General features: G+C 33.5%; 42 protein-coding genes and 1 other RNA gene (1 of these 43 running past the window's edge). 13 read left to right on the forward strand and 30 right to left on the reverse strand.

Annotated elements, in window-relative coordinates; genetic code table 11:
* Positions 1-173: 173 nt before the first annotated feature.
* From FLAPXU55_RS14570 to FLAPXU55_RS14610, 9 genes are all read right to left on the reverse strand, one after another.
* Positions 174-947, reverse strand: a complete 774-nt coding sequence (locus tag FLAPXU55_RS14570) for a TlpA family protein disulfide reductase (protein ID WP_180858612.1) — start codon at positions 945-947, stop codon at positions 174-176.
* A 504-nt stretch (positions 948-1,451) separates the two neighbouring features.
* Positions 1,452-6,185: a T9SS-translocated chitinase ChiA gene (chiA, locus tag FLAPXU55_RS14575; protein ID WP_180858614.1), complete on the reverse strand. Its 4,734-nt coding sequence runs from the start codon at positions 6,183-6,185 to the stop codon at positions 1,452-1,454.
* A 474-nt stretch (positions 6,186-6,659) separates the two neighbouring features.
* A complete protein-coding gene (locus FLAPXU55_RS14580; protein WP_180858616.1) occupies positions 6,660-8,726 on the reverse strand; it encodes a beta-N-acetylhexosaminidase in 2,067 nt (688 codons plus the stop codon).
* Between the two features lie 158 nt (positions 8,727-8,884).
* A complete protein-coding gene (nagB, locus tag FLAPXU55_RS14585) occupies positions 8,885-10,825 on the reverse strand; it encodes a glucosamine-6-phosphate deaminase (RefSeq protein ID WP_053470296.1) in 1,941 nt (646 codons plus the stop codon).
* Between the two features lie 109 nt (positions 10,826-10,934).
* Entirely contained in the window at positions 10,935-12,515 is a 1,581-nt protein-coding gene (locus tag FLAPXU55_RS14590; RefSeq protein WP_053470158.1) for a RagB/SusD family nutrient uptake outer membrane protein, read from the reverse strand.
* A 10-nt stretch (positions 12,516-12,525) separates the two neighbouring features.
* On the reverse strand, positions 12,526-15,558 hold the full coding sequence (locus tag FLAPXU55_RS14595) for a SusC/RagA family TonB-linked outer membrane protein (RefSeq protein WP_053470159.1): 3,033 nt from the start codon (positions 15,556-15,558) through the stop codon (positions 12,526-12,528).
* 329 nt (positions 15,559-15,887) lie between these two features.
* Positions 15,888-16,913, reverse strand: a complete 1,026-nt coding sequence (locus tag FLAPXU55_RS14600) for a glycosyl hydrolase family 18 protein (protein ID WP_180858618.1) — start codon at positions 16,911-16,913, stop codon at positions 15,888-15,890.
* Positions 16,914-16,984: 71 nt separating this feature from the next.
* Positions 16,985-18,508, reverse strand: coding sequence for a SusD/RagB family nutrient-binding outer membrane lipoprotein (locus FLAPXU55_RS14605; protein WP_180858620.1), 1,524 nt, complete (start codon positions 18,506-18,508; stop codon positions 16,985-16,987).
* 11 nt (positions 18,509-18,519) lie between these two features.
* Positions 18,520-21,717, reverse strand: coding sequence for a SusC/RagA family TonB-linked outer membrane protein (locus FLAPXU55_RS14610; RefSeq protein ID WP_180858630.1), 3,198 nt, complete (start codon positions 21,715-21,717; stop codon positions 18,520-18,522).
* 270 nt (positions 21,718-21,987) lie between these two features.
* Here FLAPXU55_RS14610 and FLAPXU55_RS14615 point away from each other — a divergent pair, with 270 nt between their 5' ends.
* From FLAPXU55_RS14615 to FLAPXU55_RS14625, 3 genes are all read left to right on the forward strand, one after another.
* Complete coding sequence (locus FLAPXU55_RS14615; RefSeq protein ID WP_180858637.1) at positions 21,988-23,040, forward strand: sensor histidine kinase; 1,053 nt, start codon at positions 21,988-21,990, stop codon at positions 23,038-23,040.
* A complete protein-coding gene (locus FLAPXU55_RS14620) occupies positions 23,030-23,731 on the forward strand; it encodes a LytR/AlgR family response regulator transcription factor (RefSeq protein ID WP_053470164.1) in 702 nt (233 codons plus the stop codon). Before FLAPXU55_RS14615 ends, FLAPXU55_RS14620 begins: the two co-directional genes overlap by 11 nt.
* 169 nt (positions 23,732-23,900) lie before the next feature.
* Entirely contained in the window at positions 23,901-25,337 is a 1,437-nt protein-coding gene (locus FLAPXU55_RS14625) for an MFS transporter (protein WP_180858639.1), read from the forward strand.
* Positions 25,338-25,439: 102 nt separating this feature from the next.
* Here the strand turns inward: FLAPXU55_RS14625 and FLAPXU55_RS14630 are convergent, their stop codons facing one another.
* From FLAPXU55_RS14630 to ffs, 5 genes are all read right to left on the reverse strand, one after another.
* The gene (locus tag FLAPXU55_RS14630; protein ID WP_180858641.1) at positions 25,440-25,934 is read right to left on the reverse strand and encodes a hypothetical protein; all 495 of its coding nucleotides are present in this window, start codon (positions 25,932-25,934) and stop codon (positions 25,440-25,442) included.
* Between the two features lie 90 nt (positions 25,935-26,024).
* Positions 26,025-26,681, reverse strand: coding sequence for a fructose-6-phosphate aldolase (gene fsa / locus FLAPXU55_RS14635; protein WP_180858643.1), 657 nt, complete (start codon positions 26,679-26,681; stop codon positions 26,025-26,027).
* Positions 26,682-26,860: 179 nt separating this feature from the next.
* Complete coding sequence (locus FLAPXU55_RS14640) at positions 26,861-27,946, reverse strand: hypothetical protein (RefSeq protein ID WP_180858645.1); 1,086 nt, start codon at positions 27,944-27,946, stop codon at positions 26,861-26,863.
* Between the two features lie 17 nt (positions 27,947-27,963).
* Entirely contained in the window at positions 27,964-28,767 is an 804-nt protein-coding gene (locus tag FLAPXU55_RS14645) for an SDR family oxidoreductase (protein ID WP_180858647.1), read from the reverse strand.
* Between the two features lie 151 nt (positions 28,768-28,918).
* An RNA gene (gene ffs / locus FLAPXU55_RS14650) (signal recognition particle sRNA small type) lies at positions 28,919-29,016 on the reverse strand.
* Between the two features lie 88 nt (positions 29,017-29,104).
* Between ffs and FLAPXU55_RS14655 the strand changes: the two genes are divergently transcribed.
* The gene (locus tag FLAPXU55_RS14655; RefSeq protein ID WP_180858649.1) at positions 29,105-30,154 is read left to right on the forward strand and encodes a glutaminyl-peptide cyclotransferase; all 1,050 of its coding nucleotides are present in this window, start codon (positions 29,105-29,107) and stop codon (positions 30,152-30,154) included.
* Between the two features lie 120 nt (positions 30,155-30,274).
* On the forward strand, positions 30,275-31,510 hold the full coding sequence (hutI, locus tag FLAPXU55_RS14660) for an imidazolonepropionase (protein ID WP_180858651.1): 1,236 nt from the start codon (positions 30,275-30,277) through the stop codon (positions 31,508-31,510).
* A gap of 165 nt (positions 31,511-31,675) precedes the next feature.
* Here the strand turns inward: hutI and FLAPXU55_RS14665 are convergent, their stop codons facing one another.
* Positions 31,676-32,557, reverse strand: a complete 882-nt coding sequence (locus FLAPXU55_RS14665; protein WP_053470170.1) for a hypothetical protein — start codon at positions 32,555-32,557, stop codon at positions 31,676-31,678.
* Between the two features lie 97 nt (positions 32,558-32,654).
* Here FLAPXU55_RS14665 and FLAPXU55_RS14670 point away from each other — a divergent pair, with 97 nt between their 5' ends.
* Both FLAPXU55_RS14670 and FLAPXU55_RS14675 read left to right on the forward strand, forming a co-directional pair.
* Positions 32,655-33,701, forward strand: coding sequence for a formimidoylglutamase (locus FLAPXU55_RS14670; RefSeq protein WP_180858653.1), 1,047 nt, complete (start codon positions 32,655-32,657; stop codon positions 33,699-33,701).
* A gap of 124 nt (positions 33,702-33,825) precedes the next feature.
* The gene (locus FLAPXU55_RS14675) at positions 33,826-35,073 is read left to right on the forward strand and encodes a DEAD/DEAH box helicase (protein WP_180858655.1); all 1,248 of its coding nucleotides are present in this window, start codon (positions 33,826-33,828) and stop codon (positions 35,071-35,073) included.
* Here FLAPXU55_RS14675 and FLAPXU55_RS14680 read toward each other — a convergent pair.
* Complete coding sequence (locus FLAPXU55_RS14680) at positions 35,070-37,256, reverse strand: response regulator (RefSeq protein ID WP_180858657.1); 2,187 nt, start codon at positions 37,254-37,256, stop codon at positions 35,070-35,072. The two genes, FLAPXU55_RS14675 and FLAPXU55_RS14680, sit on opposite strands and share 4 nt — an antisense overlap.
* 362 nt (positions 37,257-37,618) lie before the next feature.
* On the opposite strand from FLAPXU55_RS14680, the gene FLAPXU55_RS24190 reads away from it, so the two are divergent.
* Positions 37,619-37,750: a hypothetical protein gene (locus tag FLAPXU55_RS24190; protein WP_262890997.1), complete on the forward strand. Its 132-nt coding sequence runs from the start codon at positions 37,619-37,621 to the stop codon at positions 37,748-37,750.
* A gap of 88 nt (positions 37,751-37,838) precedes the next feature.
* On the forward strand, positions 37,839-37,964 hold the full coding sequence (locus FLAPXU55_RS24195; protein ID WP_262890998.1) for a hypothetical protein: 126 nt from the start codon (positions 37,839-37,841) through the stop codon (positions 37,962-37,964).
* A gap of 104 nt (positions 37,965-38,068) precedes the next feature.
* Here the strand turns inward: FLAPXU55_RS24195 and FLAPXU55_RS14685 are convergent, their stop codons facing one another.
* Together FLAPXU55_RS14685 and aroC are read right to left on the reverse strand one after the other, a co-directional pair.
* On the reverse strand, positions 38,069-39,355 hold the full coding sequence (locus tag FLAPXU55_RS14685) for a dicarboxylate/amino acid:cation symporter (protein ID WP_180858659.1): 1,287 nt from the start codon (positions 39,353-39,355) through the stop codon (positions 38,069-38,071).
* 52 nt (positions 39,356-39,407) lie between these two features.
* Entirely contained in the window at positions 39,408-40,466 is a 1,059-nt protein-coding gene (aroC, locus tag FLAPXU55_RS14690) for a chorismate synthase (protein ID WP_180858668.1), read from the reverse strand.
* 188 nt (positions 40,467-40,654) lie between these two features.
* Between aroC and FLAPXU55_RS14695 the strand changes: the two genes are divergently transcribed.
* Together FLAPXU55_RS14695 and FLAPXU55_RS14700 are read left to right on the forward strand one after the other, a co-directional pair.
* Positions 40,655-41,479 (forward strand): UDP-2,3-diacylglucosamine diphosphatase, encoded by an 825-nt coding sequence (locus tag FLAPXU55_RS14695; protein WP_180858670.1) that lies wholly within the window; start codon positions 40,655-40,657, stop codon positions 41,477-41,479.
* Between the two features lie 156 nt (positions 41,480-41,635).
* On the forward strand, positions 41,636-42,133 hold the full coding sequence (locus FLAPXU55_RS14700; RefSeq protein ID WP_053470177.1) for a hypothetical protein: 498 nt from the start codon (positions 41,636-41,638) through the stop codon (positions 42,131-42,133).
* Between the two features lie 181 nt (positions 42,134-42,314).
* Here FLAPXU55_RS14700 and FLAPXU55_RS14705 read toward each other — a convergent pair whose 3' ends face one another.
* From FLAPXU55_RS14705 to FLAPXU55_RS14735, 7 genes are all read right to left on the reverse strand, one after another.
* The gene (locus tag FLAPXU55_RS14705) at positions 42,315-42,737 is read right to left on the reverse strand and encodes a protease complex subunit PrcB family protein (RefSeq protein ID WP_180858672.1); all 423 of its coding nucleotides are present in this window, start codon (positions 42,735-42,737) and stop codon (positions 42,315-42,317) included.
* A 28-nt stretch (positions 42,738-42,765) separates the two neighbouring features.
* Positions 42,766-43,902 (reverse strand): N-acetyl-alpha-D-glucosaminyl L-malate synthase BshA, encoded by a 1,137-nt coding sequence (gene bshA, locus FLAPXU55_RS14710; RefSeq protein ID WP_053470179.1) that lies wholly within the window; start codon positions 43,900-43,902, stop codon positions 42,766-42,768.
* 674 nt (positions 43,903-44,576) lie between these two features.
* Positions 44,577-45,059: a hypothetical protein gene (locus FLAPXU55_RS14715; RefSeq protein WP_035646965.1), complete on the reverse strand. Its 483-nt coding sequence runs from the start codon at positions 45,057-45,059 to the stop codon at positions 44,577-44,579.
* 117 nt (positions 45,060-45,176) lie between these two features.
* Positions 45,177-45,968, reverse strand: coding sequence for a (Fe-S)-binding protein (locus FLAPXU55_RS14720; protein WP_053470181.1), 792 nt, complete (start codon positions 45,966-45,968; stop codon positions 45,177-45,179).
* A gap of 123 nt (positions 45,969-46,091) precedes the next feature.
* Positions 46,092-47,423 carry a (Fe-S)-binding protein gene (locus tag FLAPXU55_RS14725; RefSeq protein WP_180858674.1) on the reverse strand — a complete coding sequence of 444 codons (1,332 nt, stop codon included), beginning with the start codon at positions 47,421-47,423 and terminating at the stop codon, positions 46,092-46,094.
* 5 nt (positions 47,424-47,428) lie between these two features.
* The gene (locus tag FLAPXU55_RS14730) at positions 47,429-48,391 is read right to left on the reverse strand and encodes an MlaD family protein (protein WP_053470183.1); all 963 of its coding nucleotides are present in this window, start codon (positions 48,389-48,391) and stop codon (positions 47,429-47,431) included.
* Between the two features lie 52 nt (positions 48,392-48,443).
* The gene (locus FLAPXU55_RS14735; protein ID WP_053470298.1) at positions 48,444-49,559 is read right to left on the reverse strand and encodes an N-acetylmuramoyl-L-alanine amidase family protein; all 1,116 of its coding nucleotides are present in this window, start codon (positions 49,557-49,559) and stop codon (positions 48,444-48,446) included.
* Positions 49,560-49,641: 82 nt separating this feature from the next.
* Here FLAPXU55_RS14735 and FLAPXU55_RS14740 point away from each other — a divergent pair, with 82 nt between their 5' ends.
* Complete coding sequence (locus tag FLAPXU55_RS14740) at positions 49,642-52,344, forward strand: putative LPS assembly protein LptD (protein WP_053470299.1); 2,703 nt, start codon at positions 49,642-49,644, stop codon at positions 52,342-52,344.
* Positions 52,345-52,369: 25 nt separating this feature from the next.
* Positions 52,370-52,750 (forward strand): RidA family protein, encoded by a 381-nt coding sequence (locus tag FLAPXU55_RS14745; RefSeq protein WP_056202992.1) that lies wholly within the window; start codon positions 52,370-52,372, stop codon positions 52,748-52,750.
* Here FLAPXU55_RS14745 and FLAPXU55_RS14750 read toward each other — a convergent pair.
* The 5 genes from FLAPXU55_RS14750 to FLAPXU55_RS14770 all read right to left on the reverse strand — a co-directional run.
* A complete protein-coding gene (locus FLAPXU55_RS14750) occupies positions 52,731-53,105 on the reverse strand; it encodes a methylglyoxal synthase (RefSeq protein ID WP_053470300.1) in 375 nt (124 codons plus the stop codon). The two genes, FLAPXU55_RS14745 and FLAPXU55_RS14750, sit on opposite strands and share 20 nt — an antisense overlap.
* 10 nt (positions 53,106-53,115) lie before the next feature.
* A complete protein-coding gene (locus FLAPXU55_RS14755) occupies positions 53,116-53,967 on the reverse strand; it encodes an N-acetylglucosamine kinase (protein WP_053470185.1) in 852 nt (283 codons plus the stop codon).
* Between the two features lie 123 nt (positions 53,968-54,090).
* On the reverse strand, positions 54,091-55,095 hold the full coding sequence (gene gap, locus FLAPXU55_RS14760) for a type I glyceraldehyde-3-phosphate dehydrogenase (protein WP_053470186.1): 1,005 nt from the start codon (positions 55,093-55,095) through the stop codon (positions 54,091-54,093).
* A 94-nt stretch (positions 55,096-55,189) separates the two neighbouring features.
* Positions 55,190-56,176: a 6-phosphofructokinase gene (gene pfkA, locus FLAPXU55_RS14765; RefSeq protein WP_053470187.1), complete on the reverse strand. Its 987-nt coding sequence runs from the start codon at positions 56,174-56,176 to the stop codon at positions 55,190-55,192.
* Between the two features lie 311 nt (positions 56,177-56,487).
* A protein-coding gene (locus FLAPXU55_RS14770) for a translocation/assembly module TamB domain-containing protein (protein WP_180858676.1) crosses the window boundary here: on the reverse strand, positions 56,488-57,671 show its 3' portion. The gene runs 3,307 nt beyond the window's last position; the window shows 1,184 of its 4,491 coding nt (coding positions 3,308-4,491); the start codon falls outside the window, past its right edge — the gene reads right to left on this strand; it ends in the stop codon at positions 56,488-56,490.

The raw sequence follows: 57,671 nt of genomic DNA on the forward strand, positions 1-57,671 counted from the left end.
TGTTTTAAATGCTGTGAGAAACAAAATAATCCATCGAGTTTTTGCAGTAATAAAAAACCAAACCTTTTATGAAAAAGATTTGGTTTTATCATAGAAATCGAAATGACAAACAGTATCTTGACTTATTGGATAAAAAAACTTTGCGACTTCGCGACTTTGCGAGATTAATTCAATTATAGCTTACTTTCTTTCGCTAATGCTACTTCTAAGCTTTCGAAATTTGGCAGGACTTTAGAAATCAATCCTTCTTTGTTTAGAATAAAATGTGTTGGGAATGAATTTAGCTGTAAAGATTCATTCATATACTCTTTCATGTCTGGAATTACAGTATACGAAAGTGGTTTTCTGGCTAAGAATGTTTTTAATTGTTCCGGCGAATCTTCGGCTAAACTTATAAATAGAATATCTTTTCGGTCTTTATATTCTTCTGTTAGTTTATTTACCTGCGGAAATTCTCTTATACATGGTGTACAGTGAATATACCAGCATTTTATAACGATTATTTTTCCTTTCATTGTTTCGTTTGAAACTTCATTTCCATTTAAATCTTTAAATGAAAATGGTGGAAAAGCGGTTCCTTCCATTTTATAGTTTTTAAGGGCGTCAAAACCAATTTGGTTGATGGTGGCTTTTATACTGGTATCTGTTTTTGGCTGAATTTTGAATAGCTTATAATAATAAACCGAATCTTCTGATTTTAATCTAACTGGAATGAAATTTCCATTTGCTAACTGATCTAAAAAAGCTTCTTTTGAAATTTCTTTTGTAGAAGAATCAAGCGCAATAAAATCTCTGGAAAGCATTATGTTTTTACTTTGATAGGCAGACCAATCTCCAAAAGTTTTTTGAATTTGAATGGGATTTACTTCCGGATTTCCAAATTTATTTTGAGCGAAAGAAAAAGTGAAAAATAAAAATGCGATTATAATGGTGATGAAGTTTTTCATAAAGATTTTATGCAATAATTCTGGAGTCAAAAGTACTTAAAATAGTTTGCAATTTGGGTTTTAATCGTGAAGAAATGGCACGCGGATGATATGGATTCGCTATCGCGAAAACGCGGATTTATGCGGATTATATTCCCTTTTTATAATGCACCATAATCTTGTCATCCGGAGGAACAAAATGTTTAATGAAACTGAATGTCCTAGCCCTGATAGTAGTGGAAATCCTTTTGTGTCTCGTTTCTTTAACGAGACACAAAAGATTGGAGCGGATAGCAGGAAATAGCTCCTAAAAAATCATCATCACTTTATTTCATTATAAACCATAAAAAAACCTGGCAATATAATTGCCAGGTTCATAATGCGCTCCTCAAGGAGAAAACCAAATAACAAATCTCCTTAATTCACTGCATTTATTCGAAATAAAAATTAGATTAAAAAATAAATAACCAAACTCAATTTTAACCGTCCCAATACTTTTATTTCTAAATTTTCAATCATTTCATTCTAGTTTAAAAAGTTCATTACTTTAAATGATTTCTTGTTTCCAGATTTGTCTGTTACTACAACTAAAAACAATTGTTTAGTTGAGAAACTATGACTTTGAAGCAATACTTCTTTATTGTTTTGAACGTTTCTGTGACTTACTAAATTTTGTCCAACTATGTTGAATACATCAACTTGCGCGATATCTTCGTTTTCATTTGAAACTGATAATGCATTGTTTTTAAAATATGCTATCGTTGTATTATTTTTTGAAGAAATATCATCAAGAGCTAATGTTTTTGCTGCACCTTGTGATGCGAAATAAGCTGCATACGCTTTAGACAATTCTGATGAATTACCACAAGAAGAGGCATCCCAGTTTACAGACCAAGTCATTAAACCTCTTAAAGAAGGATAAGGTCCGCCTGGCTGCATAGTATATGTTCTTCCTGTAAAAGTAGTTCCGGTTCTTAAATAATGCATAGCATTTATTCCTTCTTGCGGTGTTAAATAACCGCTGCCTGCTGCACTCGGACAAGCCGGTAATGCAATAAGAACTTTTGAAGCTGGTAAACCATCAAAACGCATTCCTGTTGAAGCAATGTTATATCCTTTTATAACCATATCAGTCAATGCTGTAACCATATTTGATTTCTTAGCTGAACCGTAATATTGACCATCTAATCCGTTTTCTCCTCCTGTATTATACAATTGTACTGCTAACAAATCTAATTCATTACGTAAATTTTGTATGATTGGAAGGAACGAACCAAAAGTATCTGTATAGGTAGAATATCCGCCTTGTACATATTGTGTTTCCGGAGCTGCAGTTAATAAGAATCCTGGGCCATAGTAAGCTTTTAATTCTTTGAAAGCATCTACTACGTTTTTCAATCTTGGATAAGCAGAAATTCCCGCATAAGAAATATCTCTTAGATTTCCTGCACTAAAATTCATCGATCCACCTTCAAAATCAATATCAACTCCATCAAATTGATACTCGTCGATAATTGCTTTTAGACCATTAACAAAAATATTTTTTTGAGTAACATTCTCTAAAACAACATGACCATTTTGACCTCCAATAGAAACAATAACAGGAACGCCGCTATCTCTTAATGATTTTATATCATTTTTCAACAATTGCTTATTGAAAACACCATTGGTCAAATATCTATTGTCATTTGTAGTTAATACTGGTGTATAACCATCACGATTAACTGTTTCTACGAAAGAATAATCAACTACGTTAAATTTACTTCCAACCATTTGAGAGAAATATAAAAATGGAGCACCAGCATTTTCCCAAGAATGTGCATATCCTAAAATAATTTTAGATGGAAGCGGAATGAATCTATTTGTACCTACTTGAGCAATTTTAATGGTATTGTTTAAGGTAGTTAAACCAGATTGATTATCTGTTGCTTTGATTACAACTGGATAATCCTGATAAGCAGATGGTGTAAAATTATACGTATAGGTATTATTTGTACCTGCTGTCATGTTAAATGTACCTCCATTTATGGTAATTGTAACACCTGAAACCGATCCGTTACTATCAACAGCTGTAACTGAAATTGGCACAGCCTGGAAAGAATTTTGGTATACAGTAGCAGATGGTGAATTCCAAGTAATTACAGGTAATGAATTAGGACAGTTTGAACCTGAACAAGTTAATGTAAAACTATATGTTTTTGCCTCTGTTGTTCCGTTTGATGCAGTAGCCGTAACAGTTAACGTATGAGAAGCCGAAAACTGATTTGCTGCTGGTGTCCAACTCGCTGTATAAGTTCCTGAAGAATTTGAAGCACTTATAGTTTGTCCGTCTAAACTAAATACAACAGATGAGATTGTAGTAGCATCTGCGGCACTTAATCCAACAGTTGCCACAAAATTAATTGATGATCCTAAATTTATAGCAATCGCCGAAGCTGTTGGCGCTGTAATAGTAACTACTGGCTTAGTCGCAACTACCGCTTGTCTATTAAAATTATAAACTGTTGGAGTTGTTGGAACTGCAAAATTGGCTAAGTTATTTGGGTAATAAGTTTGTTCCCCATTTTCCCATGTATTTAATTTCAAACTTAAAATTTGTGAATAACCCGCTACAACTGAATTATCGAAAGTATAATTTCCTGATGCATCTGTTGTTGCTAAAACACTTTTCCAGTTATGTGTATTATCTGTCCAAGGTAAAACAATTTCTACTTTTGCACCAGCAACCGGAGTTGTTCCGTTTTTAACTGTTCCGCTAATTAAGTTTGCCTGAACTTGTGCTGCTTTTGCTGTAGAACTTGTATTAAAGTTATAAACTGTTGGGTTTGCAGGAACTGGGAAGTTTGCCAGATTATTTGGAAAATAAGCTGTTTCTCCGTTTTCCCAAGAGTTTAATTTCAAACTTGTAATGGTTGTATAACCTGCTACAACTGAATTATCAAAACTGTATTTTCCTTGTGAATCTGTTGTTGCTAAAACGCTTTTCCAGTTGTGAGTGCTGTCTGTCCAAGGTAAAACTATTTCAACTTTTGCGCCAGCAACCGGAGTTGTTCCGTTTTTAACTGTTCCGCTGATTTTGCTTGAAGGAACTACAATAACATCTTGTGAGAAGTTTAATGTTTTATTGGCATTTAAGTTAGAGTAAACTGTTGAAGCAGGAGTAAAAGTTTGTCCTGTCAAAGCAGCTGTTACTGTATAATTTCCGCCAGAAGCCAATGTAAGTGAATAAGCTCCGCTTGAATTAGTTGTTGCAGTAACATTTCCTGCTGTAGAAGATGCTGTAACTGTCACACCAGAAACTGCAGTTGATCCGTTTAGAACTGTTCCGCTAACTGTGTAAGTTACAACTGCTGCTCCCTGGGTAAAATTCAACGTTTTGTTTGAATCAATTGCGTTGTAAACTGTAGAAGCTGGCGTGTATGAAAATCCAGTTTTTGCAGCAGTAACTGTATAATTTAATCCAGCTGTTAAACCTGCAACGCTGTAAACTCCGCTTGCGTTTGAAACTGCTGTTAATGTTGAACTTCCTGAAACTGCAGAAACTGTTACGCCAGAAACTGGAGTCGATCCGTTAAGAACTGTTCCGCTTACTGTATATGTTGGCTGTGTTCCGTTGATGATAACTCCTGTTTGATTCACAACAACATTTGTTAAAGTTACCGGAGTAAAAGTATAAGTCGCTTTTAATGCCGTAACGGTATAATTTTGTCCAGAAGTTAGGCTGTTGAATGTAAAATTCCCTGTAGCCGAAACTATTGTCTGAATTACTGCATTGCTTGCATTACGCAATTCAACTGTAACATCTGTAACTAAAGCTGATCCATTTTTTGCAGAACCAGAAATACTTACTGTTCCCGGAACAATGCTTCCAAAAGAAGTATCAACCTGAGTTAATAATGAATTTGGAATTGAGCCTCTTGTATCCTGAGATAATTCCCAAATCATACCTCCAGCTAAGTTTCTTGATTTAATATACTGCACTTTTAAATCCATTGATTGTTTATCTTCATAAGAAATAAACTGTTTTAAAGTAGCATTATATAAATAAGGAACTTTTGTAGTATTATCAAAATATCTTACCCATCCTGCTGAAGCTGCACTTGGTGTAACCTGCATTGTATTTGGATCTAAATAAGCATGTGAGTTTGTAACCGGATTTCCGACTAAATCACAAATTTCGATACTTCCTGATTTTTCACAAGCTCCAGAGCCATCCCATGTTCCTGTTGGGTTTTGTGGATTTGTACATCCAGGAACTACATATCTTGGCGCTGCAACAAACAATCCATTTGTTGAATTTGTGGCGACATTATCGAATTTTTTTCCATAAAAAGGTAATCCCATGATTAATTTATTGGCTGGGAAACCAATTACGTTTAGGTATTGATTAGTCAATTCATCCAATGATTCAGATTGTGTTGCACCATACAACGGATCGTTAGGATTTCCACTTGCGTATAAAGGGGCATTGTAGCATGTTTTATCATACCAGTTTCCTCCAAAATCATATCCAAAATAAGTGATATAATCGCAATAAGTAGAAATGTCTTCTGTCATTCCATATTGTGCCCTGTTATTTGGTCCTAAATATTGTTTAGAAACATTTCTAACATTGTTTCCTGCCGCAATTGTAACCAGTTTATTTGGCATTGCCTGACGCATTGCTTTCAATAATAAAACTAAATTTTTGTTGTCATCCGGACTGTATTTTTGCGGAGGAACAGGCGAACCATTTACAATTTCTGTACCGTCAGTTCCACCCGAAAGAGGATATTCCCAATCGATATCAAAACCATCAATAAACGGATAAGTAACAATGAAGTTTGCCATATCTGCAGCCAATGCGGCTCTTGCCACAGGACTTGCAGCAATTGGAGAAAGATCCTGGCCTTTTGTCCAGCCTCCAACAGAAATTAAGACTTTTAAATGAGGATACTTTTCTTTTAACTTTTTCAAGTCATAAAAGTTTCCTTTTACCGGAGCATCCCACGGGATTCCACCTTCCATATGCTCAAAATCAGCATAGGTATCCAAACATTTTAATTTTGTATTCTCCGGATGTGCCGGATCATACGTTGTGCCATAAAAAGAATAATTTAAATGCGTAATTTTACTTCCATCAATTTTCGGAACGTTGAAATCCCGGGCATAAATAGACCATTGCGCATAATACCCCACTACTTTCTTTCCGTGGGCGGGTTGGGCCAACGCAAGTAGGGGAAACAATAACAAAAAGAGCAATCTGTAATAATGTTTCATAATTAATAAATATTGGTTAATAGAAAATAAATAATTGGGCCGAAGCAGTTTTTACTGCCAGGTTTCTCTCAACACAGGTTGGAAGGCTGCGTCGATTGGAAATAAACTCAAATTAAATTCTATAGATAAATATTACTATTACTGATTTTTCATAATCATTAGCCAATAGTAGTGATTGATATTTATTTATAATTTTTAAAAAAATTAATATTAAATACAAATGATAAATTTGGGACTACTCATCAATCTATACTCTTTTGTTGTCATGTTTGGGTATTCTTTCTATTTGGTTTTTTAAAATGTTAATACTCCGTTAGTGGTTATTTTTTTATGCTTTATATTATTCGAAGACTAAAATGAGATTTGCGAAGTTTAACATAATTACCTCTACCAGAGGTTACTTCTGGCAGAGATAACTAACACTCAAAACATTAGTGGTAACTTAAACTTACTAAATACTAATTCAAACCAACCTTAAATTAATTTCTTTAAACTCTCATAAACTGACAACTCGACGTCAGCATGATCTTTTGTATTGCATTGCTCTATTAAGCTTTTTAAATCTGCAGCTTTAAGAGTAGATTTATTATCTAAAACAAGCAGTAATTCCTGCGATGCATCACTTAATTTTTTTGATAAAGGAAGTATTGGCTGTACTAAAGGTGCATTTGCACTCAACTCAATTAATCCTTTATTTAGGGTAATCCATTTATTGAAAAATGATGCAACTTTTGCTTTATTCTCTTCTGATTTATTTGCTAAATATTGTGTTACTGCATCATTAAAAGCTAAAGATTCTTTAGCATCAGGAGTACACGCATCAGCAAAAAGTGTCAGCGGAGAATACATTTGATATTCTGTTCCGCCTTTGTTTCTTGTATATCCTTTTAATGGTTCACAAACATTAGAAAACTCATTAATCGATTCCAGGTTTTGATTATTCGTGATATTTCTTAGAATAACATCTTTGTTTTTAATATGTGTTAAGCCTAATTCTTCTAATCTAAAAGAAACATTATCAAGGCGTTTACGCATACTGGCAAGATCAGTAACAGTTTCAGCAGACCAAAGTCTTTCTGCAATTGCAGCAGTTCTTGGCCAAACTCTTGAATCTATTGTTTCTGGCGTTGTAAGTTCTGTCCACATGGTAGCTTCACCACCTAAAATTCTTGCTTTTTCTTCTGCAGATAAATCAGCTCCTTTTGGCATTGGGTCATTTAAATAATGACTTGCAACCGGATACATTAAGTCAATATAATACCCATTTGATAAAACTGTTTTATAGCCTTTTTTTACTGCATCCACTAATGACTGCCCTGGTGCAACTCCTTCATTTGGACCTCTCCATGAATGTACAATTGCTTCTTTTGAAAGATCTTTAGTTAAAATTTCTTCCCAGCCCATTAATTGTTTTCCGTGCTTTTTAAGCATCGGAGCTAACTGCATGGTGAAATACGTTTGTAATTCGTGATTTGTTTTTAAATTATGTTTCTTTTTAAATTCCTGAATTTTCGGATTGGCATCCCAATCTTTCCCTTCGTTCTCATCTCCCCCAATATGAAAATAAGCTCCGGGAAATAATGGGCATACCTCATCAAAAAGTTCACTTAAGATTTTATACGTTTTAGGATTTGAAGGATCTAATGTTGGAGTAAAAATTCCCGCATTTCTTTCAATTCCATAGGTACTAATTGCTGTACCTTGAATATTTTTTTCAGAAGTTCCTCCTGTCAATGTGATCACTTTGCTCCCTATTTCCGGGTAAGCCGTAAGTATTGCAGATCCGTGACCCGGAACATCTATTTCCGGAACTATTAAAATACCGCGCTCATCAGCATATTTTACGATATTTCTAATTTCCTCTTGTGTGTAATACAATCCATCCGAAGCTAATTCGATTAGTTTTGGATGTTTTTTAGTTTCGATTCTCCAGCCTTGATCATCAACCAAATGCCAGTGAAAAACATTCATTTTCATTGCTGCCAATGCATCAATATTTCTTTTGATTACATCTACAGGCTGAAAATGTCTTGCTGCATCAATCATTAAACCTCTCCAGGTAAATCTTGGAAAATCTGAGATTTGAGATACCGGAAAATAAAATGATTTACTGTCATTTTTCAGCAATTGCAATAACGTTTCTAATCCGTGCAAAGCACCTAAATCGCTTGTTGCATTGATCGTTATTTTGTTTGATTTTATATCTAAGCTGTAACTTTCGTCTTCGTATAAACCAATTTTTCCGTTTTTATCACAGTTAATCTGTAATTCAGCGTTTGGAAATTCGTTTAGTTTAGAAATAAAACCTTGTTCGAAAAATATACCTGTTCTACCATCTAATCGGCGCAAAAAACGAGTTACTCCACCAAAAATTCTTGGATTTGGATTTCCGGAAATATTAACTTTAAAATTTTTGCTTAAAGTAAAATTTCCATCATTTACAACAACATTCTGAGGCCAGGGCATAAGGTTCAACTGCTCTTTTTTAACCTGAGCACCTGCTGTTACACCCGCTAATAGTAGTACAAATAAATATTTCATTTTTATTTTTTTTGGTCAGATGCTTTTCTGAAACATCCATTTAAATTATAAAAAAAACAAAACTCAGAAAGACTTCTGCTTACCTCACTTATCGCTTTGAGGTCTATCTGAATTTTGAAATTTTGATTCGCTCTCACCCGAATCTAAAAAAAACAACTTTAATAATCAAAACGCTTAAAAGCTTCAATAGCTTCGTATTCTGCCAGTCCCAATTCATCATACAGTACAGCTGTATTTTTATTTCGATCTTCCGCTCTTACCCAGAATTCTCGAGAATCGTTTCCTTGAAACATTACCCTGTCTTTTTGAGACTGATGGTATAAAATGGCATGACGCTTTAATAAAACTTCTGACGGAGAAAGTGGTACCGCCATATCTATTTCATGAATATCCCACTCGTGCCAGGCTCCTCTGTAAAGCCATAGCCAGCAGTCGTCCATGTATTTTTCTGGTTTTAATTGTTTCATTGCTGCAAAAATAGCATTCAGACAAACTTCGTGCGTTCCGTGCGGATCGGCAAGATCTCCTGCTGCAAATACCTGATGTGGCTTTATTTTTGCAATAATATCTTTTACAATAGCAATATCTTCTGGCCCTAACGGATTCTTTTTAACTTGTCCTGTTTCATAAAAAGGAAGGTCTAAAAAGTGTGTATTTTCATCTTTTAAGCCAATGTATCTTGTTGCTGCATAAGATTCTCTTCTTCTAATTAATCCTTTTAGTTTTCTAACTTCCAGAGAATCGATTTGATTTTCTGATTTGTTATTTAAAAATTCAATTACAGATTTGAAGTTGATGTCATTTGGAAGATTTCCACCAGTGAAATCATTACAAACCTCAGCAAATTTTAATGCCTCATCATCTGTAACTGCAATATTTCCAGAGGTTTGATATACTACGTGTACATCATGACCTTGTTTAATCAATTTTGAAAATGTTCCCCCCATCGAAATCACGTCATCATCTGGATGCGGACTGAAAAGGATAACTCTTTTTTTAGCTGGATTAGCTCTCTCCGGACGATGAGAATCGTCTGTATTTGGTTTTCCACCCGGCCATCCAGTAATGGTGTGCTGCAATACGTTAAACATATTGATGTTCAAATCGTAAGCAGAACCTTCTTGTGCTAATAAATCAGACATACCGTTGTTGTTGTAATCACGGTCTGTTAATTTTAAAATAGATTGGTTTGTTTTTTGGCAAAGCCAAACAATCGCTTTACTTTTTAATTCTTGTGTCCAAATACATTCTCCAACAAGCCAAGGCGTTTTAAAACGTGTTAACTCTGATGCTGCAGACTGATCTAATACAAAAGTTGCATTTGGATGATTTTGTAAAAATGTCGCAGGAACTTCAGAACTAATATCACCCTGAACAGTTCTCTTGATGATATCGGCTTTGTTTTGTCCCCAAGCCATTAATACGATTCTTTTAGATCTCATAATGGTAGAAACTCCCATTGTGATGGCTCTTTTTGGAACGTTGTCGATTCCGTTAAAGTCAGATGAAGCATCTACTCTTGTAATGTGATCCAGTGTAATAATTCTTGTTCCGGAATTGATGTGTGAACCTGGCTCGTTGAAACCAACGTGACCTGTACGTCCAATTCCTAATAACTGAAAGTCTAAACCTCCAGCTTGTTTAATATTCATTTCATAGTCGATACAATATTGATTTAATTCATCAATAGAAACTGTACCATCAGGAATATTAACATTTTCAGGTTTAATATCAATATGATTAAAAAGATGCTGGTGCATGAAATAATGATAGCTCTGATTGTTTTCTCTATTCATTGGATAATATTCATCCAGGTTAAAAGTGATTACATTGCTAAAGCTTAGTCCTTCTTCTCTGTGCATTCTAACTAATTCCTCATATACTTTTATAGGAGAAGATCCTGTTGCCAAACCAAGCACGCAAGATTTATTTTTTTCCTGCTTAGATCTAATTAACTGAGCGATTTCCTGCGCTACAATTACCGATGCTTCAGCAGAACTTTTGAAGATTTCGTTGTGAATTTTTTCAAATCGTGTTTCTTCAAATTTTCCGGCGCTTTTATAGCTGATATCAGGTTTTGTTTCTAAAGCACTTTTCATTTTTTTTCTTTTTTTGGTATGTACAATTTTGGTTTTTGAAACGGTATAAGCAATTTGCATTTCTTATACCGTTTACTAACCAAACTTAAAATCTTAAATCTCTATTTTTTTAGAAGTTTGCTCCGGTAGTATCCCACCAAAGTCTTGTTCCACCATTATCAGGACCTCCAAGTTTAGCAACTCCTGTCGCAACACCACCAGCATTTCCAGCTTTTTCTGATTGTACAAAGTTTATTCTTCGTACACCAAATTCAGTAGTGATTGTTGTTCCACTATAATTTTTAAGAACCGGGAATAATTTTGGATAACCTGTTCTTCTGTAATCAGACCAAGCTTCTTGTCCTTCAGGGAAACCAGCAATCCATTTTTGAGTGATGATTTTTTGTAATTTCACTTCGTTAGTTGCAGCTGCATCCCACGCGATAGTCACATTATTTAAAGCTGGAGAATTATTTACAGGGAAGTTAGGATCAACATAAGCTTTTGCTGTTTTAACATTATCAGCAATATAAGCTGCCGCTCCTGAAGCTCCTCTTTGTTCAAATGAAGCTGCAATACCTGCTTCATATAAAGATTTAGCGTCTCCACCCATATTCCATCCTCTTAATGCACCTTCTGCTCTTAAGAAATAAGCTTCTGCAGTCGTGAATAAAACAATTTCTTTTGATCTTACAACAGCTCCAATTCCTGAGAAATCCTGGTGATCTGATTTTGCAGCAATATCAATACCTGTACGAACTCCTTTATATTGTCCTGGGAATTGAGTAGATGTATCAAAATAAGTAGCTAATCTTGGATCATTATATCCACCCATGATTGATTCCATATCTGCAGACATACGAATGTCTAACCAAGCTCCACTAATTGTAGCAATTGGGTTTGTGTAAACCGGTGATACAACTTTGAATAAATCAGCATTTGTTGTGAATACACCATATTTATGGGCAATTGCTTTTTCTGCTTGTGTTTTTGCTAATGCTGGGTTTACCTTAACAATACGCATTGCTAATCTTAAACGCAGTGTGTTTGCAAATTTTGCCCAGGCCTTATAACTTCCGCCATAACCAGACATATCTGTTGTTGCGAATGTCGAAGCTTCTCCAGCATCTTCTCTTTTAGTTAATTCTGCTACTGCAAAATCTAATTCACTAAACATTTGGTTGTAAACTTCTTGTTGAGAATCATATTCAATAGTCGAATCTGTAGTTCCAAATTTAGAATAAATGATAGGTCCAAAAGTATCTGTAAGTCTGTGCATACCTTCTACTTTCAAGATTAATGACAATGCATAAAACTGATCGTATTTACCTTTAGATTTTTGAGCAATATCGTATGCATTAAACATTACGTTACTATATGCGTAATCCCAAATAAATCCGTTCCAACCATCAACTAATGAATAAGTTGTATTGTTTATTCCTCCTGCAAAACCTGTTGGGGTAGCCATGTACCCAGACCAGATATCACAGTTTAATCCTTGTTGTAATTGATAAACCCATTCTGGGGTTAATACCTGAATATTGTTAAACATTGGAGCAAATCCTCCTTTAATATGGTTAAAATCTTGTTCAAACAATTCAGGGGTAATACCGTTAGGATTGGTATTAATATCTTCAAAATCACCTGTACAACCCATTGCTGCAAGCAATGACATACATAGAGCCGCTTTTGTTATTTTATTTAGTTTCATGTTTTTAGTATTAGAAAGTTACATTTAAATTAAGACCGATACTTCTTGTAGATGGTTGTCCGTAAATATCAACACCTTGTAAACCTTCGCCTGTACTTAATGCAATATTTGGATCAAACGGTGCATCTTTGTAGATAAAGAATAAGTTTCTTGCTATTAATGAAACACTTGCAGTCTGAATAAATGGTAATCTTTTTGCGTTAAAATTATATCCTATAGAAATCTCTCTTACGCTTACGTTTGTTGCATCATATACATACTCTCCTGTAATACCTGCTCTACCACCAACTTGAGTGTAGTAAAGTTGAGCATCCATTGAAGTAACCGGAGTTCCGTCGCTTGCTCTTACTGCATTTATAGCTACACCACCAGCGTTTCTCGCGTCACCTGTTGCTCTAGATACACCAAAAGAATCATTTTGAGCTTGAGTCAAACTCATTACATTACCGCCAAAACGACCATCAATTAACACATTTGCAAAGAATGAACCAATTTTAAATGAGTTAGAGAAACCGATCATATAGTCAGGATTAGAATTACCTACTTCTTCAAAACCAGTTTTTTGGATTGTTCCGTCATCATTTAATAAAATTCTTCCCTGAGCATCTTTTTTAAAGTTAATACCTTCGATAACTCCAAATGGTCTTCCTTCGATTAAAGCATATCTGTAGCTGTTTACTCCAGCTTCAGTTAAGTTAACTCTACCTCCTAATTCAGTAGGGATTTCTTTTACTTTATTTTTATTTTGTGAAAAGTTCACGCTTGAATCCCATGAGAATTTATCTCCTCTGAAAATTCCAGCAGTAACTACTGCTTCAAAACCTTTGTTTTCGATACTACCTGCATTGATTCCGTAAAAATCAACTCCTTGAGAATTTCCTTTTGGAGCTACAACTTGTAAATATTGATTTTTAGTTTCTGAGTTATAGTATGATAATTCAAATGCAAATCTGTTGTTAAACATTCTCCATTCTGTACCAAGTTCGTACTCTGATTTTAATTCAGGTTTCAATGAAGTACCTTCTTTTGGAGCAACTTTTGGTTTTGGATCTGTAACTCCAGGAGTGTAATAGTAAGTTGGAACTGTTACGAAAGGATAAACATCATTACCAACCTCTGCGTAAGTTGCACGTACTTTACCAAAGTTGATAAACTCAGGAAGTGTAACCATTTCACTCAGAAGAGCTGTTAAACCTACAGATGGATAGAAATATCCTGCACTGTCTGTATTAGCTAAAGTTGATGACCAGTCATTTCTGGCAGCAACATCTAAGAATAACATATCTTTATATCCAAAAGTAGTAGCTGCAAATACAGACTGAACTTCTTTTCTTGTATCGATAGTTTGGTAATTTCCTGAATTGTTATTGAAGTTTTGTAATGTAAACCAGTTAGCATATTTTAATCCTCCGCCAATTCCAGAATCAAGAATTGTTTTTTGATTTCCTAAAGTATTAGTAACACTTGTACCAATGTTTGCATTAAAGCTAAAATCATCACTGAATTTTGTATTGATTGTAGCAATTAAATCAGCATAACGTTGTGTGCTTAAAGCATTTTCTACATAATATCTACCATTTATGTGAGAAATTGTTCCTTGTGTAGTAGCGTAGATTTTTTTATCAAAATCACTTTCTACTCTGTTATAACTGTATCTACCAGCAATACTTAACCAGTTATTAGCTTTATAAGTTAAAGATAATGCTCCGTTAAAGAAGTTATTTTTGTCTTCAGATTTATTTCTGTTAATTCCCCAATATGGGTTTTGCATAATATCTCTGTTTGTCATCCAGTTTTGAGCCATTAAGTTTCTGTTTGGATCAAAAACTTCATAATTATTTTTATAGTAATCAAAGTCATTTCCTCTTGGCATAAGGTAAACTCCAGTTAATGGGTTGAAATAAAAACCATTTACCGGTTTGTTGATGATAGTTTGAGAAGTATAGTTTGCATTTGCAGCAAAAAGAAGTTTATCATCAAAGAATTTAGCTGTTTGACGAATACCAAAGTTATTTTTCTTAATACTATTACCTGGCATAATTCCTGTTCCAGATGTATTAGAGTAAGTAAATGCTGTAGAAGAATTTTCAGATGAAGTTGAATAACCTACTGAAGTAATTTGAGTATTTCCTACTTGAAAAAAGTCTTTTACGTGATCTTTTGATTTTCCTGCAGCACCCCATGATTCATCAGCCCCTGGAGCAGCAACATAATCAGATTGGAATTTAGGTAAATATGCAGCTGATTCAAAAGTAGTTACAGATGAAACAGTAAGTAATGGTTTACCAGCTTTAGCTTTTTTAGAAGATAATAAGATAACTCCATTTGCTCCCTGGCTACCGTATAATACAGATGCAGCAGCACCTTTTAATACAGTCATACCTTCGTAATCGTCTGGGTTAATAAGTGAAACAACATCACCTCCATCACGGTTTCCTGTAGATGTACTACCAAAACTATCATTTGGCTGTCCTGAAGAACCATTATATAATGGAATACCATCAATAACATATAAAGGCTGATTGTTTGAAACAGAAGAGTTACCTCTAATTACTACTTTTGTAGAACCACCTGTACCACTTGAACTTTTAGTTACGGCAACACCGGCAATTTTTCCAGCAATAGTATTAACAAGGTTGGCATCTCTTACTCTTGTTAACTCTTCTCCTTTAAGCTCCTGAGCAGCATAAGTTAAAGATTTTCTAGTTTTCTTGATACCTAATGATGTTACTACAACCTCGTTAAGTGCATTTGACGCCGCAACTTGCATTTTTACATTAATTGTAGCAGCATCGCCTACAACTATATTTTGTGTCTCTAGGCCAACATAGGTAAAAACTAATGTCTGTCCTTTTTGAACGTCAATTGAGTACAATCCGTCAAAATCGGTAGTAGCACCTTTTTGACCTCCTTGTACAGCAACAGATGCACCTGGTAACGGCATCCCATCAGAATCTGTAATCACACCTTTAACGTTTTTTACTTGTGCAAGCGAAACCTGCGCCGTAAAAACAATCATAAAGATTAAGAAAATTTTTTTCATGTTTATTTATTTTGTTAGTTATGAGGTAAAATTATTCTTAAGGGATTGTTAAAAAAAATATATTATACAAACAGCTATAATTTTTAAACGAACGACATAAAACATTCAATAATCCGCTAACCGAAAACGTATTCGGTTCTATTAAAAGCATGTTTTATCCCATTTACGACCATTTTTATTCATAAATTTTACAATTCATTAAAAAAAATTTAAAATCTGCAAATATTTTTATATCTGCCATCTATATAAAAAATTTCGCTTCTTTCTGATTTACTCAGTCAAAAAGAAGCGAAAAACTTATTAATTTTAAAAAACTGTAAGAGAGCTATTTAATTACCGCAAATTCCTGAAGTTTTAAATTTTAAAGAAGAATATTTTTTATGAATAACATCTAATAAGGAATATTCCGTAAAAGAATCCTGTGCCAATTCCCAAATCATTATTCCTCCGGTATATTCTGCGGCATATTCGACTTTTCTCGAAATTGTGGGCCTGCCGTTGTAATATAATTTCCCTATTTCATCCTGATCTGCAAGTTGAGATCCCGCCTCTACTATTTGACCAAAAGTTGAACTGGTTACTTCTGGGAAAGTAAAATTATATCCGTAAAAAGGAACTCCAAGTGTTAATTTTTCACTTGGAACATTTTGCTGTTTATGCCAGAATTCAATTCCGCTTCTTGCAAACTCATAAGAACTGTGTTGTTCTACTTTAGTAGGACTCCACGGTCCTGTACTATCGTACGCCATTATATTTATAAAATCAAAAGCGTTTAAGGCTGCCGAATTTATATTTACAAATCGCACACTATTGGGTAAAGCTGCAGTTAAAAGTTTTTTATCATCTGCTAAACTCTTTTTTAATTCAACCACAAAACCGCTGTAACCAGATGTTACTGCATCCCATTCGAGATCAACATCGACTCCATCTAAATTATGGTCTTTTACAAATTTTAGAATATTTTGAATAAATGCCGGACGGTTTTCAGATTTATCAATTAATGACGACCAGTTTTTGGCCTGTTCTTCAGAAATAACGCCGCCTGCCAATGAAATACTTACAATAATATTTGGGTTTACTGATTTTGCGTATTTAACGACTGCATCAATATCTCCTGCAAATACTATGTTTCCATCTTTATCCGGATTTGCAAATGCAATATTTAAATGCGTTAGTTTACAAAACTGAATGGAAGAAATTTTACTGAAACTGTCTGTGGATAAATATCCAACAACTCTTGCTGTTTTCGTTTTTGTTTCTTCTGTATTATGCTCTTTTTCGTTGGTACAGCTATACACTGAAAAAAGAGAACTTATATAAAAAAGGATGCCTAATAAGGCTTTATTTTTTATCATAATTTTTTTAAATTTAATTAGAATGAAAATATAACCTTATTAGGCATAACTTTATATTTTTAGGATTTTATTTAGTTGGCATCCCACCAAACTTTATTCAGCCAATCATTTGTTCCTCCCATTCTTGATAATGCTTCTTTATAATTTTTCTCATTTTTCTGCATCTCATCATTAGGATAATATAAACGTTTTGGTGTAACTCCGTTTGTTTCTGAATCAGGGTTTGTTATCGGAATCAATACCGGGAATCCTGTTCTTCTCCAGTTTGAATATGCTTCAATACTATTAAAGATATAAGTGATCCAAAGCTGCGTTGAAATTTGTTTTAACTCTTGTCCGGCAACTAATGGTTTAGCATTTAGATAGGTATCGATTGCTGCTTGCGTTGCAGGCGTTGCTCCATAAATCTCTAATTGCTTAATACCTGCTTCAACTCCTTTTTTATAATAGTCTGTTGCAGAACCTGCAACCCAGCCTCTAAATGCTGCTTCAGCAAGTAACAATTGAGATTCTGAATAACTTACATGTAAAAATGGTGTTGTTTTTTGCTTAAAGTAAGATTGAATTCCAGAAGTTGAGCTTGCTCCCATTGGAACTTCCCACTGAAACAATCCTGGTTTTACTCCTTCATAAGGTGTTTCACCTGGCTGCAATGGTGCTCCCCAAGCAAGACTGCTCGTTGTTTTAGGAGTTGCATACATTGGTAATCTTGGATCTCCGTTGTCTCTTAAAAAGTCAATTACTAAAGTACTAAAGTGATCTCCATTTTCATTACCTACAAGTGCATAAGCCAATCCATTTCCTCTAAAATCAATCGATGCAGGATCATCATTAAAAGTAGCATCTAAATGCTTCATAATACAGTTATCAGCATTGCTTGTAAAAACTCCTGCCGCTAAAGCAGCTTTTACTTGTTTTTCTGCTTCTGCCGGTTTAATTTCAGAAATTCTCATTCCTAAACGTAATCTTAGTGTATTAGCTAATTTTTTCCATTTAGTAATATCTCCGCCATAGAACAAATCACCTTTTACAGCACCACCGTTAGCATTTAATTGATTATGAGCTTCTTCTAAATCATGAAAGAATGACATATAAATTTCTTCCTGTGTATCATATCTAGGTGTTACAATTCCTTTTGAGAAACCTAAACCTGCTTCAGAATAAGGAATATCTCCATAAATATCAGTAATACGCTGTGCTACCATTACTCTCATAATTTTAGCTACAGCATTCATATTTACAGCAGATTGATCTCCACTTGTTTTTTCAAGAATATCAACAACATTTTTCAATTCGTTTTGGTAACCATTTCTCCAAAGAGCAGTTGCATAACCATCATCTTTTTTAAATTTGCTTCCAAACTCAGTTACGTTCCATGCACCCGCATAATGCTGTACAAAACCTCCTGAATAAATTAAATTGGTTCTCCATTGGTAAAATCCGTCACCCGACATACACAATTGGGTAAACGTAAGCTGCCCAGCTGGATTTGCAGACAACGCAACCGGATCTTTTTCCAGTTCGTCAAAATTTTCGGTACAGCCTACTGCAGTAAACAATGTGAGCACAGCTATAATTATTTGTTTAAATTTCATAATTTCTTTTTTTAGAATGCAACTTTAATATTAAAACCGTACGATTGTCTAAATGGTAATGAGCCATATTCAAAACCTTGTCCGTTTCCAGAAGTATACATTGATTCTGGGTCAATATTTGGAAGATCTTTATTAAAAGTCAATAAGTTTCTTGCAAATGCCGAAACATAAATTGAACTTATTTTAGCTCCGCCAAAAACACTTGATGGTATTGTATATCCTAAACTAATTTCTCTCAATTTCACGTAAGATGCATCGTAAACAAATGGCGCTGGTGTATTGTTGAAAACTGTATTCCAGTAATCCTGAGGATTAACAGGTTTTGTATTTTTAACATAAACCGGGTTAGCAGCTGTTCCTGTGTTTACAACTCCTTCTGCAACATAACCTGCTGTAGGAACCCATGTAGACTGGCTAAAGTTAGGATCATTAGCAATAGCTTCTGCTCTTGCATGGTTATACGCATCTCTTCCGTCTGTAGTTACATCCAAAAGTCCTTTTGTTGCCGCTAATGAATTTGTCATAGAGTATACATCCATACCAAATTTCATATCGATCAAGAACTGTAATGTAATACCTTTATAAGTAAATCTGTTAGTTAAACCTGCAGCCCAGTCAGGAAGTCCTTTTCCTAATGCTACTTTTTCATCTGTAAACAATGGTAAACCATTTGCAGCTACTACTTTTTCTCCATTTTCATTTCTTAAGAAATCTCTACCCATAATAGTTCCGTATTGACCGCCAACCTGAGCAACAACAGCTGCTCCAGCCCAACGAGCTTCTGAAATTGTATAAGTACTAATGTCTGGATGCAATGAAAGAATCGAGTTTTTATTTTTTGAGAAGTTCAAATCAATTCCCCATTCAAAATTGTTTGTTTTTATTGGAGTACCAGATAAAAATACCTCGATACCTTCGTTACGTAATTTTCCTGCATTTACAGAAATAAATTCATAACCAGATGTTGCAGATGAAGGTAAATCAAGTGTTTGATCTGATGTATCTTCACGATATACTGTAATATCTGCTTTTAATCTGTTTTTGAAGAAAGCAGTTTCAAGTCCAAACTCAACTCCTGTTTTTGACTGATACGTTAAATTAGGATTTGGTGCCGCAGTATTTTTGATATTTACAACACTTTGACCATCATATGAAGAAAATGTAGTATAGTTTAATGCATTTTTATAAGCTCCCGGTGAATTTGAAACCTGTGCCCATGATGCTCTAAATTTACCATACGAAAAAGTATCATTTTGAATATTAAGTGCATCTGAGAATACAAATCCTAACGAACCTGCAGGATAAAAAGCACTTTCGTCACCGCTGTAGATTACACTAAACCAGTCATTTCTTCCAGTAAACTCTGCATATAAATATCCTTTATAATCTAATTTTGCAGAACCGTAAACTGAGTTTGTTCTTGTTTTAGTTTCAACCGGAGCATTTTCAGTTTTATTAACAAAATTACTGATGTATTCTGTACCCGGTTCAATAATTTTTGTTCCAAATCTTGAGTTTTGTTCTCTTCTAAAATCTCTTCTTGCTGTACCTAAAATTCCAGAAAAAGTTAAATCTTTAGCTAATTTAATATCGCTCAAAGTCGCAATAATATCGGTATTCATTTCTGATACATTAATATCATTTAAACCTAGATATCCTTCATCTCTTCCCGGCCAAGTACTTCCTGCAGCCATAAAATCTTTTGAACTAAAGGCATAAGTATCAAGACCTGTTCTAAAAGTTAAAGCGATCCATTTTTTTAGCTGATACGTTCCTGTAACGTTTCCTATAAAACGATTTTTAACAGATGTATTATGATTTTCTTCTGTTACAAAATATGGGTTCAATAAATAAACATTGCTGTTCCATGGATAAATCTGACCTGTATCATTATTTTTATAATTTTTCAGCCAGGCCTGATCTATGTTTGGAGCCAATCCGCTTAATGAATATCCTACGTTATTAGGAGAATCTCCAAGAGCTGGTCTGTTATTAGTATTTTCTGCGATATAATTTACGTTAGCATCCAAAGTAAATTTTTCTGCTTTTAATGTTGCATTTAATGTTGCATCATTTCTTTCTAATCCTGAATTTGGAATTACGTCGCTATTTTTCAGGTTATTGAAACCAAAACGAACATATCCGCTGTCATTACCTCCAGAAATAGCAATTCCGTTTGTTGTCGTAAATCCAGTTTTAAAGAAATCCTGAATATTGTTATCAACTTTAGCATAAGGTTTCATAGAACCATCAAATATTTTTACCTGCTGCCCTACTGACTCAGAAAATTTAGGTCCCCACGCATTTGTAGTATATCCATAAATTTCAGTTGGGGCTTTTGTTGGATCTGGCAATGCACCATTTGATCCAGTTCCATATTCACTTTGATAATCTGAATATTTCGCATTTACTCGGTCAAAATTTACTCCACTAGTTAATTCTACACGAAGTTTTCCTTTACTTCCCTTTTTAGTTGTAATTAAAATTACACCATTCAAAGCTCGTGAACCATACAAAGCTGCTGCTGCTGCTCCTTTAAGTACTGTTAAACTTTCAATGTTATTTGGGTTAATACTTGAAATACCATCTCCGTTATCACGTCCGTCAAACCATTTGCTTGTTGCAGCACTATCATTATTCAAACCTGAATTGTCGATTGGAACTCCGTCTACAATATAAAGAGGCTGGTTACTTTCACCAATACTTGAGATACCTCTAATAATAACTCTCGTACTTCCTCCAACACCTGTAGCTGGTATAGAAACGTCTACACCGGCAATTCTTCCAGATAAAGCTGTAGTTACATTGGTTGTAATAGCCTTGTTTAACTGCTCTCCTTTTACATCCTGAACGGCATAACCCAATTCTTTTTTCTGTCTCTTAATCCCTAATGCTGTAACAACAACTTCATTTAAATTTTGTGCGTCTTGAGTTAGCACAACATCTACAGTTGAAGAAGACCCAACTGTTACAGTTTTAGTTTTAATACCGATATACGAAAATACCAGAACATCTCCTGCAGATGCCTGAATCGTATACACACCGTCATAATCAGTTTGACTTGCCGTTTTTGTACCTTGAATAAGAATACTTACACCCGGCAGCGGCAGACCATTTTGGTCGCTTACCAAACCTTTGACCGTTTTTACCTGCGCAACAGACAATTGCGCCGTAAAGACAATCATAAAGATTAACATAATTTGTTTCATTTTTATCATGGTTTTTGATTAGTTAAGCGATAAATTTATTGTTAAGGTACTGTTAAAAAAAATATTTTATACAAACAGTCAAATTTGTTAAACAAACGACATAAATCATTCAACATTATGCTGTACGAAAACGTTATCCTATTTAAATAAAATATTAATTGGCTTTTTTTACAAAATTTTATTCAAAAGAATTGCGATTTAGCCAGTAATTGTGTAAAGTTGCACAGTAATTACAAAGCTTTACAAATAATAACAAAACGTTAAAAAAAGTTGAACGAAATTCGAAAACTAAAATTTGACATAAAACTTCAAAATCATATCTGGTTTTGGGGTTCTTATTTCACTCTCAACTTTTTACGATGGGGCGCTTACTTTAACGACTATCCGTATTCGTTTAAATCGAACTTAATTGAGTTTTCGCTGCATATACCATTAGTATATTTCAATCTTTTTGTTTTAGTACCTAAATATGTCCTTAAACAAAAATATATAACTTATACACTAGCACTTCTTGTAAGCCTTTTTGGAATCTATTTATTAAAAACTGCGCTTACCTATTATATTATATCCGAAAATATCTGGCCGGAAGCTAACAGAGAATACCATCCTTTTGAAATCAACCATATTGTAGCTGTTTGTATTGGTGAATTGTACGTTTTAGCAATGGCATCATCAGTATATCTTACTTTAACATGGCTTCGTGAAAGAGAAAGAAACAGATCGCTGAGAGAAAATCAGTTTAAAATCAAGCTGAAATATTTAGAAAATCAAATTCAGCCACATTTCTTTTTTAATACATTAAATAATCTTTATGCCTTATCTTTAGAATCTTCAGATAAAGTTCCGGATGTCATTATTAAGCTTTCTAATTTAATGGAATATGTGCTGTATGATGTTAAAGGAACCAAGTTTGTACCGTTGATAAAAGAGATCGATTATATTCAAAATTATATTGAAATCGAAAAACTTCGTTTTGATAATGTGGAAGTTACCGTAAATTTAGAATCAAACATTGAAGATATTGTAGTTCCTCCATTAATATTTATTTCATTGGTCGAAAATGCTTTCAAACATGGCGGAGTCAATAATAATAACTTTAAAATTAAAATCAATTGTAAAGTTATTGACAATAAAATGTTAGACTTTGAAATCTTAAATAATTTTGTAATTTCACAAAATGTTAAGTCAAAAGGTGGAATTGGTTTAGTTAACACAAAGAAAAGACTAAAATTAATTTACAAGAATAATTTCAGTTTAAAAGACAAAATAAAACTGAATTACTATATAATTCGTTTGCAAATACCTATCCATAATGAAAATTAAATGTGTACTGATTGATGATGAACCCTTAGCAATCAAAGTGCTGCAAAATTATTTTAACAATTTTACAGATTTTGAAGTTATCGGCACATTCAATAATTCTTTAGAAGCTCTGGATTTCATAAACAGCACTTCTGTAGATGCCGTTTTTTTAGACATTAATATGCCCATGATGACTGGTTTTGAGCTTATAAGCTTAATTGAAAACAAAACCAAAGTTATTATCACAACCGCTTTTAGAGAATTTGCTGCAGAAAGTTATGATCTTGATGTTTTAGATTATTTAGTAAAACCTATTCCGCTTCCCAGGTTTATCAAATGCATTAATAAAATTACAACCGAATTCAATTTAAAAAACAATATTAAAATTGATGTTGCCAAAGGCGACTCACATATTTTTATTAAAGTTGATAAAAAGATGATGAAAATTAATATTGAAGAAATTCTTTTTATCGAAGGAATGAAAGAATATATAAAGGTTGTAACACCCGATAAAACCTATATTACACATAAATCTTTGACTTCGTTATCTGAAGAATTACCGGCAGATCGCTTCTTACGCATCCATAAATCCTATGTTATTGCGTTAAATAAGGTCAAATCTATTGAAGGAAACCGTATTCAAATTCAGTCTTATACCATTCCAATAGGAAGAAATTATAGTAAAGACGTAAAAAACAGGATTCTCGAATAAAACTTTAACATTTCTAACTCTATATAAATTAACACATTGTTGAATAAATAAGGTTGTTCGTTTAAATTTAACATTATTTTCGATCAATAATTTTTTTTTGATTCATGTAACAAATATATTTACGGTCTTCAAAAAACAATTTTATTAAAAAATTAACCTTATTACAATTATGAGTTCAGAAAATGTTCAAACCAAATGGGGACAGTTTATCCCACTAGTTATCGTGTTCTTCTTTTGGGGTTTTGTTGCTGCCAGTAACGATATCTTAATTCCTGTATTTAAAACGGCTTTTAATTTATCTCAAGGAGAAAGTCAGTTAGTTTCGTTAGCATTCTATATTGCTTATACAGTAGGATCCTTAATATACATGGGAATTTCAGTTTTAATCAAAGAAGATTTAGTTAACAAAATTGGCTACAAAAACGGTCTATCATTAGGATTACTTATTTCTGCAGTCGGAACATTATTATTTTACCCTGCAGCAAATACAGGTTCATTTCCTTTAATGCTTTCAGGTTTATTCATAGTAGCTTTAGGATTTTCATTACAGCAAACTGTTGCTAATCCGTTAGCAATTGCTTTAGGACCAATATCTACAGGTTCTCAGCGTTTAACATTGGCTGGTGGAATCAACAACTTAGGAACTACAATTGGGCCACTAATCGTAAGTTTTGCGATTTTCGGATCAAGTACAGGATCATCAACTTTAAGTATCGAAAGTGTAAAAATTCCTTATTTAATTTTAGGACTTGCTTTCTTATTAGTTGCTATACTACTTAAATTTTCATCTTTACCAGACAAACCAGCTCTTATCGAAGAAGAAATTGCTGCTGATGGTGCTAATGCAAAAAAATCAGCTTTACAATACCCTCAATTAATAATGGGTATGATTGCGATCTTCCTTTATGTTGGTGTAGAAGTTTCTACAGCTAGTAATTTACCAGCATACATGGAAAGCAAATTAGGATTCTTAACTCAGGAAGTTGCTCCATATATATCTTTATACTGGGCGAGTTTAATGATCGGACGTTGGACAGGTGCAATTGAAGCTTTTACAGATAAGGCAAGCTTACAGCAAATTTTACGTTTCGTAGCTCCTTATTTAGCTTTTGGTGTATTCTTAGCGGTAAATGCAATTGCGAAGCACGACTTAACTCCATTTTATATTTACGGATTAATCATTTTAGTATTAATTGCTGCTGATATTGCAAGTAAAGGAAACCCTGCAAGAATGTTATTAATCTTCTCTTCTTTAGGTATTGTTGCGATAGCTATCGGTATGGCTACAAGTGGAATTGTAAGTGTTTATGCTTTCACAAGTGTTGGTTTATTCTGTAGTACACTATGGCCATGTATCTTTACACTTGCTGTAAGCGGATTAGGAAAAAACACAAGCCAGGGAAGCAGCTTCTTAATCATGATGATTATGGGTGGTGGAGTTATCAGCTGGTTACAAGGTTTTGTATCTGAATTCATTGGTATCCAGGCAAGTTATATTGTTGGTATCGTATGTTTCGCTTACCTTGCATTCTATGCTTGGAGCGTAAGCGGAATCCTTAGAAAACAAGGAATCAATTTCGACAAAAAATTATCTGGAGGTCACTAAAATTTCAAAAATAACAATATAAAAAAATCCAAATTCCAATTTTATAATAGGAATTTGGATTTTTTTATTGACAAAAGAAAACCTTTGTTCCTTTGCACCTACCTACTTCGCATTAATAACATTAATCAAATTCTTCTTAAAAATGGCTCTATTCTGTTCTGATATTTGATAAACAACATCCTTATCTGCATGAACAATAACCTTTTCAATATTCTGTGATGCGAGACCTTGCGGATCTTTAATTTTTAAAGTACAGGCCCCGTCAAAAAAACCATCATCTTCAATAATTTTCTTCGCTTCGATAACAGTTCCGTTACCTAAAACAGCCGAAATTGTCATTTCTTTATTTAAGGTTTTAGAATAAAATCCGTCCATAACAAGAAGCAGTCGATACGAATTTTTCATTTCAGGACCTTTAAATTCATGCCTGGTAATATTATACCGAAGCCCTTTTGCTAAAGGCTGAAATGCTACAGAACAATCTAATTCAAATGTCGCTACATCGCCGGCTTCATTTACACTCTTTAATATTTCAGCAGCTTGTGCATTTATTGAAATACTGGCAAAAAAAGACACAATTATCAATATCACTTTCATAATCAACAATTTAAGTTTCATATAAAAGTAAAAAAAATCGCCTTTTCTCGTTAGAAAAAAGACGATTTAATTTTTATAAGTATCTAAGGATTACTTGTTTCCTTTTTCGAAGTCAGCAACAAACTGAGCTAAACCGATATCAGTTAACGGGTGTTTCAACAATCCGTAAATTGCAGAAAGAGGTCCAGTCATAACATCAGCACCAATTTTAGCACAATTTACAATATGCATTGTGTGACGTACAGATGCAGCTAAAATTTGAGTTTCGTAACCGTAGTTATCGTAAACTTCTCTAATTTCCTGAACTAAGTTTAATCCGTCAGTTGAGATATCATCTAAACGACCTACAAACGGAGAAACATATGTAGCTCCGGCTTTAGCAGCCAAAAGCGCTTGTCCTACAGAGAAAACAAGAGTTACGTTAGTTTTGATTCCTTTATCAGAAAAATATTTTGCAGCCATAACTCCTTCTTTAGTCATAGGCAGTTTTACAACGATTTGGTCATGTAATTCAGCTAACTCTTCACCTTCTTTGATCATTCCATCATAATCAAGAGCGTTTACTTCTGCACTTACATCACCTTCTACAAGATTGCAGATGTCAACATAATGCTTTAAAATGTTATTTTTTCCTGTAATTCCTTCTTTCGCCATTAATGACGGATTTGTCGTTACACCATCCAAAACACCTAAAGCTTGTGCTTCTTTAATTTGATCTAGGTTAGCTGTGTCAATAAAAAATTTCATAATTTATTTAAGTTTAAATTGTGTTGATTTGTTTTTCGTGGTCTGCTTAAAATTTTTAAATCAGGAATCTTAAGCAAATGCAGCTGCAAAATTACAAAATCAATATCAATAACGATTTCAAAATCAAAACCAATTTGAAATTATATGTTATAAATAAAAAAATATTTGTGTTTTAGAGCTTAGAATCTAAATTTAGCACCAATAGCTAAATCAATTCTCCATAAATTTTCAATGTCTTCATCTTCAAGCTTGACAGTTTCTGTACTGCCATCTGCATATTTATACTTTAATTTTTTCAAAACTCCTCCAGCAAAGCTAACTTGCGGTCCTACTAAAAAATGAGGCGTTATTCTAAAATGATATCCCATTCCTCCAATTGCACCCAAATTAGATCCTGTTATTTTGAATGGAACGCCTATTGCTGCAGCTTTATTTTGATATGACATATACCCAATCGCTATTTCTAAATTAGCTTCACCAACTCTCGCATTCTCATCTTCAGTTAGTATAAAAGAAGGCCCAATAAAGGAAATCGTAATATCATCACTAAAAGCACCTGTAACAGTTGTACCATTATCAAGGGGGATTTGCTGATTATTAAGTGTTCCCGACGATTTATAAGCATTATATTTTAAACCAAATCCAGCTTTACCTTCTTTAAGATAATACGCACTGACATCATAACTCAATCCCGATTTTAAATCTTTGTAATATTTTTTTTGAGCTGAATTTAATCCATCTGGTGACGAAGCAACTCTAAAACTCGGTCCAACATTTGCTGATATCAAAAAATTTGAGTTTGAGGATTTAGAATTTCTATAATTAATCGAATTATATCTTACAGTGTTATTTGAAACAATCCTTGAATTATCAATTGATGTTACTGAATCTTTAGCAATTTTAGGCTGGGTATAATCCGTAATATTTTCAATTCTCAACAAGTCTGCAGTAATTCGATGACAAGAACTGCCAAATGAATGTGGATACAAATGCTCTGTGATTAATAATGCATTAGCACCACTTTTACGAGCTTCTATTTTTGCCTTTTCAAGTACAGTAGCTAAATCACAATTGGTTGTAAAACCAGTATCTCCAATTTTAGTAGTTCCTATTTTACTATATTTTGAAGGAAGTTCAGATTTAGTTTTAAAAACAACAACTTTCTCAGTGTCATTCAATTTTTCATGTTTTTCAGAAACAGAAGTTTTGATTTTTGGAGAACAAGAACAAAAAACAATAGTAACAAGCAGTAAAAGGTATTTCATTTTAAGGTTTAATAATTTTATAATTTATAATGATTCATAAGCATTTTTTCGTAAACCTTATCCGGAAGAGCACGTTTCAATACAATTGAAAACTTTTGCATGAAAACACCCACTTTGTAATGCACTTTTGGTTTGTCTTTTTGTATGATTTTAAAAATCGCTTCAGCCATTTCATTTGGATTACTTCCCGCGTCAACATGTTCATTCATTGTTGCAAGTGTATCTCCATATACTTTTTCGTAAGCAGAACCTTTTAAAACTGGAGCATGATAACGTCCAGAAGCAATATTTGTCGCAAAATCACCCGGAGCAACATTGGTAATTTCAATTCCAAATTGCTTTACTTCCATCCTTAAAGCTTCGGTAATTAATTCCAAAGCTCCTTTTGAAGCCGAATAAACACTTCTGTAAGGCAAGCCCATATAAGCAGCAATTGATGTTATATTAATAATCAAACCTGATTTTTGCTCACGCATTTGTGGCAAAACAGCCTTCATTACTTCAATTGGACCAAAGAAATTTGTTTCAAAATTATTTTTAATTTCTTCCATCGGAATTTCTTCCAAAGGTCCTGTAATTCCAACTCCGGCATTATTAATTACAATATCTAATCTTCCGGAAGTTTCAATGATTTTCGCAACAGCTGTTTTAATTGAATCAGCATTTCGAACATCTAAAGCAACTAATGGAAAAACTGAATTTAAAACTTTTTCAGGATTTCTGCTTGTTCCGTAAACAACGAAACCTTTTGCATGTAAAAATTCTCCAATAGATTTACCTATTCCCGATGATCCTCCTGTAATTAAAACGACTTTATTCATTTTGAGTTATGAGTTATAAATTATGAGTTATGAGTTTGATGCAGAAAAATCTTTTTACTTCTAACATTTAACTTCTAACATTACGAAAGGTCCAAAAATAAAAAAATCCTCCCGAAGGAAGACTACTTTTATACAAATTCTAAAAAATAAAAAGTGGCAAGCGACCTACATCGCACCGCTCAACCACGTACCCTTGCTATGTTCCCATCCTGGGGGAGTCTGCAGGAGCTGGTCGTGTAGGACTTGCCGGTGCAAATATACAATCTTTTTATATTTTTGCAAGAGCTTTGCTGCTATAAAAATATCGTTGTATATTGGCTTATTCAAATTTTAAACTATGAAAAATTATAACTTCCTAACTGTCATTTTATTAGGAATTACATTAATTGGATGTAACGGCACAAAAAAAGGTGAAAATTCTTTATTTACTATCGATGATTCTGCTTTTCCAGCGCATTTTCTGCCAAAAGAAGCGGTTTCAATCGGAATTTTAAACCCAAATTCGAAAGAAATCGACAGCATTGTATACTTTGTTAACGACAAAAAAGTAGGAAGTACAAAAGGAGCTGAGAAATTTAAATTTGAGTTAAAAAATCAAAAATTAGGATATCAATACTTAAAAGCTACTGCTTATTTTGGAAGTGATTCATCTGATGCAACTAAACGAATTGAAGTTGTTTCTGACGTTCAGCCGAAAGCATTAAAATTTAAAATAGTAAATACTTATCCACACGATCCAGAAGCTTTTACTGAAGGTTTAGAATTTCATGATGGTGTTTTATTTGAAAGTACAGGTCAAAAAGAAGATTCATACTTTAGATCTGTTGATTACAAAACCGGAAAAGTAATCAAGCAGGTTGACCTGCCAAAAGAATATTTTGGAGAAGGAATCACTTTTATCAATGGCAAATTATTTCAATTAAGCTGGCAGGAAAAAACAGGCTTTATTTATGATGCTAACACATTAAAACTTGAAAAAAAATTCACCTATGATAAAGATATTGAAGGCTGGGGAATGACGCATGATGATAAATATATTTATCACTCTGACGGAACTGAGAAAATCTGGAAAATGGACCCAAATACTCAAAAATTAATTGATTATATTAATGTGTATTCTGGTTCATCAAAAATTAAAGCTATTAACGAATTAGAATTAATTGATGGAAAATTCTATGTAAACGTTTGGCAGAAAGATGCAATTGCGGTTGTAAACCCAACATCTGGCGCAGTTGAAGGAATATTAAACCTTTCTGATTTACGTAAATTTATTAAAGCTCCAAAAGCAGAAGTTTTAAACGGAATCGCATATAATCCTCAAACTAAAACCATTTTTGTGACAGGTAAATACTGGGAGAAAATGTTTGAAATCACAGTTTCAGAATAATAGTGAAACAACATTCAAATTTTTAAATTCCAAATTCCAATAATACGATACAAATTTCACGAGTTTTCACAATTCATTAGTGAAAATTCGTGAAATTTGTGTTTTATAACAATATCCACAATGACAACATTAATAAAAAATATAAAAGAACTGCTTCAAGTCCGTGAAACTTCTGTTTCTAAAGTTTCGGGAGCTGAGATGGCAGAACTTCCTACGATTAAAAATGCTTTCTTAATTATAAAAGACAATCTAATTGCTGATTTTGGTTCGATGGAAAATTTACCCGAAATCAAAATAGATAAAGTTATTAATGCTGAAGGTCGCATTGTTCTTCCTACTTGGTGCGACAGCCATACACATATTGTATATGCAGGAAACCGCGAACAGGAATTTGTGGACCGCATTAACGGATTTACTTATGAAGAAATCGCCAATCGAGGCGGCGGTATTTTAAATTCGGCTAAAAAACTAAACGAAACTTCTGAAGAAGAAATTTACGAACAGTCCAAACTTCGTCTTGAAGAAGTGATGCATTTAGGAACTGGAGCTGTCGAAATAAAATCCGGCTACGGATTAACTATTGAAGGTGAATTAAAAATGCTTCGTGTAATTAAAAAACTGGCAGAAAATCATCCTATTTCCATAAAAGCAACTTTTCTTGGCGCACATGCTTTTCCAACACATTATAAAGAAAACAAAGCAGGTTATATTGATGAAATTATAACTAAAATGCTTCCTGAAATTGCTCAGAACAAACTGGCAGATTACGTGGATGTTTTCTGCGAAAGCGGTTATTTCTCTGTTGAAGAAACCGAAAAAATTATGCAGGCCGGAATTGAATTCGGCTTAAAGCCAAAAATTCACGTTAACCAATTTAATTCTATTGGCGGAATTCAGGCTGGTGTTAAATTTAACGCACTTTCTGTCGATCATCTGGAAATAATGAATCCGGAAGATATTGAAGCTTTAAAAGGCACAGAAACGATGCCGGTTGCTTTACCGTCTTGTTCTTATTTTTTAAGCATTCCGTATACACCGGCACGCGAAATGATAAAAGCAGGTTTACCTTTGGCATTAGCAACAGATTTTAACCCTGGTTCTACTCCATCCGGAAACATGAATTTTGTTGTAGCAACAGCATGCATCAAAATGAAAATGACTCCGGAAGAAGCCATAAATGCCGCAACAATAAATGGTGCCTACGCAATGGGACTTTCTGACACACACGGAAGTATTACAAAAGGCAAAAAAGCCAATTTAATTGTAACAAAACCAATTTCATCTTATTATCAAATTCCTTATGCTTTTGGAAGCAATTTAATCGAAGATGTCATTATTGAAGGTGAAATTATATAAAAAATATTTTTCAATATAGCCCGTGGTTTCAACCACGGGAAACGTATCGCAAAACAGGCTTTCAGCCAAACACAAGAAAACATAAGACATAAAAAAAGGTCTGTGAAGAAAATCACAGACCTTTAATATCTTAAGTGGTATTTTTACTTAAACGACGATGAGAATTTATCTCAAGCTGAAACTAGTTTTAGAAACTAATTCATCATTATCAAAAACATTGATAAAGTAAGTTCCTTTAGCAAAATCTTTTCCTGGTAAATCTTCCGTAACGTTTACAGTTTTGTTTTCATACTTTACAGTAGTTTTAAAGCTGTATGTTAAAGAGTTGTCACCAAAGCTCTCTGTTTTTTTCTCGCCTAAAACGTTGTTTTTTGCATCAATAACCTGAACATAATATGTTTTATCTCCAGATTTTGCAATTTGGTTTTCAGCAATTGTAAAACTTATTTTTAAAACATCAGCACGGCTTGCTTTGTCTGTTTCAATTTGTTTTCCAGAGCTTCTTAATTTATAAGCTGCAGTTTTAGTGTTCGTAATAGATAATTTAGAACCTCTTTCAACTGTTTTTGCAAGCTCTTCATTTTGACCTACAAGTACTTCGTTATATTTTTTAGACTCCCCTAATACTGTAATTGTACTATCTCTTTGAACTGTTAAAACACCATTTTGTTTTTTCAATTCGTCATTTTCAGCAACAAGAGTTTTCATTTTGCCCTGCATTGCCTGAACTTGAGATCTGTATTTAGAAACGTCACCTTTAGATTTATTTAAATCTGCCATTAAAGCGACAACTTTATCTCTTTCCTGAATTAATTCATCAGACATTGACGTATTTTCAGCAATTGCAGCATCGTAAGTTGCTTTTAATTCCTGTAAATCTTTCATAACAGATTCTTTTTCTGTCATTGACGTTGTCAATTCTGTTTTAACTACTTCAGTATCAGAAGAAAGTTTAAAAATATACACTAAGCTACCAATTAGTAGGACTGCTAAAACCGCTATAACCGCTTTTAGACTTGAATTGTTGTTGTTCGTTGGGTTTTCCATATTGAATAATTTTCTTTAATAACAAATTTAAGAATTAATATATCTTAATAACGTAAGTTGTAACAATTATATTATTTTTGGAAAATAAATTTTTTTCATGGAGAAATTAGTTCCTTTTACTGTCAATGATTTGGCAAAAGTCACAAATCATCGTAGTGGTGAAATAAAATTCGGAGAAAAAATGATTGTGCTTCCTAAAGGAGCAGATAAAATCAAGTTTTTGCAAGAATCGGAGGCGAAGTATGTGTTGTTAGGAATTCCTGAAGATATTGGTGTAAGAGCGAATTACGGAAGACCCGGTGCGGCATCTGCCTGGGAAAGTGCTATTAAAAGTATTGCAAATATTCAGCATAACAGATTTTCTAAAGGAAGTCAGATTATTATTTTAGGACATTTAGATGTTTCTGAAGAAATGCGTGATGTCGAAAAATTAGATTTTAATGATATCGACGATCGTTCTAAACTAAGTCAGTTAGTAGAAAAAATCGATAAAGAAGTTTCTCATATCATATTTACTATAATTAAAGCGGGAAAAACGCCAATTATTATTGGGGGCGGTCATAATAACGCTTATGGAAATATTAAAGGTTCGGCTTTAGCCAAAGGAAAACCTATTAATGCCATTAATTTTGATGCCCATTCTGATTTTAGAATTTTAGAAGGCCGTCACAGCGGAAATGGATTTTCTTATGCGTATGAAGAAGGTTTTCTTAAAAAGTATTTCATTTTTGGACTTCACGAAAATTATACTTCAAAAAGCGTTTTAGATATTATTAAAAAACTCGAAGATCGTGTTCGTTATAATACGTACGACAGCGTAAATATTCGCAAAGAAAAAGATTTTGAAAGAGAAATGGCTTTGGCTCTTGAATTTATCAAGACAGATTCATTTGGAATTGAAATTGATTTAGATGCAATTCCTAATATCGCCAGCAGCGCTATGACTATAAGCGGTTTTTCGGTAGAAGAATTAAGACAGTTTATTTCGTTTTTTGCACAGCATAGAAATGCGACTTATTTGCATATTTGTGAAGGTGCGCCAGATCTTGCCGATTCTCCTAATAATAATTTAATTGGAAAATTAATTGGCTATTTAGTAACTGATTTTATAAAAGCGAATAACGAAAAAGATAAAATTAACTGAAGAGCAAGTGGTCTGCAGCCACATATTTCCCAAATAATAGCAGATTCAAATCAACGGTTAACCGAATAAACCTATCTTTGCACAGAATTTAGTACTTAAAACTAAAGTTCTTAATTAGTAAGATATGTTATTCGAAGATTTATCACTTTCAAAAAGTATACAAAAAGCCGTATTTGAAGAAGGCTACCTAAACCCCACTCCAATTCAGGAAAAATCGATTCCGATTGTTTTAGCCGGAAGGGATTTAATTGGCTGTGCTCAAACTGGTACGGGAAAAACTGCCGCATTTGCTATTCCAATTATACATCAACTGCATAGAATTGTAGGCTCATCAAAAAAAGCCAAAGTAATTCGTGCCCTTATCGTAACTCCTACTCGCGAATTAGCCGTACAGATTGGACAGAGTTTTGACACTTATGCAAAATATACCAATTTAACGCAGCTGACTATTTTTGGCGGAGTTTCTCAAAATCCGCAAGTTGATACCTTAAAAAATGGTATTGATATTTTAGTTGCGACTCCGGGTCGTTTATTAGATTTACAAAAGCAGGGTTTTCTTGATTTAAATCATTTACACACTTTAGTTTTAGATGAGGCCGATCAAATGCTGGATATGGGTTTTATAAACGATGTAAAAAAGATTGTAAAACTGACACCTAAAAACAGACAAACTTTACTTTTTTCTGCAACTATGCCTCTTGCGATTCGTGAATTGGCCGAAATGTTTTTGCAGGATCCTGAAAAAGTGGAAGTTTCTCCGGTTTCATCAACGGCTGAAAATGTGGAACAGCGTATTTATTTTGTTGACAAAACAGAAAAAAGAAACTTATTATACCATTTGATTAAAAATGAAAATTTATCAAATGTGCTTGTTTTTTCAAGAACAAAACATGGTGCTGATAATGTTGTAAAAGCACTTCGTAAAAAAGATATTCCGGCAGAAGCAATTCACGGGGATAAATCGCAAAATGCAAGACAACGTGTTTTAGATGCTTTTAAAAACAAAGAAGTTGGTGTTCTGGTTGCTACAGATATTGCAGCAAGAGGAATTGACATTGACCAGTTACCTTATGTTATTAACTTTGATTTACCGAATATTCCGGAAACGTATGTGCATAGAATTGGCCGTACCGGACGTGCAGGAAATGGCGGAATTGCGATTTCATTTTGCGGTAAAGACGAAGAGCCTTACTGGAAGGATATTAAGAAATTAATAAAAGTAGATGTAAAAATCATTACAGATCATCCTTATCCATGGCATGCAGGAAGTCCTGAAGCCGGCGAAAAACCTAAAAATTCAAACCGAAGCGGCGGTGCTCATAAATCGAGAAAATCGAGTGCTTCAAAACAAAATAAAAAACGCTGGTATTAACCAGCGTTTTTTGATTCATTTATTAGGTAATTTAAAATCTTAAAGAGTTTAACAGGCTCAAAAGGTTTCACGATAATATCATTCATTCCTGATGAAACTGCTTCATCTGTAATTTCATCTTTATCAAAAGCAGTAAGCGCTACAACCGGAGTTTTTATACCAAGCTGCCGAATTCTTTTTGTGGTTTCAAATCCATTCATTAACGGCATATTGATATCCATCAAAATAAGATCAAATTCTTCTTTTTCTAATATGGAAAGAGCAGCAAAACCATCATCAACAACTTTGCAGATAAAATTATTTTTTTCGATAATTTTCTTGGTTACCAATTGATTAATCAGGTTATCTTCGACAATAAGAATTTTGTAGATATCGCTTGAAGTTAAATCGACTTCTATATTTTCAATAATTTTCTTTGTTTTAAGAGGATCGTGTTCAAAAGGAATAGAAAATGAAAATGAAGTTCCTGCACCAAGATCACTTTCTAAAGTAATTGAGCTTCCAAAAAGCCCTAACAAACGTTTTACAATACTTAAACCTAATCCTGTTCCCTGGTAATCTTCTTCTTTTCTTCCTACCTGAACAAATTTTTCGAATATTTTATTTTGATCTACAGCGGCAATTCCAACACCATTATCTTTTATCAGAAAACCTAAATAATAAAATTTTCCTTCTATTCTTTCCAGTTTAACTCTAATTTCAACTTCTCCATCTTTAGTAAATTTTAAAGCGTTACTCACGAGGTTCATTAAAATTTGCGCCAACCGCAGTTTATCTCCAATTAAGTATTCGGGAATTGCGTGATCAATTTCAACATTAATTTTATTGTTGTTTTTTTGAGATAAAAAAGAAAGTGAATTTTTAATCACGGTTATCTCATCTGAAATATTAAAAGTCAAACTTTCCAGAACGACTTTATTCTCTTCAATTTTATTGATTTGCAGAATGTCATTTACAAGAGACAATAAATATCTGGCAGAAAATTTTAAAGCGCTTAAGTGTTCGCTTTGGGATAATTCTTTGTGTTCTTCTAAAAGCATATTGGTTATCCCGACAACACCATACAACGGAGTACGCAATTCGTGGCTTATAGTAGAAATAAATTGAGTTTTGAGCACAGAAGCTTCTTCTGCCATTTCTTTTGCCTTTAGAAGCTCTAAATTGTGTTTCTTCTTAAGTCCGATATTCTTAATTAAGGTTACAATTAAAAAAAGTAGAATAAATGAAATAAGGATGAACAGGATTACAATAATTCGTGATTTTTTGAGACTTTGTAATTGTGATGTTTTTTCATTTTCAATTTTCTCAATCTGTCTTTTGTATTCATCCAGTTCTAAGTTTAAACCGGCTATAGAAGCTTTTTTAAGCTTTTCCTGGCTATAGAGTTCGCCTGTAATTTTATTATATATAACGAGATTATTATATGCTTCTTTGTGTTTTCCTATTTTGCTCAGAAATTTTGAATATTCTAAATGTGCATAAGCTAAATCTGGTTTCTCATCTTTAGACTTGCTATAGGAAATTGCTTTTACAAAATAGGTATTGGCTTTATCATTTTGATTTTCGCTGGCCCAATACATTCCGTTTAAAAAATTTAAAGCAATGTCATTTGCCTTTCCTTTTAAATCATTTTGATGTTCATTAATATATTGCAAATATGGCAGTCCTTCTTTATAGTTTCCAATCTTAAAATAGGACCAGACAATATTAAGATTCGTTATGGCAACTTCTTTCAAATATTTTTGCTGCCTTCCAAATTTCAATGACTCTTTATAATAAGTAATTCCGTCGCTGTACATTTTTTTTTCAAAAAAATACAAGTTGCCCAAATTACTGGTTATCATCATTCTTAGACTAACAATATTAGATCGTTCTGCATAGAATAATGCCTTCTTATAAAAAAATACAGCTTTATTAATTTCGCCCAAATCGTGAAAATTAATTCCGATTATGTTGTAATTCCTCGAAATCAGCGTATCATTTTTTATATCAAATGCATACTGAAGGGCAATTCCGGATTTCTTTAAGGATTTTTCGTAATTAGTTTCATCTAAATAATCACAAGCTTCCTGAGTTAGTTCTTTAACTTTTGTAAGAGATACAGCATGGTTTTGAGCTGGTGACTCAAGACAAAGTATGTTTAAAAAAGTAAAAATTAAAAAACAAAATCTATAATGAAGCATAATTTGGGATATGTTTATTCAAATATACATTATTATCATAATACACAATAAAAGTATTATCTTAATAACCTAAAGATTCAATAATCATTCTACTATTTTACACTTATAAAATATAAAAAAAGGCATTTAAACATTTAGGAAGCTTAAAGTTTATACCTTTTAAACTGTTATCCTCGATAAAACTCTTTCAAAGCTTTAAAACACTACAAAACAAGATCTATTATCATTTCAAAGTTCTTTTTATTGAAAAACATTTAATAAAAACATCATAATAATGAAAAATAATACTATTTTTAACTAAATTAAAAAACATAAGCCCCAAGTGTTTTTAGAAGATTGGAGCAACTAAAAATTAAAAAACTATGTTAGAAAACTTTTTAAAATTTGCAAAAACTGAAAAATTGACTAAAACACAACAAAAAACTATCAAAGGTGGTGAAACACTAGCTCCAGAGTCGGAGGAATCTAGAAAAGGTAAAGTTGCAGCAAAATAATTTATTAGTTGATTTATTCAAATAATAAAAATTAAAAACACATGCCCCAAGTGTTTTAGAAGATTGGAGCAACTAAAACTAAAAAACTATGTTAGATAACTTTTTAAAATTTGCAGAAACTGAAAAATTGACTAAAGCACAACAAAAAACTATTTCAGGCGGTGACACACCAGCTCCTGATGAAGCTGACAGAAAAGGAAAAGTAGCTGCTTAAATAAGTTTATATGCTGATTTTTTTCAGCCATAAACTACTATAAAATTTAAAAACCGTAACAAACAAAATCTGTTACGGTTTTTTTTATGTTTTAAAGAATATAATTAATTCTCTTCTGTAATATCTAAATTCTGTTCCTTACCATCTTCCCATTTTCCAACAACAGAAGTTGCCAATGCATTTCCAAGTACATTTGTTGCACTTCTAAACATATCACAGAAATGGTCAATTGGTAAAATCAGGGCAATTCCTTCAACCGGAATTTTAAACATTCCGCAAGTAGCCGCAACAATTACCAAACTTGCTCTTGGTACGCCCGCAATACCTTTACTGGTTAACATTAAAACCAAAAGCATAGCCATTTGTGTCCCTAAATCTAAATGAACGCCATAAAACTGAGCAATAAAAATACTGGCAAAAGTCATGTACATCATACTTCCGTCAAGGTTAAATGAATAACCAAGCGGTAACATGAAAGCTACAATTTTATTTTTAACCCCAAAATCTTCTAATTCTTCAGTTAATTTAGGAAAAACAGCCTCACTGCTAGTAGTTCCAAAAGCAATCGCTAATGGCCCTGTAATACGTTTTAATAATTCGGTCATTCTTCCTTTTAAGAAAATATAACCTACTACAACCAAAACCACCCATAAAGTTCCAATACCTATTAAAAATGATCCGAAGAATTTAAAATAAGTAATAATTAATTCTTCTGCATCTCTAATTGCAAAAACTCCTGCAATGGCACCAAAAACCCCAATTGGAGCAAAGTTCATTACATAGTTTACCATTTTTAAAACAATATGCGAAGCTTTATCAAATGCATTTATAATTGGCTTTACTGTACTTCCTAAAGAAGCAGCTGCTAATCCAAAAAAGATAGAAAATATTACAATCTGCAAAATTTCATTAGTTGCCATTGCTTCAAAAATACTTTTAGGAACAATATGCTCAACAAAATTTTCAACAGATAATATTTTTGTTTTAGCTGTAACTTCACTGGCTGCAGCCATATCAACGTGGTCTAGTTTTAAACCTACACCCGGTTCTAAAATATTTACAAAAAACAATCCTATTAATAAGGATATAAAAGAAGCAGTAAAAAACCAGCCAAGTGCTTTTCCTCCAATTCTTCCAACAGTTTTGATATCACCTAACTTTGCAATTCCTACTACTAAAGTGGTAAAAACTAAAGGAGCAATAATCATTTGTACTAATCTAATAAAGATCGTAGCCAGCATTTTTATTTTATTGCTAAACGATACTGCTGCTTCCTGAGAAATTGAATTATGGATAATAATTCCCAAAGCTGCTCCAAGCACCATTGCAATTATAATTTGCCCCGTTAATCCCGAAAAAAATGATTTCTTTTTAGTTTCTGTAATTTGCATTAATTTACTTTTAAATTATTAAAAATATAAGACCCTCACTGTCTTACTTTTATTAATATGTTTTGTTGATTAAATAAAAATCAGCCAAAACAATCGCAGCCATCGCCTCAACGATTGGTACTGCACGAGGCACCACACACGGATCATGACGTCCTTTTCCGGTCATTGGTGTAATATTTCCTTTATTATCCAGAGAATCCTGAGTCTGCATGATAGTCGCAACAGGTTTAAAAGCTACTCTGAAATAAATATCCATTCCGTTGCTTATTCCGCCCTGGATTCCGCCAGAAAGATTTGTTTTTGTAGTTCCGTCAGGATTATATAAATCGTTGTGTTCGCTTCCTTTCATTTCAGAACCAGAGAAACCACTTCCATACTCAAAACCTTTTACCGCATTGATTGAAAGCATTGCTTTTCCTAATTCAGCATGTAATTTATCAAAAACAGGTTCGCCTAAACCAACCGGAACATTTTGAATTACACATGAAACTACACCGCCGACAGTATCTCCCTGCTTACGGATATCACGAATATATTCTTCCATAACAGCTGCCGATTTTTCATCTGGACAGCGAACCGGATTGCTTTCGATTTTAGAGAAATCTAATTCCTGATAAGGCGTATCTAAATGAATTGGTCCAACAGAAGAAACGTAAGCATTAATTTTAATTTGAGGAAGCATTTGTTTTGCAATTGCTCCTGCTACTACTCTGCTCGCTGTTTCACGCGCAGAACTTCTTCCGCCGCCGCGGTAATCACGAAAACCATATTTTTGGTCATACACATAATCAGCATGACTTGGTCTGTAATTATCTTTAATATGCGAGTAATCGTCTGATTTTTGATTGGTATTTGGAATAATAAAACCAATTGGAGTTCCGGTCGTTTTTCCTTCAAATATTCCCGATAAAAACTGAACCGCATCTGGTTCTTTTCTTTGTGTTACGATAGCCGACTGCCCCGGTTTTCTGCGAGACATTTCAACTTCAATCGCTTCAAAATCAAGTTGTATTCCTGATGGACAACCGTCTATAATTCCGCCTAAAGCTTCACCATGAGATTCTCCGAATGTTGTAACTTTATATAGGGTGCCGTAGCTATTTCCTGCCATTGTAAATTGTTTTGAGCAAATGTAAGTTTTATGAATTAAATTAAAAAATTAAAAATTGGTAATATTAATTAAAGATTAAACACTTTAAAAATCACAATTTATTAAAATTGCCTTTGAATTAGTAACCTTTTGATAAAATAAATGGAGTAGGATTTTCTTTTATTTGTGGAACTTCAAATTAAGAAAAATTGAAAAAACGAAATGTCGAACTGGTCATTATTTCTGATGTCCATTTGGGAACTTACGGAAGTCACGCTAAAGAACTAAACAACTATTTATCAAGCATTAAACCTAAAACTTTAGTTTTAAATGGTGATATAATTGATGCCTGGCAGTTTAGAAAATCTTATTTTCCTAAAGCGCATTTAAGAGTCATTCAGCGCATTATCGGGATGGCTTCTAAAGGTACAAAAGTGTATTACATTACCGGAAATCATGACGAGATTCTTCGAAAATTCAGCAACATGAACATGGGGAATTTTTCTTTGGTCGATAAATTAGTTTTAGAATTAGACGACAAAAAAGCCTGGATTTTTCACGGAGACGTATTTGATGCTTCTGTACAACATTCTAAATGGATTGCAAAACTAGGCGGATTAGGTTATGATTATTTAATTTTGATGAATCGTTTTGCTAACTGGTGTCTGGCAAAATTAGGCCGCGAACCTTACTCTTTTTCTAAAAAAATAAAAGCAAGCGTAAAAAAGGCTGTAAAATTCATTTCAGATTTTGAAACTACAGCAACCGATCTGGCTATCGAAAAAAATTACGATTATGTAATCTGCGGGCACATTCACGAACCCAAAATCCTTACTAAAGAAAACAAACACGGTTCTACTTTATACTTAAATTCTGGCGACTGGGTCGAAAACCTAACGGCTCTTGAGTATCATAAAAAGCGTTGGAAATTATATTCTTACACTCATACGAACTTTACAGAAGAAGAAAATCTTTTTGAAATGGAAGATATTTTAACCTCTCAAATGTTATCTAATATTATTCTAAAAAAGTAAACACACCTTTATTTACAAGCGTTTACAAAGGTTAACTATTTTTAATTTGTGTAATTTATATTTACAAAATGTGAATTATATAACAATTTCTAAAAATGTTATACGTTCTTAAATTGAGAACGATTATACATTTGAAAAAAATTAATTAACCATTTTATGAAAAAGATTATTTTATCTGCCATTATGCTTTTGGGATTAGCATTTACGGCTCAATCGCAAGAAATTTCAAAACACGCTTTAGGATTACGTTTAGGGGACAATAACGGATTTGGAGGTGAAGTATCATATCAACTTGGATTGAACCAAAAAAACAGACTTGAGTTTGATTTAGGCTGGAGAAACAGCAGTGATGTAGACGCTATTAAAGGTGTTGCTCTTTACCAATGGGTTTGGAACATTGATGGAGGTTTTAACTGGTACGCTGGTGTAGGTGGAGGAATTGCTGCCTGGGATCACGATTATTACAACAATAATTACAGATATAACGACAGCGGAACTTATGTTTTTGCAGCCGGAGATATTGGTATCGAATATAGATTTAAAGAAGTGCCTATCACACTGTCACTAGATGCAAGACCTGAAATTGGTTCTGGATACTATGACGATGACAATTTTGGATTTGACGTTGGTTTAGGTGTCAAATTCAGATTCTAATTAAAAATAAAAAATAATTGTAAGAAGAAACCTGTCGTTGTAATGCGACAGGTTTTTTTTATGTTTTGATTAAAGCTTAGTGTCACCCAGAGCGATCCCAAGGCTTCGGGAGAAGGGCTTTAGAGGTAAAAAGGGCTTCGACTACGCTCAGCCTTACATTTGACCTGTAACTAACAACTATTTACTTAATAATAATCTCCTTTTTAGAATGTATTTTTACAACAGTATAAGGATAAGTAATAGCCTGTGTTACCATGGCATCTGGAGCAGGATTTTTTTCTTTTACGGTAATGATAATGTTCTTATCCGTTTCTTCAACCTTTTCAATTCCAATAGAATACCCTCCAGTGTTTTTTTCACCCATATTAAGGATAACATAATTCGAATTGGCAATATCAGCCTGCTTCATTTTAGCAGCTAAAAGCGGATCATTTTCAAGCATTTTGATCTCGTTAGGTTCTGTCAAAATTTCGAAAAATTTAATATTTCCCCCGCCATCAGACTGTTCAGTTAAAACTTCGTATAAAGCTTTTGAATCTGTTGGCTTTTTAGCTCCGCAGGAAATCAAAACAAAAATTACTAAAACCGAAATTACTTTTTTCATTACGTTCAAATTTTTAAAATTAATGTTTCTATTCTTTATAATCGTCAATTGCTCTTTGGTACAAAGCTTCATATTTAGGCAGAATGTTTTTGATATCAAATTTTCTGGCAACTTCCAATGCATTGATTTTAAATTCATTCAAGGTTTTATCATCTTTTAAGATTTTGATTGCATTTGCCGCCATTTCATCGACATTTCCAACATCACTTAAATATCCAGAAACACCATCAAAATTAACTTCCGGTAAACCTCCAGAATTACTTGAAATTACAGGAACTCCGCAAGCCATTGCTTCTAATGCTGCTAAACCAAAACTTTCAGTTTCTGACGGAAGTAAAAACAAATCAGTCATGCATAAAATCTTATCGATTTCATTACTGTTCCCAAAGAAAATTACTTTGTCGTAAATTCCCAGTTCCATACATAAAACCTCTGCTCTTTCTTTTTCAGGACCATCACCCACCATCATTAATTTAGCAGGCATTACTTTCTGAATATTATAGAAAATCTTGATAATATCCGGAATACGTTTTACCTTTCTAAAATTACTGATATGTGTTACGATTCGCTCGTTTTCCTTTGCCATAACATATCTGTGGCAAGGTTCCGTTGGATCTTTTCTAACTTTATCCAATTCAATAAAATTCGGGATTACCTTAATTTTATTCTTGATTTTGAACAATTTCAGTGTATCATCTTTCAAACTCTGCGAAACCGAAGTCACATAATCAGACTTATTGATACTAAAAGTTACCGCTGGCTTGTAAAAGGGATGGTTTCCAACAAGCGTAATATCAGTTCCGTGAAGCGTTGTAATCATCGGAAGATTAATTCCTTCATTCTTAAGCATTTGTTTCGCCATATAACCCGCATAAGCGTGCGGAATAGCGTAATGCACATGTAAAACCTCTATTTTATATAATTTCACCATATCGACCAATTTGCTTGACAAAGCCAACTCATAAGGCTGATAATGGAACAAAGGATATTCAGGAACGTTTACTTCGTGATAATGAACATTTGGATTTAAAAGTGCTAATCTTACTGGCTGACTGTAAGTTATAAAATGTATTTCGTGTCCGCGTCTGGCTAATTCGAGACCTAGTTCTGTAGCAACTACACCACTACCGCCAAATGTTGGATAACAAACTATTGCTATTTTCATGTATTAAATTTAATTCTACGAAAGTACTCAAAAATCACCTTTAATTAGGCTTTTAAATTGTTAGATTTTCGACAAAATTAGATTAAATCTGGTTGATAAATATTTTTAGAAGCAGCACAATATCTGCAAAAAAGACCAGTAGTCCCGCTGTTCGTTATATCTTTTCCTTGCTAAAGAAGCAAGAAAAAGGATACCACTTCCATCGGGGCTAGATTAGAGGGTTTTGTTTTTATAAGAGTATGCTTCAGCCAACTTTGTCAAAGTTTAAAACTTTGACAAAGTTTCACGCTGTATTGTCATTCCGAGGAATCTCCGCAACTAATTCCGCAATCAAAATTATCAATCTTTGTCGAGTTTCTTGTGGAGATTCCTCGTTCCTCGGAATGACAAGATTGGGGTTACTATATCTTCAACGGATTAAAATCCGTTGCTACAAAATAAATCATTCTTCTGGGAATTTATATGTAGCGTTCCGAAGGAACAAATTATATTGTAGGGATGGATTTCAATCCATCTTCGCAAACATAATCGTCAATCTTTGTAGATTCTCTAGTGCGATTCCTCGTTCCTCGGAATGACAAACTTTGGCGAAACTTGAAACTTGAAACAATCAAAACCAAAAAAGGCACAAAATCTAAAATTTCATGCCTTTTCAAATATATTATAAATTCCTCTTAGAAAAATCTGCTATGCCAGCTGTCGGCAGCAGGAACTTCCCAGGATTCGTTGAATTCTTCGATATTGTTTACCAGATTATTGAAAACAATAGTATTCTCAGAAACTGATTTATCTTTTACCATTTTCTTGAAATCAATTAATGGTTTGTGTGCAATATGCTCTCCAAGTTTAAAAGTAACGTTCATTTTATCTAATAAATCGACGTTGTATTTTTTCTCTAAACCTTGAATAAATTCTACCGAACTATCAATAGAACAACCTGTAGCAGCCTGAACATCCTGATTTACGGCTAATATTATAAAACGATTGTATTTAAGCAAAAATGATGCTTCAAGACTGGTTCCGTGTGCGGCCCATTGCTCTACAAAAGCTTTTAAATCTGTTTCGATTTCAGAAAACTCTTCCTCAGAAAATTTTCTGTTCGATTGGTAAATCCAAACTCTTGATTCACCAGGTAAATTTTCAAAAGGTATATACATTTTTTAATTTTAGATTTTAGATTGTTGATTTTAGATTTCTTGAATTGTTTCAGGTTTAAGGTTTCATGTTTCAAGTTAAAAACTTAGTATCTTAGAACCTTAGCAACTCAGAATCTTTTATAAATCCTGCGCATTCGCAATTAACTCGGCAACGTCCATTACTTTTACCTCACCCTCTTTATGAGCATGTTTAATTCCATCCGTTAACATCGTGTTACAGAAAGGACATCCGGCAGCGATAATATCCGGCTGAACTTCTAATGCATCTTCTGTACGCAATACATTTACTTCTTTGTTTCCAGGTTCAGCATCTTTAAACATCTGTGCTCCACCTGCTCCACAACATAATCCGTTTGCTTTTGAGCGCTTCATTTCTACTAACTCAACGTCTAATTTTTGGATTAAATCCCTTGGTGCTTCGTATACTTTATTGGCTCTTCCTAAATAGCAAGGATCATGAAAAGTAATTTTCTTTCCTTTAAACTGTCCGCCTTCAACTGTAAGTCTTCCGTCATCAATTAATGATTTAAGGAATTCTGTATGATGAATAACTTCATAGTTTCCACCTAATTCAGGATATTCATTTTTTAAGGTATTAAAACAATGCGGACAAGCGGTAACGATTTTTTTCGCTTCATACGCATTTAAAACCTCGATATTCATCATGGCCTGCATTTGAAACAAAAATTCATTTCCGGCTCTTTTTGCAGGATCACCAGTACAACTCTCTTCTGTACCTAATACTGCAAAAGATACATTTGTACGATTTAAAATACGCACAAATGCTTTTGTGATTTTTTTTGCTCTATCATCAAAACTCCCTGCGCAACCTACCCAAAATAAAACTTCTGGCTGTGTTCCCTGGGCTAGCATTTCTGCCATTGTTGGCACTACTAAACTTTCTGACATCTTCTTTTGTTGTTAAATCGGTTAATTGTCATTTGGTTAATCGCTCTCTATCATAACCTTACTAAAAACCTTACTATTTTTAATCACTTAAACGGTTAAACAAATAACCGATTAAACTCTTTTCTAATTCTCGTTTTTCCAATTCAATCGGTCCTGCTGGCTGTACTGCCATGGTGCACCATTATTTTCGATATTGGTCATCATTGCATTCAATGACATTGGCGCAGCACTCTGTTCCATCACTAAATAACGACGCATATCCATAATAATAGACAACGGACTAATATTTACGGGACATTCTTCTACACAAGCGTTACATGATGTACAAGCCCATAATTCTTCTGGTGTGATGTAATCGTTTAATAATGTTTTATTATCCGGAACAAAAACACCTTTATTGGCATCTATATTTTTTCCAACTTCGGTTAAACGGTCTCTTGTGTCCATCATAATTTTACGTGGAGACAATTTTTTCCCTGTTTGATTCGCCGGACATGAAGATGTACAACGTCCGCATTCTGTACACGTATAAGCGTTTAAAAGCTGCACCCAGTTTAAATCCTGAACATCGCTTGCACCAAATTTAGACGGAGCTGCATTTTCATCAACAGGAGCTGCTGCAAAAGGATCTGCGTTTGGATCCATCATCAGCTTCACTTCTTTTGTTACTGATGCTAAGTTATCAAACTGTCCCTCTGGTTTTAAATTCGCAAAGTAGGTATTTGGGAATGCTAAAAGTATGTGTAAGTGTTTTGAGAAATATAAATAGTTCATAAAAATCAAAATACCCACGATATGCAGCCACCAAAAAGCTTCAAACAATAGTACAACCAGTTCGTTTGAAAGTCCATTAAAAATTGGAGCAATAAACTGACTTACCGGAAAAGTTCCTGCTTTATAAAAAACGGCTCCCGGAACATTTTGCAAATGCAGGTCACAAGCGTTCATTAATAAAAACAAGATCATTAAAACAGTCTCAAAATACAAAATGTAGTTTGCATCGCTTTTAGGGAATCCTGTTAAATCAGAATGTATAAAACGTTTCAGTCTGATAAAATTTCTTCTAAGCCAAAAAACGGTAACAGCAAAAATTACAAGTATGGCTAATATCTCAAAAGAAGCAATTAAAACATCATAAACTACACCTAAATAAGGGGCAAAAATTCTATGAGTTCCTAGTAATCCATCGATTATAATTTCAAGTAATTCAATATTAATAATTACGAAACCTACATATACCAGGATATGAAGTATTCCGGCAACAGGGCGTCTCACCATTTTTGACTGCCCAAGAGCAATCAAAGCCATGTTTTTCCAACGAGCTTTAGGATTATCTTTTCTATCTACATCAACTCCTAAATTAATGTTGCGGATGATTTTTTTTACGCTCGCTGCAAAAAAACCAAAACCTACGACAAGAAGTATGGCGAATAAAATATTATCTAAATAACTCATTACAATTATTTTTTATCAGTTGAATTTGTTTCTGCCGGTGCTACATAAGGTTTGTTTTTCTTCCCAAAAAGAGAAACGTTTACGTAACGTGTTGGATAAAGTCGAACATCTTGTAATAACAATTCAAGCTCTTTTGAAGTTTTTGAAAGGTTGTTGTAAAGCGCATCGTCGTTTAACAATTTCCCTGCTGTACCTTTTCCAGAATTTAAATTAGCCATGATACCATCTACTTTTGCTAAAGTCTGGTTTAGGTTACGAACTGTTTTTCCAAGATCGGCTTTATTTAAAGAATCAGATATTTTATTGAAGTTGCTTGACATTTTATTAAAGTTTGTCACCACTCCGTTTATCTGGCCTTTGTTAGTATCTAGGATATTGTTGATACTTCCCGAAGCTCTGTGAAACTGCTCCATTGTCTGGCTCAATTCTGCTAAAGTTTTCTTTAAATCCTGCTGTGTTTTTTGATCTAAAACATTGTTTAATCCCGTAACAAGATTATCAATATTTAAGAGCATTTTATCCAATTTAATTGTAATTGGCTCAATTTTACCACCTAAAGATTCCGTTAATCCCAGCTTAACAACAGACTCCAGTGTCTGTCCGTCTTCTGCAAGTTCTTTATCTGCTAAATTTGGAATGATGGCAATTTGCTTTCCTCCAATTAAGCTTCCGGAATATAAAGATGCTTTACTTGTTTTAGAAATTGGAAAATCTGTTTTTAATTGAAGTTCAACTAATAATTTTCCTGTTGTTTCACTGATTGTAATTTTAGTTACCTTACCTACTACTAGTCCGTTTATAGTAACGGGCGCTGATTGTGCCAATTCTTCAACATTGTCATATTCAGCATAATATGTTTTATAATTGGTAAAAAGGTCTTTTCCTTTTAAAAAACTGTAGCCCCAGATAAATAATAAAATAGACGCTATGACTAATACAGCCGTTTTAATTTCTCTTGTTAGTTTCAAAATTCTAAGTGTTTTGTTACAAAATTAGTATAATATTTCGAACTTGTGACGATTATTTAATCGCATCCTGAATATTGATTTTTTCCCCGTCTTTAGTTGCTATTAAATATGCTGCGCCATATCCTTTATTCTTAGCTTCTTCCAGATATTTTTTCGCAGCTTCATAATCCGAAGTTTCCTGATAGAAATATTTATAAATATTGTTTTCGTAGATCATTGTTACATTTTTTAGTCCTTTAAAATTTTTAGGTTCTAAAGGTGTTTTTTTAATACTTGCAATAAGCTGTACTTTAAAGAATGTTCCTTTTGGAGCTGCTGGCGCAGGTGTCTGCACCACTTTCTTTGGAGTCGAAGTATCTCTTACAGGTTTAGCTTCAACTGCTTCTGAAGTTCCTGAACCAAAATATTCTCTTTTGTAACTCAAAATAGCTTCTGCAATTGCTTTTGCGATATCATCCTGTCCTTCTTCAGAATTTAAAATATTTCCTTCTGTTGGATTAGATACGAATCCGGTTTCAACCAAAACTCTTGGCATGTACGCTTTATGAAGTACCATAAATGGTGCTTGTTTTACACCGCCTTGTCTGATTTTTTTTCCAAGTCTCTCAAAATTATCTTCGATTTTACTTGCTAACGAAATACTGTTATCCAAATATTCTTCCTGCATTAAAGTAATTCCAACCATTTGTTCTGGAGAATTTGGATCGAAACCATCGTATTTACGTTTGTAATCTTTCTCTAAAGTAATTACCGAGTTCTCTTTTTTCGCCGCTTCAAGATTTGATGCAACTTTACTCAAACCCATTACATACGTTTCGGTACCATCTGCTGCGGTATTTTTATTGGCATTACAATGTATGGAAACAAAAATATTAGAATTGGCTCTATTTGCGATATTGGCTCTTTCGACCAAATCAATAAAGACATCTGTTTTACGAGTATAGATTACATTGATGTTTGGATTAAGCTCTAAAATTTTCCCTACTTTCAGTACAATAGCCAAAGCAATATTTTTTTCAATCCGCCCGCTGTAAACGGCACCAAAGTCGTGATCTCCGTGTCCGGCATCAAGTGTTACTTTAAAAACATTTGACTGGCTATATGTGCAAAATGACGCTATTGTTAGAAAAAAGGTAAAGATTACCTTAATTTTATTTAATCTATTCATAAATCTTAAAGTTAATTTTAATAAAACGCAGCTGTTATAATTTTTACAATTGATTATTTTTGCCAAAAAATTATATGTAAGTTTGACATGTCAAAAAACAAGCCATAATTTTACAAAAATAGCATTTAAACCTTTGCAGACAAACTTATTTAATATCGTTTTAATATCATTTTTCCTAACAATGGGATGTGGTAATTTATATTCGCAAGAGATAAAATCTAAAAAAAAGCCTTTACCAGCTGCAAAACAAACAGATAAGCCTCAAATAACTCAAAATGACACTATAAAATTAGATACTGTCAGACCAACCAAGACTTTCCTGGATGGCAAGGTTAGGTACAAGGCAAAAGATTACGCAAAAATCGATCAGAAGAAAAAACTGATTACTTTATACAACGAAGCTGAATTATACTACAAAGATGTTGAACTAAAATCCGGTATAATTGTTTTGAATTATGAAAAGGATGAAGTTTATGCCGGAAGAATTAAAGATTCTGCCGGAGTTTTAGTGCAGTACCCGAACTTTAAACAAGGTTCGAGTGAGGTTCAGCCCGATTCTATCCGCTTTAATTTTAAAACAAAAAAAGCATTAATTTACAATTCAAGAACCAAACAAGGTGAATTGAATATTAAAGCTGCGGTTACTAAAAAAGAAAATGACTCTGTTTATTATCTAAAAGGTGCGCGAATCACAACGGCACAGGATATTGACAATCCGGAATACTACTTTAGAACAAGCAAAATAAAATTTGTTCCCGGAAAAAAAATTGTTACAGGTTTAACGCAAATGGTTATTGCCGATGTTCCTACTCCGCTGGCTTTGCCTTATGGTTATTTCCCTTTGAGTCAGGAAAAAAGCGTTTCAGGTATTATTATTCCAAGTTATAACGATTCAAATACCAGAGGTTTCTCTTTACAAAATGGCGGTTATTATTTTGCTCTAAGCGATAATTATGACTTAACGGTTTTGGGGGATTATTATACCAATGGTAGTTACGCCATGCGTTTTGAATCGGCATATGCAACCCGATATAAATACAGAGGAAATGTTAATATTCGATTTGAGAATTTAATTAGCAGCGAGAGAGGTTATCCTGACTATTCAAAACAAAATATTTACAATATTCAGTGGTCACATTCAAAAGACACAAAATCAAATCCTAACTCAAGTTTTAGTGCATCTGTTAACATGGGTAGTAGTAAGTACTTTAAACAGTCTATTAATCAGGCTAACGTTGGGTCAAATTTGAACAATACATTAAGTTCGTCTATTTCATATAACAAAACTTTTAATACCATTCCGGGTTCTCGTATTTCGTTGTCAGCTACGCATCAGCAAAATACACAAACAGAGCAAATCCAGATGAGTCTTCCTAACCTTCAGGGAAGTATTGACCGTATTTATCCTTTTGTTGGAAAAGACGGGGTTAAAAAAGGGTTTATTAAAAACATCAACTTACAATACAACGTAACAGGTAAAAACAACATCACTACTTATGATTCCTTGTTTTTTAAGCCTCAGATGTTCAGAGACGCACAAATTGGTATGCAGCACTCAATTCCGATAAGTACTAACTTTAAAGTATTCAAATATTTTAGTGCCGGAGCATCAACAAACTATCAGGAAACATGGGTAACAAAAACTATCAAAAAAGGTTTTGATGACAGTAAAGGACAAGTTGCCGATAAAACAGTAAATGGTTTTGATTCGTACAGAACATATAATTTAAGCACCAATTTGGGAACTACTATTTACGGTACATTCAATTTTGGAGAAGATAAAAGGATTCAGTCTATTCGTCACGTTATGAGGCCGAGTCTTACGTATTCTTATACACCAAGTTTTGATCAATATTATGAGCATTATACAGTTGATGCCTCTGGTAAAATTTCTACCGATGAATACTCGCGGTTTGCCAATGGTATTTACGGCGCGCCTGGGCAAAGTAATTCGAACATTGTAGGTTTTTCATTAAGTAACACTTTTGAAGCCAAAGTAAGGGACAAGGACAGCACGAAAACGGAACCTAAGAAGATAATGCTGTTAAACAATTTAAACTTCAATACAAGTTATAATTTTAGTGCCGACGGAAAAAAGGCTTTAGCCTGGCAGCCAATTGTAGTAAGCGGAGGAACGCAGTTTTTTGACAATAAAATGAATGTCAATTTTGGGGCTGTTTTAAATCCTTATGCTATTGACAATGCAGGAAATGTTATAAACAAGTATAATATTGACAATGGCGGAAGTTTGTTTAGAATGACAAGTGCCAACCTTACCATGAATTATTCCTTTTCAAATAAGGGAACCGGAAAAGAAAAAAATACGCAAAGTCAGCGAAATGGTGGTCGTAATGACGACTTATTTGGAACAAATACGGACTTAAATGACAGCCGAAATAGTCAGTTTGCTAATGAACCGGAACGCGACGAAGATGTTGTAAGTGAGTTTTTTAGTTCAAAAATCCCTTGGGATATGACAATGGCGTATTCGCTTACTTATTCTAATACGGCCAGAGAAAATAAAATATCAGGAAACTCTATTATGATTTCTGCCAATATGGATATTACGCCTAAATGGAAAGGCGGTGTTTCTACCGGTTATGATTTTGTTCAAAAAGGGGTTACTTTTACTCAATTCCGTTTTGAAAGAGATTTGTTAAGCTGGAGAATGGCTTTTAACTGGAATCCGATGGGACCAAACGCTAACTGGAACTTCTTTATTGGAATTAAATCTGGTATGCTGAGTGACATTAAATGGAACAAACGCAGTACTTCTAATCGATAATTTGTCGACTTAAAATAATTTTATCATGAAAAAAATAATCTTTACAGAAAAGGCTCCGGCTCCTATTGGGCCGTACAATCAAGCCGTATTATCAGGAAATACACTTTATGCTTCTGGGCAGATTGCTATAAATCCGGCTTCGGGAGAACTTGTTACTGATAACATCAATGATGAAACGAAACAAGTAATGGAGAATATTGCAGCTATTTTAGAAGCGGCTGATATGACTTTTGAAAATGTTGTAAAAGCAACGATCTTCATCATGGATATGAACAATTTTGGTGCTATTAACACTATTTACGGTTCTTATTTTAACGAAAAAACCGCTCCAGCACGTGAAACGGTTCAAGTGGCATGTCTGCCAAAAAATGTAAATGTTGAGATCTCTATAATTGCAGTGCAATAGCATCTAATAATAATTGTGCCGTTGCTTCATTTGTTGCCAGCGGCACATTATGCACATCGCAAACACGAATTAACATATTAATATCAGCTTCATGCGGATGACTTGATAATGGATCTTTAAAAAAGAAAACCATTTGTGTAATTCCTTCCGCTACTCTGCCTGCAATCTGCGCATCACCGCCTAAAGGTCCGGAAAGCATTCTTTGGGTTTTAAATCCTGCTGCTTCGGCTTTACCTCCAGTTGTTCCGGTACCAATAAGTCTGATTTTTTCATTATGAAGAACTGCTTCATTCTTAATCAAAAAATCAATCAAATCTGCTTTTTTACCGTCGTGCGCAATAATTGCAATTTCCATAAATCCAGAACTATTGGTTAGCAACATGGTAAGCAATTAAACCGTCAATTGGTCTTCTTAACACGTTTCCTAATTTAAGCTCATATTTATCGAAAGTTTCTTGTAATTCATCTTTCAGATAAAAAGCAATAGAACCTACAAAATGCACAGGAACTTCTTTACAGTTATCAAACTGTTTGATATAGTTTTTAACGAAAGATTTCATTCCTTTGAAAATAATTTTTCTGCAAAATTCTGTGTCTTTATGTTTAATTAAAAACTTAGCAAAAGTTGCCAAATAAGCATTTGGGTTTGGTTCTTTATATAATTTGTTTTTAATAAAGTCAGGATCAACGTCGTACTCTTTTTCAAGTTCAACCGCTAATTCCTTAGGCATTTTATTAAAATAGTATTTTCTAATTAATTCTTTTCCAAAAACGTTTCCGCTGCAGTCATCCATTACGATATATCCTAATGACTGAACTTTTTGGTGCAATACTTTTCCATCAAAATAACTGCAGTTTGAACCAGTTCCTAAGATCGATACGATTGCTTCTTCTCCTTTTGGAGTTGTAGCATAAACAGCAGCGTAAGTATCTTCCTGAACATCAACAATTGCGTTAGTAAAATACTCCTGAAAGATTTGCTTTAACCATTCTTTCATTCTGTCTGTTCCACATCCTGCTCCGTAAAAGAACAAATGTGTTGCATTTTTTTTATTTTGTAAAATATCAAAACGGTCATTCAATCTTGAAATGATTTCAGGTCCGTCAAGAATTTCAGGATTTAATCCTAAGGTTTGTGTCGTGAATAATACTTTTCCATTATCATCAATTGCAATCCAATCGGCTTTAGTAGATCCACTATCAACTATTAATTTCATTTTTTTTGTTTTTTGAATTAGTTTCTCTTCAAATAAGTGTGTTTTTTACATTAATTAAAGACAGAACAAAATAAGAAAATCCCGTTACTTGGTGATAACGGGATTTTGTAAAAATATATAATATTATTTTAAACCTGCAATATGTACAGATAAATCGATCAATTTGCTTGAGTATCCGTACTCATTATCGTACCAAGATACTAATTTGAAGAAAGTTGAATTTAAACCAATTCCTGCAGTAGAATCAATGATTGAAGTTCTTTTGTCAGAAATAAAATCCTGAGATACAACTGCATCTTCAGTAAATCCTAAGATACCTTTTAAATCAGTTTCAGAAGATTTTTTCAAAACTGCCATAATTTCTTCATAAGAAGTTTCTTTAGCAACTTTTACAGTTAAATCAACTACAGAAACGTCAGCAGTAGGTACACGGAAAGACATTCCAGTTAATTTTCCATTTAAAGATGGAATTACTTTTCCAACCGCTTTTGCAGCTCCGGTTGAAGAAGGAATGATGTTAATTGCAGCTGCACGTCCACCTCTCCAGTCTTTTCTAGAAGGTCCGTCAGCAGTCATTTGAGTTGAAGTAGTTGCGTGAACAGTTGTCATTAAACCTTCAACGATTTCAAAATTATCGTGGATAACTTTAGCTAATGGAGCTAAACAGTTTGTAGTACAAGAAGCGTTAGAAACTACTAAATCAGAAGCTTTTGCAGTTTCGTGGTTAACTCCCATTACAAACATTGGAGCATCTGCAGATGGAGCAGAAATGATAACTTTTTTAGCACCACCTTTAATGTGCTCATTTGCAGTTTCGATAGTTGTGAAGATACCAGTACATTCTGCTACTACATCAACATCAACTTCATTCCATTTTAAGTCAGCAGGATTTCTTTCTGCAGTGATACGGATATTTCTTCCGTTTACATAAAGTTTTCCTTCTTTTACTTCTACAGTTCCGTTGAAACGACCGTGAACTGAATCATATTTTAATAAGTAAGCTAAGTGATCTACATCTAATAAATCGTTGATCGCTACTACTTCTACATTATCTCTATTGAAAGACTCTCTAAAAACGATTCTTCCGATACGTCCAAATCCGTTTATTCCTAATTTTACTTTTGACATTTTACTAAATTTTTGCTTTTGTTTTTATTATACTAATTCAAAGTCTAATTTCCTCACAATAAACTTCTTCTCTTTTAAACTTTATTATATATAATTATGTCGACATGATGTCTGACACTCTCAATAATTCTCTATCAATTTCAGATTTACCTTTAATTGCCTGCTCAAGCGGAGTTAAAATAACTTTATCTTCCTTAAGACCAACCATATAATTTGATTTTCCTTCAATTAAAGATTCTACTGCTTTTACACCAAGACGGCTTGCTAAAACACGGTCAAAACAAGATGGTGAACCACCACGCTGCATGTGCCCTAAAACAGAAACACGTACATCATATTCAGGTAAATTAGCTTCAACGTAATCTTTTAATTCGAATACGTTTTTACCAATTTTATCACCTTCGGCAATAACTACTATACTTGATGATTTTCCTGAAGCTTTACTTTTTTGAAGAGAGTCTAATAATCTGTCAAGACCTAAATCTTCTTCAGGAATAAGGATTTCTTCTGCACCTGCACCAATTCCGGCATTAAGTGCGATGTGACCTGCATCTCTACCCATAACCTCTACAAAGAATAAACGGTTATGTGAACTTGCAGTATCTCTAATTTTATCAATACAGTCAACAACAGTATTTAAAGCAGTATCATAACCCAGAGTAAAACTTGTACCATAAATATCATTATCGATTGTACCAGGAATTCCCATTACCGGGAAATTATATTCTGAGTTGAAAATTAAACCTCCAGTAAAACTTCCGTCGCCGCCAATAACTACTAAAGCATCAATTCCGGCTTTTAAAAGATTTTCGTGCGCTTTTTTTCTTCCTTCCGGTGTTCTAAAGTCAACAGAACGAGCTGATTTTAAGATCGTTCCTCCTTTATTTACAATATTATTCACGCTTCGAGGGCCCATTTCTTTAAAATCGCCTTCTATCATTCCTTGATACCCTCTATAAATTCCTATGCATTCTATATTATGATAAGCACATGTTCGAACAACAGATCGTATTGCAGCATTCATTCCTGGTGAGTCTCCTCCTGAGGTAAGAACACCTACTTTTTTTATTGTTTTTGACATTATTTAAGTATTAAAGTTGTAAATTTAGCAAACATTCAGCACTTTTCGGGTTCTGTTTATAATAAATTAGTAAAATATGTTAAATTCAAACGTTTTCGTTAATAAGTTTTTTGATACCAAAAATTTCATTTAAAATAATAAATACCCCATTTTTTAATTAATTCTTTAAAAATAACAATATCTAAATGAAGTGTTATAAAAATATAAAGAACAGCACTTTAGCAAAAAATTACTAAAAAACGCTAAAGTTAGTCATAAAAAAACCATTCGTTGCGGCGAATGGTTTTTTTATACTCTTTTTTAACAATGTGTTAGAAATCGTTGTCAGGAATCAGACCTTCATTATTGTTTTGAGGTTTTGGTTTACTTTCCTCTTCTTTTTCTTTTTCTGATTTCTTTTTATTCTTTTCAGCTTCTTTTTTATTGTTGTTGAAATTAACAAAATCCGGATTTAAATTAGAATCCTGAAAATCATCTGAATTTTTTATGGCTTTTTCGAGTTTATGGCTTTTGAATAGTTTATTGACCAGTTCGCTGAAAGTATCAAAATCGACTTCATACGAAATACCAACTCCCTGTGTATAACCAATTCCTTGTCCTATATAATTAATGTCATTTTCTTTATTAAACAAACGAAGGTTCATTGATCCGTCTTCGTTTACTCTATACAATATTTCAATATCTCCAACAATGGCAGATTCGTTTACTCCACCAACAGGAACACCAACTTTTCCGTTTATCGAAATTCGTTCGTTAATCTGCGATGAAATATTGGCTACAAACTGTCCGTCGGCTTCCTGCCCTATTCTTCTGTCTGCCGATATAAAATTCAAGTCTATATTAATAAGGTCATTATCTGATTTTATAATACCACCTAATAAACTTGCAGCCGTCTCAGCAAATGTTCCTGATAAATCGCTTTGATTAAATCCGTCCTGACTCATAAATGAACCAGTCGATAATAAATACAAAGCTTGCGTCTGGCGCACATCTTTATCATCTAACTTATATTGTATCTCCGATTTTAAAACGTTACTTACAGATGGAAACTGAATATCAAAATTAGGTTCAGGACTCGTTAAATCTCCTCTTAAACCAATTACAACTTCTACCGGAACTTTTTTATTGAAAGAGGAATTATCTAATAATACCGCTGGATTTGCTGATGTTTTGTAAACGGCTTCTAAATTCAGCTGGGCTTTCATTGGGTTTCCTTCCCAAATAATTGAACCCCCTTTTTTAACCGCAAACTTTTTATCAATTAAACCACCGTATTTAAAGTTATACGTTCCTTCGTATGCCTGGAAATCTCCCCACATATTAAATTTACCCAGCGTATTGATTTTAAATAATAATGATCCGTATCCTTTTCCTTTCATACCGTGACCGGAATTTCTGTCGAGAATTACTTCAACCTCCGCATCTGGCGTAATATCAAAATCAAACTCTAATTCAAGTCCGTTATAATTTCGGGTTTTCTCAACAATACCTTTAG

This window comes from Flavobacterium panici, assembly GCF_903819335.1.
Taxonomy (GTDB): Bacteria; Bacteroidota; Bacteroidia; order Flavobacteriales; family Flavobacteriaceae; genus Flavobacterium; species Flavobacterium panici.

Bases quoted from the DNA above. Each gene is read 5' to 3' on its own strand.
- FLAPXU55_RS14605 (WP_180858620.1), bottom strand. From the start codon at position 18,508: ATGAAATTTAAACAAATAATTATAGCTGTGCTCACATTGTTTACTGCA.
- FLAPXU55_RS14610 (WP_180858630.1), bottom strand. From the start codon at position 21,717: ATGAAACAAATTATGTTAATCTTTATGATTGTCTTTACGGCGCAATTG.
- FLAPXU55_RS14670 (WP_180858653.1), top strand. From the start codon at position 32,655: ATGGAGAAATTAGTTCCTTTTACTGTCAATGATTTGGCAAAAGTCACA.
- FLAPXU55_RS14715 (WP_035646965.1), bottom strand. From the start codon at position 45,059: ATGTATATACCTTTTGAAAATTTACCTGGTGAATCAAGAGTTTGGATT.
- gap (WP_053470186.1), bottom strand. From the start codon at position 55,095: ATGTCAAAAGTAAAATTAGGAATAAACGGATTTGGACGTATCGGAAGA.
- hutI (WP_180858651.1), top strand. From the start codon at position 30,275: ATGACAACATTAATAAAAAATATAAAAGAACTGCTTCAAGTCCGTGAA.
- FLAPXU55_RS14750 (WP_053470300.1), bottom strand. From the start codon at position 53,105: ATGGAAATTGCAATTATTGCGCACGACGGTAAAAAAGCAGATTTGATT.
- FLAPXU55_RS14745 (WP_056202992.1), top strand. From the start codon at position 52,370: ATGAAAAAAATAATCTTTACAGAAAAGGCTCCGGCTCCTATTGGGCCG.
- nagB (WP_053470296.1), bottom strand. From the start codon at position 10,825: ATGAAAAGTGCTTTAGAAACAAAACCTGATATCAGCTATAAAAGCGCC.
- aroC (WP_180858668.1), bottom strand. From the start codon at position 40,466: ATGGCAGGAAATAGCTACGGCACCCTATATAAAGTTACAACATTCGGA.
- FLAPXU55_RS14640 (WP_180858645.1), bottom strand. From the start codon at position 27,946: ATGAAATACCTTTTACTGCTTGTTACTATTGTTTTTTGTTCTTGTTCT.
- FLAPXU55_RS24195 (WP_262890998.1), top strand. From the start codon at position 37,839: ATGTTAGATAACTTTTTAAAATTTGCAGAAACTGAAAAATTGACTAAA.
- FLAPXU55_RS14580 (WP_180858616.1), bottom strand. From the start codon at position 8,726: ATGAAATATTTATTTGTACTACTATTAGCGGGTGTAACAGCAGGTGCT.
- FLAPXU55_RS14645 (WP_180858647.1), bottom strand. From the start codon at position 28,767: ATGAATAAAGTCGTTTTAATTACAGGAGGATCATCGGGAATAGGTAAA.
- FLAPXU55_RS14720 (WP_053470181.1), bottom strand. From the start codon at position 45,968: ATGTCAGAAAGTTTAGTAGTGCCAACAATGGCAGAAATGCTAGCCCAG.
- fsa (WP_180858643.1), bottom strand. From the start codon at position 26,681: ATGAAATTTTTTATTGACACAGCTAACCTAGATCAAATTAAAGAAGCA.
- FLAPXU55_RS14735 (WP_053470298.1), bottom strand. From the start codon at position 49,559: ATGAATAGATTAAATAAAATTAAGGTAATCTTTACCTTTTTTCTAACA.
- FLAPXU55_RS14725 (WP_180858674.1), bottom strand. From the start codon at position 47,423: ATGAGTTATTTAGATAATATTTTATTCGCCATACTTCTTGTCGTAGGT.
- FLAPXU55_RS14600 (WP_180858618.1), bottom strand. From the start codon at position 16,913: ATGATAAAAAATAAAGCCTTATTAGGCATCCTTTTTTATATAAGTTCT.
- FLAPXU55_RS24190 (WP_262890997.1), top strand. From the start codon at position 37,619: ATGTTAGAAAACTTTTTAAAATTTGCAAAAACTGAAAAATTGACTAAA.
- FLAPXU55_RS14595 (WP_053470159.1), bottom strand. From the start codon at position 15,558: ATGAAAAAAATTTTCTTAATCTTTATGATTGTTTTTACGGCGCAGGTT.
- FLAPXU55_RS14630 (WP_180858641.1), bottom strand. From the start codon at position 25,934: ATGAAAGTGATATTGATAATTGTGTCTTTTTTTGCCAGTATTTCAATA.
- FLAPXU55_RS14675 (WP_180858655.1), top strand. From the start codon at position 33,826: ATGTTATTCGAAGATTTATCACTTTCAAAAAGTATACAAAAAGCCGTA.
- bshA (WP_053470179.1), bottom strand. From the start codon at position 43,902: ATGAAAATAGCAATAGTTTGTTATCCAACATTTGGCGGTAGTGGTGTA.
- FLAPXU55_RS14590 (WP_053470158.1), bottom strand. From the start codon at position 12,515: ATGAAACTAAATAAAATAACAAAAGCGGCTCTATGTATGTCATTGCTT.
- pfkA (WP_053470187.1), bottom strand. From the start codon at position 56,176: ATGTCAAAAACAATAAAAAAAGTAGGTGTTCTTACCTCAGGAGGAGAC.
- FLAPXU55_RS14570 (WP_180858612.1), bottom strand. From the start codon at position 947: ATGAAAAACTTCATCACCATTATAATCGCATTTTTATTTTTCACTTTT.
- FLAPXU55_RS14625 (WP_180858639.1), top strand. From the start codon at position 23,901: ATGAGTTCAGAAAATGTTCAAACCAAATGGGGACAGTTTATCCCACTA.
- FLAPXU55_RS14705 (WP_180858672.1), bottom strand. From the start codon at position 42,737: ATGAAAAAAGTAATTTCGGTTTTAGTAATTTTTGTTTTGATTTCCTGC.
- chiA (WP_180858614.1), bottom strand. From the start codon at position 6,185: ATGAAACATTATTACAGATTGCTCTTTTTGTTATTGTTTCCCCTACTT.
- FLAPXU55_RS14680 (WP_180858657.1), bottom strand. From the start codon at position 37,256: ATGCTTCATTATAGATTTTGTTTTTTAATTTTTACTTTTTTAAACATA.
- FLAPXU55_RS14755 (WP_053470185.1), bottom strand. From the start codon at position 53,967: ATGAAATTAATAGTTGATAGTGGATCTACTAAAGCCGATTGGATTGCA.
- FLAPXU55_RS14685 (WP_180858659.1), bottom strand. From the start codon at position 39,355: ATGCAAATTACAGAAACTAAAAAGAAATCATTTTTTTCGGGATTAACG.
- FLAPXU55_RS14620 (WP_053470164.1), top strand. From the start codon at position 23,030: ATGAAAATTAAATGTGTACTGATTGATGATGAACCCTTAGCAATCAAA.
- FLAPXU55_RS14700 (WP_053470177.1), top strand. From the start codon at position 41,636: ATGAAAAAGATTATTTTATCTGCCATTATGCTTTTGGGATTAGCATTT.
- FLAPXU55_RS14665 (WP_053470170.1), bottom strand. From the start codon at position 32,557: ATGGAAAACCCAACGAACAACAACAATTCAAGTCTAAAAGCGGTTATA.
- FLAPXU55_RS14655 (WP_180858649.1), top strand. From the start codon at position 29,105: ATGAAAAATTATAACTTCCTAACTGTCATTTTATTAGGAATTACATTA.